This is a genomic window from Candidatus Blastococcus massiliensis AP3 (assembly GCF_000582785.1).
In the GTDB taxonomy this organism is placed as follows: domain Bacteria; phylum Actinomycetota; class Actinomycetes; order Mycobacteriales; family Geodermatophilaceae; genus Blastococcus; species Blastococcus massiliensis.
Map to the genome: position 1 here is coordinate 936,671 of NZ_HG931174.1, position 57,671 is coordinate 994,341.

General features: G+C 73.0%; 47 protein-coding genes and 1 pseudogene (1 of these 48 cut by a window edge). 12 read left to right on the plus strand and 36 right to left on the minus strand.

What is annotated here, in order from left to right:
• Together BN344_RS20335 and BN344_RS13020 are read right to left on the minus strand one after the other, a co-directional pair.
• Positions 1–420: pseudogene (locus BN344_RS20335) on the minus strand (hypothetical protein); the annotation flags it as partial.
• Positions 413–1,315, minus strand: coding sequence for an AAA family ATPase (locus BN344_RS13020; RefSeq protein WP_040338811.1), 903 nt, complete (start codon positions 1,313–1,315; stop codon positions 413–415). The pseudogene BN344_RS20335 and the gene BN344_RS13020, both read right to left, overlap by 8 nt.
• 124 nt (positions 1,316–1,439) lie before the next feature.
• Between BN344_RS13020 and BN344_RS13025 the strand changes: the two genes are divergently transcribed.
• Together BN344_RS13025 and BN344_RS13030 are read left to right on the plus strand one after the other, a co-directional pair.
• Positions 1,440–3,104 (plus strand): carbamoyltransferase family protein, encoded by a 1,665-nt coding sequence (locus BN344_RS13025; RefSeq protein ID WP_040338812.1) that lies wholly within the window; start codon positions 1,440–1,442, stop codon positions 3,102–3,104.
• Positions 3,105–3,219: 115 nt separating this feature from the next.
• The gene (locus BN344_RS13030; RefSeq protein ID WP_040338813.1) at positions 3,220–3,681 is read left to right on the plus strand and encodes a DUF4383 domain-containing protein; all 462 of its coding nucleotides are present in this window, start codon (positions 3,220–3,222) and stop codon (positions 3,679–3,681) included.
• 120 nt (positions 3,682–3,801) lie between these two features.
• Here BN344_RS13030 and BN344_RS13035 read toward each other — a convergent pair whose 3' ends face one another.
• Positions 3,802–4,311, minus strand: coding sequence for a GbsR/MarR family transcriptional regulator (locus BN344_RS13035; protein WP_197022312.1), 510 nt, complete (start codon positions 4,309–4,311; stop codon positions 3,802–3,804).
• 75 nt (positions 4,312–4,386) lie between these two features.
• On the opposite strand from BN344_RS13035, the gene BN344_RS13040 reads away from it, so the two are divergent.
• Positions 4,387–5,316 carry an ABC transporter ATP-binding protein gene (locus tag BN344_RS13040; protein WP_040338815.1) on the plus strand — a complete coding sequence of 310 codons (930 nt, stop codon included), beginning with the start codon at positions 4,387–4,389 and terminating at the stop codon, positions 5,314–5,316.
• Positions 5,313–6,917, plus strand: a complete 1,605-nt coding sequence (locus tag BN344_RS13045; protein ID WP_040338816.1) for an ABC transporter permease — start codon at positions 5,313–5,315, stop codon at positions 6,915–6,917. The genes BN344_RS13040 and BN344_RS13045 overlap by 4 nt, the downstream gene beginning before the upstream one ends.
• 16 nt (positions 6,918–6,933) lie before the next feature.
• On the opposite strand, the gene BN344_RS13050 is transcribed toward BN344_RS13045, so the two are convergent.
• From BN344_RS13050 to BN344_RS13060, 3 genes are read right to left on the minus strand one after another with little or no spacing between them, the layout of a single operon-like run.
• Positions 6,934–7,146 (minus strand): hypothetical protein, encoded by a 213-nt coding sequence (locus BN344_RS13050; RefSeq protein ID WP_040338817.1) that lies wholly within the window; start codon positions 7,144–7,146, stop codon positions 6,934–6,936.
• The gene (locus BN344_RS13055; RefSeq protein ID WP_051515858.1) at positions 7,143–7,721 is read right to left on the minus strand and encodes a GNAT family N-acetyltransferase; all 579 of its coding nucleotides are present in this window, start codon (positions 7,719–7,721) and stop codon (positions 7,143–7,145) included. The genes BN344_RS13050 and BN344_RS13055 overlap by 4 nt, the downstream gene beginning before the upstream one ends.
• 34 nt (positions 7,722–7,755) lie before the next feature.
• Entirely contained in the window at positions 7,756–9,279 is a 1,524-nt protein-coding gene (locus tag BN344_RS13060; RefSeq protein WP_231486781.1) for an LCP family protein, read from the minus strand.
• Between the two features lie 222 nt (positions 9,280–9,501).
• Here BN344_RS13060 and BN344_RS13065 point away from each other — a divergent pair, with 222 nt between their 5' ends.
• The 4 genes from BN344_RS13065 (at position 9,502) to BN344_RS13080 (ending at position 14,356) form a co-directional block, all read left to right on the plus strand.
• On the plus strand, positions 9,502–10,452 hold the full coding sequence (locus BN344_RS13065) for an acyl-ACP desaturase (protein ID WP_040338818.1): 951 nt from the start codon (positions 9,502–9,504) through the stop codon (positions 10,450–10,452).
• A 119-nt stretch (positions 10,453–10,571) separates the two neighbouring features.
• Entirely contained in the window at positions 10,572–11,372 is an 801-nt protein-coding gene (locus tag BN344_RS13070) for an exodeoxyribonuclease III (protein WP_040338819.1), read from the plus strand.
• Between the two features lie 4 nt (positions 11,373–11,376).
• Positions 11,377–12,123, plus strand: a complete 747-nt coding sequence (yaaA, locus tag BN344_RS13075) for a peroxide stress protein YaaA (RefSeq protein ID WP_040338820.1) — start codon at positions 11,377–11,379, stop codon at positions 12,121–12,123.
• 130 nt (positions 12,124–12,253) lie between these two features.
• Positions 12,254–14,356 (plus strand): SpoIIE family protein phosphatase, encoded by a 2,103-nt coding sequence (locus tag BN344_RS13080; RefSeq protein ID WP_231486783.1) that lies wholly within the window; start codon positions 12,254–12,256, stop codon positions 14,354–14,356.
• Positions 14,357–14,361: 5 nt separating this feature from the next.
• On the opposite strand, the gene BN344_RS13085 is transcribed toward BN344_RS13080, so the two are convergent.
• The 5 genes from BN344_RS13085 to BN344_RS13105 all read right to left on the minus strand — a co-directional run bounded on the left by BN344_RS13085 (position 14,362) and on the right by BN344_RS13105 (position 24,992).
• The gene (locus BN344_RS13085) at positions 14,362–16,029 is read right to left on the minus strand and encodes a DEAD/DEAH box helicase (RefSeq protein WP_040338821.1); all 1,668 of its coding nucleotides are present in this window, start codon (positions 16,027–16,029) and stop codon (positions 14,362–14,364) included.
• A gap of 70 nt (positions 16,030–16,099) precedes the next feature.
• Positions 16,100–17,479 (minus strand): glucose-6-phosphate dehydrogenase, encoded by a 1,380-nt coding sequence (locus tag BN344_RS13090; RefSeq protein ID WP_040338822.1) that lies wholly within the window; start codon positions 17,477–17,479, stop codon positions 16,100–16,102.
• A complete protein-coding gene (locus BN344_RS13095) occupies positions 17,476–19,335 on the minus strand; it encodes a glycoside hydrolase family 15 protein (protein WP_040338823.1) in 1,860 nt (619 codons plus the stop codon). The genes BN344_RS13090 and BN344_RS13095 overlap by 4 nt, the downstream gene beginning before the upstream one ends.
• A gap of 199 nt (positions 19,336–19,534) precedes the next feature.
• The gene (locus BN344_RS13100; protein ID WP_081788584.1) at positions 19,535–24,553 is read right to left on the minus strand and encodes an NAD-glutamate dehydrogenase; all 5,019 of its coding nucleotides are present in this window, start codon (positions 24,551–24,553) and stop codon (positions 19,535–19,537) included.
• A gap of 67 nt (positions 24,554–24,620) precedes the next feature.
• On the minus strand, positions 24,621–24,992 hold the full coding sequence (locus tag BN344_RS13105) for a phage holin family protein (protein WP_051515943.1): 372 nt from the start codon (positions 24,990–24,992) through the stop codon (positions 24,621–24,623).
• Between the two features lie 161 nt (positions 24,993–25,153).
• Here BN344_RS13105 and BN344_RS13110 point away from each other — a divergent pair, with 161 nt between their 5' ends.
• Entirely contained in the window at positions 25,154–26,362 is a 1,209-nt protein-coding gene (locus BN344_RS13110) for an ATP-binding protein (RefSeq protein WP_040339235.1), read from the plus strand.
• Between the two features lie 17 nt (positions 26,363–26,379).
• Here the strand turns inward: BN344_RS13110 and BN344_RS13115 are convergent, their stop codons facing one another.
• On the minus strand, positions 26,380–28,083 hold the full coding sequence (locus BN344_RS13115; protein ID WP_155858870.1) for a PP2C family protein-serine/threonine phosphatase: 1,704 nt from the start codon (positions 28,081–28,083) through the stop codon (positions 26,380–26,382).
• 204 nt (positions 28,084–28,287) lie between these two features.
• Here BN344_RS13115 and BN344_RS13120 point away from each other — a divergent pair, with 204 nt between their 5' ends.
• Positions 28,288–28,749: an ATP-binding protein gene (locus BN344_RS13120; RefSeq protein WP_040338824.1), complete on the plus strand. Its 462-nt coding sequence runs from the start codon at positions 28,288–28,290 to the stop codon at positions 28,747–28,749.
• Between the two features lie 108 nt (positions 28,750–28,857).
• Here BN344_RS13120 and BN344_RS13125 read toward each other — a convergent pair whose 3' ends face one another.
• The 16 genes from BN344_RS13125 to crcB form a co-directional block, all read right to left on the minus strand.
• Entirely contained in the window at positions 28,858–29,346 is a 489-nt protein-coding gene (locus BN344_RS13125; protein WP_040338825.1) for a hypothetical protein, read from the minus strand.
• Positions 29,343–29,705, minus strand: coding sequence for a response regulator (locus tag BN344_RS13130; protein ID WP_040338826.1), 363 nt, complete (start codon positions 29,703–29,705; stop codon positions 29,343–29,345). The genes BN344_RS13125 and BN344_RS13130 overlap by 4 nt, the downstream gene beginning before the upstream one ends.
• Positions 29,706–29,782: 77 nt before the next feature.
• Positions 29,783–30,298: a chemotaxis protein CheX gene (locus tag BN344_RS13135; protein WP_051515861.1), complete on the minus strand. Its 516-nt coding sequence runs from the start codon at positions 30,296–30,298 to the stop codon at positions 29,783–29,785.
• Entirely contained in the window at positions 30,295–30,678 is a 384-nt protein-coding gene (locus BN344_RS13140; RefSeq protein WP_040338827.1) for a response regulator, read from the minus strand. Before BN344_RS13140 ends, BN344_RS13135 begins: the two co-directional genes overlap by 4 nt.
• Positions 30,679–30,680: 2 nt before the next feature.
• Positions 30,681–31,505 carry a CheR family methyltransferase gene (locus tag BN344_RS13145; protein ID WP_040338828.1) on the minus strand — a complete coding sequence of 275 codons (825 nt, stop codon included), beginning with the start codon at positions 31,503–31,505 and terminating at the stop codon, positions 30,681–30,683.
• Positions 31,502–32,629, minus strand: a complete 1,128-nt coding sequence (locus tag BN344_RS13150) for a protein-glutamate methylesterase/protein-glutamine glutaminase (protein WP_040338829.1) — start codon at positions 32,627–32,629, stop codon at positions 31,502–31,504. The genes BN344_RS13145 and BN344_RS13150 overlap by 4 nt, the downstream gene beginning before the upstream one ends.
• Before the next feature lie 364 nt (positions 32,630–32,993).
• Positions 32,994–33,890, minus strand: a complete 897-nt coding sequence (locus BN344_RS13155; protein ID WP_040338830.1) for a hypothetical protein — start codon at positions 33,888–33,890, stop codon at positions 32,994–32,996.
• Positions 33,891–34,042: 152 nt separating this feature from the next.
• Positions 34,043–34,501 (minus strand): chemotaxis protein CheW, encoded by a 459-nt coding sequence (locus BN344_RS13160; RefSeq protein ID WP_081788585.1) that lies wholly within the window; start codon positions 34,499–34,501, stop codon positions 34,043–34,045.
• Between the two features lies 1 nt (position 34,502).
• Positions 34,503–36,947 carry a chemotaxis protein CheA gene (locus BN344_RS13165; RefSeq protein ID WP_040338831.1) on the minus strand — a complete coding sequence of 815 codons (2,445 nt, stop codon included), beginning with the start codon at positions 36,945–36,947 and terminating at the stop codon, positions 34,503–34,505.
• 134 nt (positions 36,948–37,081) lie between these two features.
• The gene (locus BN344_RS13170) at positions 37,082–38,722 is read right to left on the minus strand and encodes a methyl-accepting chemotaxis protein (RefSeq protein ID WP_040338832.1); all 1,641 of its coding nucleotides are present in this window, start codon (positions 38,720–38,722) and stop codon (positions 37,082–37,084) included.
• Positions 38,723–39,022: 300 nt separating this feature from the next.
• Positions 39,023–40,636 carry a methyl-accepting chemotaxis protein gene (locus tag BN344_RS13175; RefSeq protein ID WP_040338833.1) on the minus strand — a complete coding sequence of 538 codons (1,614 nt, stop codon included), beginning with the start codon at positions 40,634–40,636 and terminating at the stop codon, positions 39,023–39,025.
• A 279-nt stretch (positions 40,637–40,915) separates the two neighbouring features.
• On the minus strand, positions 40,916–42,523 hold the full coding sequence (locus BN344_RS13180) for a methyl-accepting chemotaxis protein (RefSeq protein WP_040338834.1): 1,608 nt from the start codon (positions 42,521–42,523) through the stop codon (positions 40,916–40,918).
• A 336-nt stretch (positions 42,524–42,859) separates the two neighbouring features.
• Positions 42,860–43,600: a trehalose-phosphatase gene (gene otsB / locus BN344_RS13185; protein WP_040338835.1), complete on the minus strand. Its 741-nt coding sequence runs from the start codon at positions 43,598–43,600 to the stop codon at positions 42,860–42,862.
• Positions 43,597–45,087: an alpha,alpha-trehalose-phosphate synthase (UDP-forming) gene (locus BN344_RS13190; RefSeq protein WP_081788586.1), complete on the minus strand. Its 1,491-nt coding sequence runs from the start codon at positions 45,085–45,087 to the stop codon at positions 43,597–43,599. The genes otsB and BN344_RS13190 overlap by 4 nt, the downstream gene beginning before the upstream one ends.
• A 30-nt stretch (positions 45,088–45,117) precedes the next feature.
• Positions 45,118–45,477, minus strand: a complete 360-nt coding sequence (locus tag BN344_RS13195; RefSeq protein WP_081788587.1) for a fluoride efflux transporter FluC — start codon at positions 45,475–45,477, stop codon at positions 45,118–45,120.
• Entirely contained in the window at positions 45,474–45,866 is a 393-nt protein-coding gene (gene crcB / locus BN344_RS13200) for a fluoride efflux transporter CrcB (RefSeq protein WP_040338836.1), read from the minus strand. Before crcB ends, BN344_RS13195 begins: the two co-directional genes overlap by 4 nt.
• A gap of 93 nt (positions 45,867–45,959) precedes the next feature.
• Here crcB and BN344_RS13205 point away from each other — a divergent pair, with 93 nt between their 5' ends.
• Positions 45,960–47,045, plus strand: coding sequence for a CaiB/BaiF CoA transferase family protein (locus BN344_RS13205; RefSeq protein WP_040338837.1), 1,086 nt, complete (start codon positions 45,960–45,962; stop codon positions 47,043–47,045).
• A 71-nt stretch (positions 47,046–47,116) separates the two neighbouring features.
• Here BN344_RS13205 and BN344_RS13210 read toward each other — a convergent pair whose 3' ends face one another.
• Positions 47,117–48,142, minus strand: a complete 1,026-nt coding sequence (locus BN344_RS13210; protein ID WP_040338838.1) for a TerC family protein — start codon at positions 48,140–48,142, stop codon at positions 47,117–47,119.
• A gap of 214 nt (positions 48,143–48,356) precedes the next feature.
• Between BN344_RS13210 and BN344_RS13215 the strand changes: the two genes are divergently transcribed.
• Entirely contained in the window at positions 48,357–48,641 is a 285-nt protein-coding gene (locus tag BN344_RS13215; RefSeq protein ID WP_040338839.1) for a helix-turn-helix transcriptional regulator, read from the plus strand.
• A 99-nt stretch (positions 48,642–48,740) separates the two neighbouring features.
• On the opposite strand, the gene ngg is transcribed toward BN344_RS13215, so the two are convergent.
• The 7 genes from ngg to BN344_RS13250 form a co-directional block, all read right to left on the minus strand.
• Positions 48,741–50,489 (minus strand): N-acetylglutaminylglutamine synthetase, encoded by a 1,749-nt coding sequence (gene ngg / locus BN344_RS13220; protein ID WP_231486785.1) that lies wholly within the window; start codon positions 50,487–50,489, stop codon positions 48,741–48,743.
• A 10-nt stretch (positions 50,490–50,499) separates the two neighbouring features.
• Positions 50,500–52,284, minus strand: coding sequence for an N-acetylglutaminylglutamine amidotransferase (locus BN344_RS13225; protein WP_040338841.1), 1,785 nt, complete (start codon positions 52,282–52,284; stop codon positions 50,500–50,502).
• A 108-nt stretch (positions 52,285–52,392) separates the two neighbouring features.
• Positions 52,393–53,862, minus strand: coding sequence for a S8 family serine peptidase (locus BN344_RS13230; RefSeq protein WP_040338842.1), 1,470 nt, complete (start codon positions 53,860–53,862; stop codon positions 52,393–52,395).
• A gap of 177 nt (positions 53,863–54,039) precedes the next feature.
• On the minus strand, positions 54,040–54,798 hold the full coding sequence (locus BN344_RS13235; RefSeq protein ID WP_040338843.1) for an iron ABC transporter ATP-binding protein: 759 nt from the start codon (positions 54,796–54,798) through the stop codon (positions 54,040–54,042).
• Complete coding sequence (locus BN344_RS13240) at positions 54,795–55,826, minus strand: iron chelate uptake ABC transporter family permease subunit (RefSeq protein ID WP_081788588.1); 1,032 nt, start codon at positions 55,824–55,826, stop codon at positions 54,795–54,797. The genes BN344_RS13235 and BN344_RS13240 overlap by 4 nt, the downstream gene beginning before the upstream one ends.
• Positions 55,816–56,829, minus strand: coding sequence for an ABC transporter permease (locus BN344_RS13245; protein WP_197022313.1), 1,014 nt, complete (start codon positions 56,827–56,829; stop codon positions 55,816–55,818). Before BN344_RS13245 ends, BN344_RS13240 begins: the two co-directional genes overlap by 11 nt.
• Positions 56,830–56,872: 43 nt before the next feature.
• On the minus strand, positions 56,873–57,671 hold the 3' portion of the coding sequence (locus tag BN344_RS13250) for a siderophore ABC transporter substrate-binding protein (protein WP_051515863.1). Its footprint extends 224 nt past the window's final position; the window shows 799 of its 1,023 coding nt (coding positions 225–1,023); its start codon lies beyond the right edge, outside the window; it ends in the stop codon at positions 56,873–56,875.

Here is a 57,671-nt window from a genome sequence, read left to right on the forward strand (position 1 = left end):
CAGGCGGCGCAGGTGCTCCCGCTCGACGGTCGTCAGCTCCGCGACGTCCCGGTGCCGCAGCACCTCGGCCGCGCTGGCCGCGACGGCGACGTCGTCCGCCGTCCCCTCCCCCTCGCCGGAGCCCGCGCCCAGCGGGGCCATCGCCGAGAGCAGAGTCCGGTCGGGCGCGGCGGCCCGGCCGCGCCGCGGCCGCTCGCCCCCGAACCACGCGGCGAAGGCGGCGTCGTAGCGGTCGAGGTCGTCCGGGCTGCCGCACAGGGTGAGCCGGCCGGCCCAGTAGACGTCCGACGGCGAGAGGACGTCGAGGCTGCCGACGGCCGCGAGCATCGCCTCGACGCGATCGGGCGACGCCGCCACCCCGGCACCCCGGAGCGTGCAGGCGAAGCCCAGCACGGTATCCACCACGTCCCGGCTAGGCACCGAAGAGCGCCTCCTTCACCGAGCCCTGCACGCGCTCGGTGTCCTCGCGGTACTTGAGCACCGCGCCGAGCGTGCGGGCGGCGGTGTCCGGATCGAGCTCGCCGGCGCCCAGGGTGTGCAGGGCGGTCGCCCAGTCCATCGCCTCGGCCACGCCGGGGGGCTTGAGCAGGTCCAGCCTGCGCAGCGACGCCGTCGCCCGGGCCACCTCCCGGGCCAGCCGCTCCGTCACCGCGGGCAACCTGGCCCGCAGGATGGCCACCTCGCGGTCGAAGTCCGGGTGCGCCAGCCAGTGGTACAGGCAGCGTCGCTTCAATGCGTCGTGCACCTCGCGGGTGCGGTTCGAGGTGAGCACCACCAGCGGTGGGGTCGTGGTCCGCACGGTGCCCAGTTCGGGGATGGAGATCGTGAAGTCGGAGAGCAGCTCGAGCAGGAACGCCTCGAACTCGTCGTCGGCGCGGTCGATCTCGTCGATGAGCAGCACCGACGGAGAGTCCTCGAGCGCCTGCAGCAGCGGCCGGGCGAGCAGGAACCTCCGGTCGTAGAGCGAGGCCTCCAGCGCGGCCGGGTCGTCGGCGGCGTGCGCGGCCTCGGCGGCCCGCAGGTGCAGCAGCTGGCGTCCGAAGTCCCAGTCGTACAGCGCCTGGCTGGCCTCCAGGCCTTCGTAGCACTGGAGCCGGTAGAGGGGCCGGCCGGTGACCTCGGCGAGCGCGTGGGCCAGCGCCGTCTTGCCCACCCCCGCCTCCCCCTCGAGGAACAGCGGCCGCTGCATCGCCAGCGCGAGGTAGGCGGCGGTGGCCAGGCCCTCGTCGGGCAGGTAGCCGGTGCGCTCCAGCGCCGCCGCCAGCCCCTCGGGGCTCGAGGGAGCGGCCGACTGTTCCGGTGTGGGCTCGGTCACGTTCCGAGCATCCCACCGGGACGCCGTTCGAGCTGCGGGCTCGGCGCGCGGCCGTGATCATCGGCACGACGAGGGCACCGCGCCTGGAGCACACGGGCAGCCGCCCCGCGAGAGGAGTGCACGCGTGAAGGTCCTCGGCATCAACGCGATCTACCACGACCCTGCCGCGGCCCTCGTCGTCGACGGGGCGATCGTGGCCGCTGCGGAGGAGGAGCGGTTCAGCCGGCGCAAGCACGGCAAGCGCCCGCTGCCGTGGAGCGCGTGGGAGCTGCCGGAGCTCTCGGCCGCCTGGTGCCTCGCCGAAGCCGGCATCCGCCCCGAGGAGCTCGACGCCGTCGCCTACTCCTTCGACCCCGCGCTGATGACGACGCCGGAGGAGACCGGCCTCTTCGACGACGGCGACACGATGCGCAAGAGGTACGCCGAGATGGCGCCGGACTTCCTGGCCCACGCGCTGCCCGGACTGGATCCCGCGAAGGTCCGCTTCGTCAAGCACCACGTCGCGCACGCCGCATCCGCCGGGCTCGCCGCCCCGGATCACGAGGGCCGGCGCGACAACGCCGTCCTGGTGCTCGACGGCCGGGGCGAGGCGCACAGCCACCTCGCGGGCCGCTACGTCGACGGGCAGCTCGAGATCCTCGCCGGGCAGGAGCTCCCGCACTCGCTGGGGCTGCTGTACGAGGAGCTCACCGACCACCTCGGCTTCCTGCGCAGCTCCGACGAGTTCAAGGTCATGGCGATGGCCTCCTACGGCAAGCCCCGCTTCGCCGGCGCACTGTCCGAGCTCGTCCGGGCCACGGACGACGGCGGCTTCCGCACCGAGCGGATCGACTTCTCCGAGTTCGCCCCACGGCTGCGCACGGGCGACGACTGGACCGACGACCACGCCGACCTCGCCGCCAGCGTGCAGCAGCGCCTCGAGGAGGTCCTCGTCGACCTCGCCCGCTGGGTGCACGGGCAGACCGGCGAGAAGACCCTGACCCTCGCCGGCGGGACCGCGCTCAACTGCGTGGCCAACACCCGCATCCTCGCCGAGAGCCCGTTCGAGCAGGTCTGGGTGCAACCGGCGGCCGGCGACGCCGGCACCGCCCTGGGCGCGGCGCTGCACGTGGCCCGCGAGCTCGGGGAGGAGACCCGGCCGATGCCCGGCGCGGCGCTCGGCCGCGGCTGGACCGACGACGAGATCGAGCACGTCCTGCGGACGGCGGCCATCGACTACGAGCGCCCGGACGACGTCGCGGAGACGGTGGCCGAGGTGCTCGCCGACAACGGGATCGTCGCCTGGTTCCAGGGCCGCAGCGAGTACGGCCCCCGCGCGCTGGGCCACCGGTCGCTCCTGGCGCACCCCGGTCACGAGGCGAATCTCGAGCGGATGAACGACGTGAAGGGCCGGGAGCAGTTCCGCCCGGTCGCGCCGATGGTGCTGCTGGAGAGGGCGCCGGAGATCTTCAGCCGGGGCCCCGTCCCGTCGCCCTACATGCTCTTCGTGCACGACGTCGCCCCGGAGTGGCGCGAGCGCATCCCGGTGGTCACGCACGTCGACGGGACGGCGCGGATCCAGACCATCGACCGGGAGGCCCAACCGCTCGTGCACCGCATGATCGCGGCCTTCGAGCGACGCACCGGGCTCCCCGTCGTCGTCAACACCAGCCTCAACACCGCCGGCCGGCCCATGGTCGACGACCCGCGCGACGCCCTGGAGTGCTTCGGATCGGCACCCGTCGACCTGCTCGCCATCGGCCCGTTCGTCGTCCGCCGGGCGACGCCGACGTCCCGCACCCGGGGCTGAGCACGAGATCACGATCCGGGCACACGTCCGGGTGACCCGCGTTATCGCAGGTGGCCCCCGGGTAGGGCACGGTTCCCGTCGAATCCACGGCGGGAGTCCGACGTTGGGAGACCTCATGTCCGCTTCGAGCACCCCCCGGGCCGACCGCGGGATGACGTGGCCGCAGATCCTGGGTCTGGCCTTCGGTGCCGTGTACCTGCTCATCGGCATCATCGGCTTCTTCATCACCGGGTTCGACAACTTCTTCGGCAACGAGAACGGCACGCCGGCGCACCACGAGGACGCGAACCTGCTCGGGTTCATGATCAACCCGATGCACAACGTCGTGCACATCCTGATCGGCGCCGCGGGTCTGGCCCTGAGCCGGACCCTCGCCGGTGCCCGGACCTACGGCTGGCTGCTGGCCATCGGGTACGGGGCCGCGTTCATCTACGGCCTCATCGCCGTGGGCGAGGAGTGGGACTTCCTCAACCTGAACGCCGCCGACAACGTGCTGCACATCGCCACCGCGCTGGTCGGCCTGGTCATCGCGCTGGGACCGGTGCGGGACGCCGTCGACACGCGTCGCACCGTCTGAGCAGGACCCGTCCTCCTGGGACGGGCTCACCGGCGATTCGGGCCGGGTCCCGCCGTCTCCTCTCGGGGCGGCGGGACCCGGCCCTCGTCATCCCTGGCGGCTCCCGGGCCGGCGACCGGGTCAGCCGGCGGTCCCGGCCGCCGGGCGACGGGTGCGCTCCTCGGGCCACCGGGCGACGGCGTCTGCGAGCACCTCGTGCAGGAAGGCGAAGAACTCTCGGGTCTCCGCCAGGCGACGCCCGCCGGGGCGATCGACGCCGAGGAGGTCGATGCCGGACGCGACGACGTCCTCGAACTTCTGGAGCGCGCCCAGCTCCGCGCCGGTGAACCGGGTCCAGAGGTTCTCGTCGTCGAGGACGTAGAGGTCGCTGCGGGTCCCGGGCTCGCGTTCTCGCACGAGGAAGCCGATCTGCACCAGCTGGCGCACCGCGCCGCTGATCGCGGCCGGGCTGACCTGCAGTCCCTCGGCCAGCTCGGCGGCCGTGTACCGGTCGGCGTCGTCGGACAGCGCATAGGCGAACACCCGCGCCGGCATCGGCGCCATCCCCGCTTCACGGAGGGCCAGAGCGAACCGCTCGACGAACCGGAGCAGGGTGGTCCGCTCCGCCGGCGTCGCGTCCACGCTCGTCACCCCGCCCACGGTACCGGAAGAATCGACGATTCAATGAGCTTCACATGTTTGTGAAGGTTGTGTAGGTTCGCCGACGTGACCACAGCCATCTCCATCTCCGGCCTGGTGAAGACCTTCGGCCACACGCGAGCCCTGGACGGTCTCGACCTCGACGTCGCCGCGGGTGAGGTGCACGCGTTCCTGGGCCCGAACGGCTCCGGGAAGTCCACGACCATCCGCGTGCTGCTGGGCCTGCTGCGCCCCGACGGCGGCCGGGCCGAACTGCTCGGCGGGGATCCGTGGCGCGATGCCGTCGCCCTGCACCGCCGGCTCGCCTACGTCCCGGGCGACGTGACGCTGTGGCCCAGCATCAGCGGCGGTGAGGCGATCGACCTGATCGGCGCCCTGCGCGGCGGGCTCGACCCACGCCGCCGCGCCGAGCTGCTGGACCGCTTCGTCCTCGACCCGCGGAAGAAGGCGCGCACCTACTCCAAGGGCAACCGGCAGAAGGTGGCGCTGGTGGCGGCGCTGGCCTCCGACGCGGAGCTGCTCGTCCTCGACGAGCCCACGTCCGGCCTCGACCCGCTCATGGAGGCGGAGTTCCAGGCGTGCATCCGCGACGTGCGTGCCGAGGGCCGCACGGTGCTCCTGTCCAGCCACATCCTCGCCGAGGCGGAGGCCCTCTGCGACCGGGTCAGCATCATCCGGCACGGCCGCACGGTCCAGACCGGAACGCTGACCGAGCTGCGCCACCTCACCCGGATGTCCATGGTGGTGGAGACCGAGCGGCCCGCCGACGGCCTGGGCTCCCTCCCCGGGGTGCACGGCCTGCGGCACGAGGACGGCCGTGCGCACTTCGACGTCGACACCGACGCGCTCGACGGTGTCCTGCGGCACCTCACCGGCCTGGGCGTGCGTGGCCTGACGAGCACCCCGCCCACGCTCGAGGAGCTGTTCCTGCGTCACTACGGCGACGAGGTGTCCGCCGACGAGGAGCCGGTCCCGCAGGAGGCGGGGCGGTCATGAGCAGCGCATCCGGCACGCTCGTGGGCACCGGTGCCCTGTTCCGCTTCGCCTTGCGCCGGGACCGGGTGCGGCTGCCGGTCTGGATCGCCGCCGGCACCGCCATGGTGGTCACGCAGTCGGTCTCCAGCCAGTCCCTCTACGACACCCCGGCCGATCTGGCGGCCTACCAGGCGTCGGTGGGGAGCAATGCGGCGACCATCGCGCTGGCCGGCCCCCCGGTCGGCCTGGACACCGTCGCGGGCGCGGTCGCCTTCGAGATCTCCGCGACCGTCATGCTGATCGCCGCGCTCATGGCGATGTTCACTGTCTCCCGGCACACCCGCGCCGACGAGGAGGCCGGCCGCACGGAGCTGCTCCGGTCGGCGCGCGTGGGCCGGCACGCGCCCCTGCTGGCCGCCGTCCTGCTCGCCTCGCTGGCGTGCGCCGGCCTGGCGCTGGCCATCGGCACCGCCACGACGGCCACCGGGCTGCCGGCGCAGGGCTCCTTCGTGCTCGGTGCCTCGGCCGGCGCCTGTGGCCTCGTCTTCACCGGGATCGCCGCCGTCGCCGCTCAGGTGACCGGTCACACCCGGGCCGTCTACGGCCTGGTCGGCGGGCTGTTCGCGGTGGCGTTCGTGCTGCGGGCGATCGGCGACATCGAGGGCAACTGGGTGGTCTGGACCTCACCCGTCGGCTGGGCGCAGGCCACGCACCCGTTCACCGACGACGCCGTCCTCCCGCTGCTGCTGTGCGCCGTCGTGGCCGCCGCACTCCTCGTCGGCGGCTTCGCGCTGCTCGACCGGCGGGACCTCGGCTCGGGGCTCACCCAGCCACGGCCCGGCCGGGCCGCCGCCCGGCGATCGCTGCTGTCCCCGCTGGGTCTGGCGGTCCGCCTGCACCGCGGGACGCTGCTCGCCTGGACGGTGGGCCTGGCGCTGCTGGGCGTCGTGTACGGCGCCCTCGCGGAATCGGTGGAGACGCTCATCGGGCAGAACGAGCAGGCGCTGGCGATCTTCGGGGACCCGGACGTCGGTCAGCTCGTGGACGCCTACCTCGGCACCACCTTCGCCATCACCGCGCTGCTCGCCGGCGCCTACGCGGTCTCGGCGGTCCTGCGTGCCCGTTCTGAGGAGTCGGACGACCGGGCCGAGGTCCTGCTCGCGACGGCGACCAGCCGCCGGGCGTGGCTGGGCAGCCACGTGCTCGTCGCCCTGCTGGGATCCGCGCTCGCCATGGCCGTCGCCGGTGTCACCACCGGGCTGGTGCGGGTGGTGCAGACCGGGGATGCAGCGGCGCTCGGCCGCATGGTCGGGGCAGCCGTCTCCTACGTCCCCGCCGTCTGGGTCGTGGCCGGCGTGGCCGTCGCGCTCTTCGGGCTGTTCCCGCGCCTCGCGGCGGCCGGGGCGTGGACGGCGGTCGGGATCTTCCTCCTGATCAGCATGTTCGCCGAGTCCTTCGACTGGCCGGCGTGGGTGAGCGACCTGTCGCCGATCTCCTGGGTCCCGACGCAGCCGCTCGAGCAGTGGACCCTCGGTCCGCTGGTCGGGCTGGCCGCCGTCGCCGCCGTCCTGCTGGCAGCCGGGTTCACCGGCTTCCGGCGCCGGGACCTCGCCGTGGGCTGATCCGAGCGCTGAGCCGTCAGCGCCGCGGGCCCGACCGGCGGAGGAGCACCGCGCCCACCGCCGCCAGCGCCAGGCCGACGACCACCTGGGCCACACCCCAGCCCGCCCGGTCGCTGCCGAACCAGGTCACCGACGACACCAGCAGGACGACGGCGACGCCGAGCACGAACAGCGCGACCTGGCGCGCCCGGTCCTGCTCGGGTGTGCGCTGGGGGGAGCCGGAGGTCATGCCCCCGGGTCTACCAGAGCGGGCACCGGTCCTCGGGCTCCGGGGCCCGGGAGCCGGTGGACCAGGAGGATCTCGTCGCGGTCGTCGCCCGCCGCCACCCGCACGGCTCCCGGGATCCGGCCCACCTCGGTGTAGCCGAGGCCGCGGTAGAAGCCGTCGACGCCGGTGCCGCCGCGGGCGGTGAGCGACAGGAACTCCCACCCGTGCTCGACGGCGATCCGGTGGACACCCGCCATCAGCTGCCGGCCCAGCCCGTGGCCCTGCAGGGAGGGGTGCACCTGCACCCGGAGCACGGTGGCCCAGTGCCTGCGCAGCGGGGACGACGAACCGACCAGGGCCGCGAACCCCGCGGTGGCGCCGTCGACGGTCAGCACGCAGAGCACGTCCCGTCCCGAGGTGACGCCGTCCAGCAGCCGGTCGAGCACCGGTCCGACGTCGTCGGAGCTCACCGGGGGCACGAACCCGACGGCCCCGCCGGCGTTCGTGACGTCGACCCAGCAGGCGAGGAGCTCGGCCCGCAGGCCGTCGTCGACGACGGACGCGGCACGGACGTCGACGGCGGGCACGGGCGCCATCCTCCCGCGCCGCTCCCGCGCGTCCGCCATGGGCTCAGCCGCCGCGCGTCGGCGGCATCCCGGCCGCCAGCTCCGCCTCGGCCCGCACCGGGTCGTAGGCGCACGCGTCCCTGACGTCGGTCGGGCGCGGGGGCGGGGCCGGGGCGTCGTCCGCGGGCGCATCCGTGCCGACCGGCTCGCCGCCGCCCTCGGCGTCGTCGTCGGGGGGCGTCGGGGTCTCGTCCGTCTCGCCGTCGGGCGACATCAGCGCCGCGAAGACGATCCCGCGGATCCGGTCGTAGTCGGGGTACGCCGGGTCGATCACCGTGTCGTCGAAGACGACGCTGCGGATGTCGGCGTCCTTGACGAGGAACGCGAGGTCCACGAAGTCGCCGAGCCGGGACCTCGGGATGTCGGTGAAGACGATGTCTTTGGTGGTGCGGGCCAGCTCCTGGTACTTGCGCAGCAGGGTCATCGGGTCGGCGGCGTCGACGATCGCGTCGATGGTGCAGCGCTGCCGGTCCATCCGGTCGTAGTCGGTGAGGTTGAACCGGCCGCGGGCGAACGCCAGCGCCGTGTCGCCGTCCATCCGCCGGTCCGGGCCGGGCGCGATGTAGTCGTCGGGCAGGGTGCCGATGGTGGGCTCGCCACCGATCGGCACCCAGTAGTTGACGTCGACGGTGATCCCCCCGAGCGCGTCGACCAGCCGGCTGAACCCTTCCAGGTTGATCAGCACGTAGTAGTCGATCGTCAGCCCGAGGGCCTCTCCCACGCCGAGCTTGACGAAGTCCGCCCCGGGGTTGTCGGTCACGCCCAGGGCGTCGGGATACATGGCGGGGCCGTTGCGGTACACCGCGTTGAGCAGGCTCTCGCTCGCGCTGCCGGCGTCGAACCCGTCCGGGTAGATCCGGCCGAGCGGGCTGTCCTCCGGGAAGGGCAGGTCCTCGAGGTTCCGCGGCAGGCTGAACAGCGTCGTGTCGCCGTTGCCGGTGTCGATGCTCGCGACGATGACCGTGTCGGTGCGCACGCCCTCGCGGCCCTCGCCGCCGTCCCCGCCCAGCAGCAGGACGTTCACCCGTCGCTTGGAGCCGAACGGGTCGGGGCTCTGGTCCACCGTGGCGGAGCGCCCGTCGTCGGCGAAGACGTCGGCGATGAGGTCGCGCTGCACCAGCGCGACCCGTCCGGCCGCGACGGCAGGGACGACCGCCGCCGCGAGCATCGCCGCGACGACCACGCCGCCGAGGACCTGCCGGCGGCGGCCGAGGGGTCGCGGGACGAGCAACAGGTAGCCCGCGACGACGGAGACGCACCACAGCAGGGCCAGCACGCCGACGCCGCCGACGATCCACAGCAGCGAGGTGGTGTCGACGGCCGCGCGGAACGCGGAGCGCCGGCCCCCGGTGACCAGCCAGGCACCGCCTGCCGCCAGCAGCAGGAACGCGGCGAGGACGACACCGCCGAGGACCCGGCGTCCGGTGACCAGGAAGCCCGTCCCGGGAACGAGGGCGTGCAGCGCGGTCCAGCCGAGCGCGGCGCGGAAACTGCCGGCCCGCTTCACCGGCCGGCCGTCGCTGCGCACTCCGTGATCACCCGGCCATCGTCCCACCGATGGAGGGGCGACGTGGCGGCGTGCTCCGTGCCCCTGGCCGGTACCCCCGACCGGGCGACACGCCCGGCGCGCACCAGGTCCGTCGCGCAGGCGTGACCGCGACGCGAACGGGGAACCCAACCGGAGGCATGCACCCCCGGGTTACGGAGCCGTAGGTTACGGGGGCGTAGCCGACTTCCTGGAGGTGCACGGATGTCCCGGACCGATCCGCAGAGCGCAGTGCTCATCGAGCTGGAGCCGGTGGTCGCCGAGAACCTCGACCGGCACATCAAGGTCGCGAAGGAGTGGCATCCGCACGACTACGTCCCCTGGGACGAGGGGCGGAACTTCGCCTTCCTCGGCGGTGAGGACTGGTCGCCCGAGCAGTCCCGGCTGGACGAGACCGCGAAGGCCGCGATGTTCGTCAACCTCCTGACCGAGGACAACCTGCCGAGCTACCACCGCGAGATCGCCACCCGATTCGGGCGCGACGGGGCCTGGGGCCAGTGGGTGGGTCGCTGGACCGCGGAGGAGGGCCGGCACGGGGTCGCGCTGCGCGACTACCTGGTGGTCACCCGCGGCGTCGACCCGGTCGAGCTGGAGCGGGCACGGATGGACTACATGACCACCGGCTACGACTCCGGCGACAAGACCGCGCTCGAAGCGGTCGCCTACGTCTCGTTCCAGGAACTGGCGACCCGCGTCTCGCACCGCAACACCGGCCGGGCCACCGGTGACCCGATCGCGGACAAGCTGCTCGCACGGATCTCCACCGACGAGAACCTGCACATGATCTTCTACCGGAACCTCGTCACGGCGGCGTTCGACATCGATCCGGACGAGATGATGAAGGCCGTGGCCAAGGAGGTCATGACCTTCGAGATGCCCGGCGCCAACATGGCCAACTTCCGCAAGAACTCGACGATCATCGCGAAGGCCGGCATCTACGACCTGCGGCTGCACCACGACGAGGTGGTCGCCCCCATCCTGCGCACCTGGAAGGTCTTCGACCGCACCGACCTCGGCCCCGAGGGCGAGCGGGCGCGCGAGGAGCTGGCGGCGTTCCTGGCCGGCCTGGACGCGCAGGCCACAAAGTTCGTCGAGAGCCGGGAGCGGCTGCGCGCCCGCATGGCCGCCAAGGGAGAGACAGCCGTATCCATCTGATCGGCCTCCGGCCGATCACCGCGGCCAGGAGCCGTCCCCCGTTGCGCTGAGCGTGCCCGTCGCGCCTGCGCGGGGACCCTCCGGGCCCCCACTCGGCGCGACCAGACACCATGGACCCCATGCGGCTGGCGACCTGGAACGTGAACTCGATCCGCTCCCGGGCCGACCGGGTGGCCGCCTTCCTGCAACGGCACGACGTCGACGTCCTGGCCCTGCAGGAGACCAAGTGCCGGGACGACCAGTTCCCGGAGATGGTGTTCAACGCCATCGGCTACGAGGTCGCCCACGTGGGCCACTCGCAGTGGAACGGCGTCGCAGTCCTCTCGCGCATCGGCATCGAGGACGTCGAGATCGGCTTCGACGGGATGCCGTCCTGGTCCGCCAAGGACGGCGTCGACCCCGCAGCCGAGGCGCGGGCGCTCGGCGCGACCTGCGGTGGTGTCCGGGTCTGGAGCCTCTACGTACCCAACGGGCGCACGCTGGCCGACCCGCACCTGCAGTACAAGCTCGAGTGGCTGGCCGCCCTGCGCACCACCGTCGCCGGCTGGCTGGAGGCGGATCCGCAGGCCCCGATCGCGCTGGTCGGCGACTGGAACATCGCCCCGGAGGACGACGACGTCTGGGACATGTCGGTGTTCACCCACTCCACGCACGTCTCCCCACCCGAGCGCGCCGCGTTCCGCGCCGTCGTCGACTCCGGGTTCGCCGACGTCGTCCGGCCGTACGCACCGGGGCCGGGCGTCTACACGTACTGGGACTACACCCAGCTGCGCTTCCCCCGCCGCGAGGGCATGCGGATCGACTTCGTCCTCGGCTCCCCCGCGTTCGCCGGCCGGGTCACCGGCGCGCTGATCGACCGCGAGGAGCGCAAGGGCAAGGGCGCCAGCGACCACGCCCCGGTCATCGTCGACCTGGAGTGACCGCGTGCTCATCCTCCTGCCGCCGTCGGAGACCAAGGCCCCCGGCGGGGACGGCGCCCCGCTCGACCTGGCCGCGCTGACCACGCCCGAGCTCACCCCGCTGCGCACGGAGCTCACCGAGGCGCTGGTCACGCTGGCCGACGACGTCCCCGCGTCCCGGGCGGCGCTCGGGCTCTCCCCGAAGCAGGACGACGAGATCACCCGCAACGCAGCGCTGTGGACCAGCCCCACCCGGCCGGCGATCGAGCGGTACACCGGCGTCCTCTACGACGCCCTGGAGGTCTCGTCGATGACACGGGCGCAGCGGGCGCGCGCCGACCGGCGGCTGGCCGTGGGGTCCGCCCTGTTCGGGGTGGTCCGCGCGGCCGATCCGATCCCGGCCTACCGGCTCTCCGCGACCTCCGCCCTACCGGGCCTGCCCACGCTCCGCTCCCTGTGGAAGCCCGCCCTCTCCCCCGTGCTCGCCGCGGTCGACGACCTCGTCGTCGACCTGCGCAGCGGCTCCTACGCCGCCCTGGCCCCCGTGCCCGGCGCGGTCACCGTCGACGTGCTCAGCGAGCGGCCCGACGGCACGCGCGCCGTCGTCAGCCACTTCAACAAGGCGCACAAGGGCCGCGTGGCCCGGCTGCTGGCCGGCACGACGGCCGAGCCGGACGGCGTCGTGGCACTGCGGAGGCTGCTGAGACGGGCGGGGTTGCACGTGGAACATGACGGCGGCACCGCGTTCACGCTCGTGGTGCCCGGGACGTGACGGAGAACTCGCCTGGGGCGCTGTTGCGCAGCGTGCACCGGCCGTGACATAACTTCCAGGTAACGGCGCGGCCCGAATCAGGAGGCCACCGCCGGACGGACCGGGCCGCACCCGGGCGGAAGGGCCACCCGTGGATCGATCCCCCGACCGGACCTCCGCCGACGACGGCGACCGTCCGGTGGATGGAACGCGTCCCGAGGCGGACTTCACATCCCGGCAGCTCGCCGCCCTCCAGCGGCGCTACGCGACCGAGCGGCTCCGCTGGGAGCTCGCCAAGGACGCCGGCGGCGTCGGGACCTTCGACTGGGAGCCGTCCACCGGCACGCTGCTGTGGGACGAGCAGCTGCAGCGGATGTTCGGCTACGACACCCCCGACTCCTTCGACGAGTCCCTCGCCGCCTTCAACGCCCGGGTGCACCCCGACGACCGCGGCTGGCACGCCGACGCACTGCAGGCCAGCACGGACAGCTGCGGTGAGTACGACGTGGAGTACCGGATCGTGCTCCCGGACGGGGAGACCCGCTGGATCCACGCCCGGGGCAGGTGCCTTCCCGACCCGGACGGCCGGACCGAGCGACTGATCGGCGCGGCCTACGACACCACCGGCGAGCGCGAGGCCTCGACGCGGATCTCGCGACTGCTCGAGGCCATGCCGGCCGGCTTCTACTCGGTGGACCGCGAGTGGCGCTTCACCCACGTGAACGCCGAGGCAGAGCGGCTGCTCGGGCACAGCCGCGACGAGCTGCTCGGTCAGGTGCTCTGGGATGCCTTCCCCGCAGCCCTGGACAGTGAATTCGAGGACAGCTTCCGCAAGGCGATCGCCAGTGGGGAACCCGTCCAGTTCGACGCCCACTACCCGGCGCCGCTGGACGGCTGGTACGAGCTCCGCGCGTGGCCCACACCCGACGGCCTCTCGGTCTACTTCCTCGAGGTGACCGAGCGGCGGGCGAGCCAGGAGCGCGCCGAGCGCTGGGCCCGCCAGCTGGCCACCCTCGCCCAGGTCAGCGCCGAGCTGGCCGGCACGCTGGACACCCAGATCGCCACGGCGCGGCTGCCCCGGCTGGTCGTGCCCGCCCTGGCCGACTTCTGCGTGGTGACCGTCATCGGCGCCGACGGCCAGCCGCGCGACGTCGGCAGCTGGCACGCCGACCCCACCGCGCGCCCGCTGCTGGAGCGCTACCGCGAGGTCCGCCTCGACGCGATGCCGATGACCGCACCGGTCGCCCGTGCCCTGCACACCGGCGAGGCGGCGACCTTCCGCGGCACCGACGTCCTGGAGGTCCTGCCCCCGGGCCCGGCGCGCGACCTGCTCGCGATCCTGTCCCCGGCGAGCGAGGTCGCGCTGCCCCTGCGCGCCCGCGGCCGGACCGTCGGGCTGCTCACCCTCTTCTACGCCGAGGGCCACGCCCCGACCGACGAGGACGTGGCGATCGCCCAGGACGTCGCGGACCGCGCCGGGCTGGCGTGGGACAACGCACGGCTGTTCAGCGCCCAGCAGCAGCTCGCCGAGGGCCTGCAGCGCAGCCTGCTCACCGAGCCGCCCGAGCCCGAGCACGCCGAGATCGCGGTGCGCTACCTGCCCGCGGCCGAGGCGGCCCGGGTCGGCGGGGACTGGTACGACGCCTTCCTGCAGCCCAACGGCACCACGATGCTGGTCATCGGCGACGTCGTCGGGCACGACACCGAGGCGGCGGCCGCCATGGGGCAGCTGCGGGGACTGCTGCGCGGCGTCGCCACCTACAGCAACGCCGGACCGGTCGAGGTGCTGCGCGGGCTGGACGCCTCCATGAGCACCCTCCAGCTGGGCACGCTGGCCACCGCCGCGGTCGCCCGGTTCGAGCAGACACCGGAGGAACGTCGTCGCGGCCTCACGCGGATGCGCTGGGCCAACGCGGGCCACCTGCCGCCCCTGGTGGTGAACCCCGACGGGACCGTCGCCGAGCTTGCCCCGTGGGTGGGCGACCTCATGCTCGGCGTCGACAGCGCGGCCGTGCGCCGGGAATCGGTCGTCATGCTCGACCACGGCTCCACCGTGCTGCTCTACACCGACGGGCTGGTCGAGCGCCGCGACTCCGACCTCGACGCGGGAGTGTCGCGGCTGCGCGACGCGCTCGTCGCGCTCGTGGACCTGCCTCTGGAGGAGTTGTTGGACGAGCTGCTCGAGCGGCTGGTCCAGGGCCGGCCGGACGACGACGTCGCGCTCGTCGCCGTCCGGCTGAACCGCCTGGAGTAGCCGGGTCAGCCGCGGTCGCGGCGGACCGTCGCCTTCCGGCCCTTGATCATCGTGGCCTTGAGGGCCCGCACCACCTCGTCGGCCGCCGGCTCCGGCACCTCCACGAGCGCGAACCGCTGGTGGATCTCGATCGAGCCGATGTCCTTGCCGCGGAGCTCCGTCTCCCCCGTGATGGCGCCGACCAGGTCGCCCGGCCGGATGCCCGCCTCGCGGCCGAGGCCGACGAACAACCGGGCCGCCGGGCCCCCGGGCCCCTTGCGCGGGCGCCCCGGCTCGCGGCCGCCCCCGCGCGCGTCCGGCCGCTTGCCCGAGTCGGGGCGGAAGGTGACCTGCGGGATCTCCTCGTCGTCGTCGGCGCCGCCGCCGGCCTCGTGGGCGAGCTTGACCGCGGCCAGGGCGACCTCCATGAGGTCGAACTCGTCCGCGAGGGTCTCCACCACCACGCGGAACCGGTCGAGCTCGTCGCCGAGCAGGCTCTCCCGCAGCGCGGCACGGGTCAGGTCCAGGCGCCGGGCCCGCAGGTCGGCGACCGTGGGCACGGTCTGCACGGAGATGGTGGCGCCGGCGACCTTCTCGATCGTCTTGAGCATCCGGTGCTCGCGGGGCTCGGCGAGGGTGATCGCGACGCCCTCCCGTCCGGCCCGGCCGACCCGCCCGATGCGGTGCACGTAGGACTCCGGGGCCGAGGGGACGTCGTAGTTCACGACGTGCGTGAGCTGCTCGATGTCCAGACCCCGGGCGGCGACATCGGTGGCGACGAGCAGGTCCGCGGTCCCGCCGCGCAGCCGGCCCATCACCTTGTCGCGCTGCTCCTGGCTCATCCCGCCGTGCAGCGGCTCGGCCCGGTACCCGCGGCCGTTGAGCGTCTCGGTGAGGGTGTCGACCTCCTCGCGCGTCCGGCAGAAGACGATCGCCGCCGTCGGTGCCTCGATGTCGAGGATCCGGCCGAGCGCCGCCGGCTTCGCCGCCCGGGGGACGACGTAGGCCGTCTGCCGCACGCGCGGCGCCTCGCCGGCCTGGGCCTGCTCCTTGGCGATGGTGATGCGGGCCGGGTCGCGGAGGTGGCGGCGGGCCAGCGCGTCGAGCCGGCGCGGCATCGTCGCGGAGAACAGCACCGTCTGCCGCTGCTCGGGCGTCTCGTCGAGGATCGCCTCGAGGTCCTCGGCGAAGCCCATGTCGAGCATCTCGTCGGCCTCGTCGAGGATCACGGTGGTGATCTCGTCGAGCCGGAGGCTCCCCCGGTTGAGCAGGTCCAGCGCCCGCCCGGGGGTGGCGACGACGACGTCGACACCTGCCTGCAGGGACCGGAGCTGGCGGACGATCGGAGCGCCGCCGTACACCGGCAGCACCCGCGAGCCGAGGTCCTTGCCGTATCGGTGGAACGCCTCGGACACCTGGACGGCCAGCTCGCGCGTGGGCACCAGCACCAGCGCGACCGGCGACCGCCCGGAGCGGTGCGCCTCGAGCTTCTGCAGCACCGGGAGCGAGAAGGCAGCCGTCTTGCCGGTGCCCGTCGCCGCTTGGCCGAGCAGGTCCCGCCCCTCGATCACCAGCGGGATCGCCTCCAGCTGGATCGGGGTCGGCTCCTCGTATCCGAGGGTGGTGAGCGCCTGCAGCAGCTCGGGCCGGAGGCCGAGCTCGGCGAAGGTGGGGCCGTCCTGATCGGTGTTCATCACCGTCCATGGTCCCTGGCCGGCTTCGAGATCCGCTTCTGGCCTCCTCTAGCGGCGTCTAGCAATGCGGCTAGACATCCCGAGACGGGGCGAGAGCCGGGCCGTCGGACCCCGCCGGGTACTCGAGCAGCGGGACCTCGTCGGCCTGCCATGCCGCGAGGACGGGCGCGACGATCCGCCACGACTCCTCGGCCTCCACGTCGCTGATCGACAGCGTCGCGCTGCCGGCGAGCATCTCCTGGAGCAGCAGTCCGTACGCCGACAGCCGCGGCGGCGCCAGGGCGATGTCGAGAGCGCGGCGCTCCAGCTCGAACGGGTCGTCCGCGCCGTTGAGGTTGAGCTCCAGGGCGATCCCGTCCGGGTCGAACCGCAGTCGCAGCACGTCGGGCTGCGGCACGCCGTCGCCGTCGCCGAAGGCCAGATGCGGCACCGGCCTGAACCAGATCGCGATCTCCTGCCGGTCGCTGCCCAGCGCCTTGCCGGTGCGCAGCCGGAACGGGACACCCGCCCAGCGCCAGTTCTCGACCGTGACCGTGAACTCGGCGTAGGTCTCGGTGCCCCGAGCGGGCTCCACGCCGTCTTCCGCCGTGTAGTCGGGCAGCTCACGGCCCGCGACCGTCCCCGCCGTGTAGCGCGCCCGCACCGTGTCCCGGGCCATGTCCGTGGGCGACCGGACCGCGCGCAGCACGTCGGCCTTGCGCGTGGAGAGACTGCGCGCGTCGATGGCCGTCGGCGGCTCCATCGCGACCAGCGCGAGTTGCTGGAGCAGGTGGTTCTGCAACATGTCGCGCAGCGCGCCGGCGGTGTCGTAGTAGCCGGCGCGCCCCTCCAGCGCCAGGCTCTCGTCGAACACGATCTCGACCCGCTCGACGTGGTTGGCGTTCCACACCGGCTCGAACAGACGGTTGGCGAAGCGCAGGCCGAGGATGTTCAGCACCGTCTGCATCGCGAGGAAGTGGTCGGTGCGGAACACCTGCTCCTCGGGGACGAGCCGGTGCAGCACCTCGTTGAGCCGCCGGGCATCGGCGCGGTCCCGGCCGAAGGGCTTCTCGACCGCGATCACCGCGCCGTCGGGGAGCCCGGCCTGCTCCAGCGCCTCGAGGGTCGGGAGGAAGATCGTGTTCGGCAGGGCCAGGTAGACCACCGGCGAGCCCCCGGCGCGCTCGAGCGCCCGGCGCAGGTCGGCCGGCACCGTCACGTCGCCGTGCTCGTAGCCCAGCCGCCCCACGAGCGCCTCCCGCACGGCCTCCGGGACGCGGGGCGCGTGCGCGGCCAGCCGGTCGCGGGCCCACGAGCGGTACTCCTCGTCGGTCCGGCCGTGCGTGCCGACCGCGACCACGGCGAGGTCGTCGGCCAGTTCCCCCGCGTGCTGGAGCTCCGCGAGGCCGGGGAGCAGCAGCCGGCCGGTGAGGTCCCCGGTGCCTCCGAGGACGATCAGCGAGCGGTTCACCGGTCGTCCTGCCCGTCCCGGGCGGCCTCCGCGCGCGCCAGGTTCCACCCGCTGGTGATCACGCCGACATGGCTGAACGCCTGCGGGAAGTTGCCCAGGAACGCGCCGGTCGAGGGATCGATCTCCTCGGCGAGCAGGCCCAGCTCGTTCGCCCGGCGGCAGAGGCTGTCGTAGAGCTCGTGCGCCTCGTCCAGCCGGCCCTGGCCGGTGAGGTTGTCGACGAGCCAGAAGCTGCACAGCAGGAACGCGCCCTCCTCGCCCGGGAGTCCGTCCGGGGAGTCGGCGTGCAGGTACCGGTAGAGCAGCCCGTCGCCCGCGTCGAGGTGCCGGCGGACGGCGTCGGTGGTGGCGACCATGCGCGGGTCGTCGGCGGGGAGGATGCGCCGCAGCGGCAGGGTGAGCAGCGAGCCGTCCAGCCCGCCCCGCTCCCCCTCTCCCGGCGGCGTCAGGTGCTCGGTGAACGTGCCGCGCTCGGGGTCCCACGCCTCCTCGAGGAGCGTCGCGCGGATCTCCGACGCCGCTGCCTGCCAGCGCTCCCGGGGGTAGGACAGCCCGAGCGCCTCGGCGATGCCGATCGCCCGGTCCACGGCGACGTGGCACAGCGCCACCGAGTAGGTGAAGGGGCGGCCGGTGTCCCGGATCTCCCAGATGCCGTGGTCCGGCGTCCGCCAGTTGGCGACGGCGTGCTCGGTGAGCTCACCGAGGGCCCGCCACAGCGGCTCCTGCACCTCTCCCCCGGCCCGCACCCACTGGTGGGCGACGTCGAGCAGCTCCCCGTACACGTCGTGCTGGACCTGCCGGGCGGCCCCGTTGCCCCACCGGACGGGGCCGGAGCCGCGGTATCCCGAGAGGGTGAGGTCCTCCCACTCCGCTCCCGGCCGGCGCCCGTCCAGCGTGTACAGGATGCTCGTCCGCTCGTCGCGCTCGACGTTGCGCATCGTCCAGGCGAGGAAGGAGTCGGCCTCCGCACGCATCCCGATGCGACGGAGCGCGTAGGTGGTGAACGCGGCATCGCGGACCCACGTGTAGCGGTAGTCCCAGTTGCGGACGCCGCCGATCTCCTCGGGCAACGAGGAGGTGGCCGCGGCCATCACCGCGCCGGTCGAGGCGTGGTCGAGCAGCTTGAGGGTGAGGGCCGATCGGCGGACGAGCTCCCGCTGCGGCCCCTCGTAGTCGATGTGCTCGGCCCAGTCGCGCCAGGCGGCCGCGGTCTGCTCGACGAGCCGCTCGGGCGCGGACCGCGCCCGGGTGAGCGTCTGGCCCGACCACTGCAGCGTCACGACCAGCTGCTCGCCCTCGCGCAGCCGGACCCGGCCCCCGATGCTGCCGTCCCGGCCCACGCCGATCCCGTGCGAGCACCACAGGTGCAGCTGCATCTCCGGGTGCGCGGGCCAGTGCATCCGCCACGAGCCGAGTTCCTGGCGCACCTGCACCCCGTCGAGCGGCTCCAGCCGGACGTCCACCTCCACCGTCCCGGACACCACCCGTGCCAGCCGCAGCAGCTCGCCGCGCCCGGCCGGCACCTGCTCGCCGAGGTCGGCGCCCGACCGCAGGGTCATGCAGTCGGTCAGCTCCAGCCGCCCGTCGGGTCCCTGCAGGTCGGTCACCAGGACCGCGGTGTCGGGCAGGTAGCGCTGGGCCGAGCTCTGCAGTCCCACGGGCGTCACGGCGAAGCTGCCCCCGCGCTCGGCGTCCAGCAGCCCGGCGACGAAGGGGCGGCTGTCGAAGTCGGGCAGGCAGAGCCAGGGGATGCTCCCGTCCCGCCCCACGAGCGCGGCGGTCGCGCCGTCCCCGATGAGCCCGTGGTCCTCGATGGGCAGGAAGCCGTCGGTTCGGACGATGGGGCGCAGCGGCACAGGAGGTCCTCGGCTGGGCGACGGGTTCCCGAGGGCTATTCCCCCTCCGCGGCCGGTGAACCCCCGCGGGGAATGACGCCCTCGTGAGCTCGCCGGGGAACCCCCGCGCCGTCACGTCCCTAGCCCTGCGAACCATGCGAACTCGTGGCGATCAGCGGCTGATGGCCACGAGTCCGTAGGACTCGGCGGGGAGCGAGGCTCACTTCTCGGTGGGGCGGGGGATGCGCCGGGCCTCGCGGCGGCGGCGCAGGCCGCGCAGCGTCCGGACGGCGACCAGCAGCTCGGCCAGCTCGTACCGGTCGCCGCCGGCGATGTCGGCCAGCTGGGCGGCGGCGCGCGCCTGGGCGGCGTCCCAGCCCTTCTCCCACGCCGCGACCAGCGCGCGCGGATCGTCGGTGTCGCTGCCGCGCAGGCCGAGGACGTCCTCGGTGAGCGAGGACTGCTCCTGGGCCAGGTCGTCGCGCAGGGACGCCCGCGCCATGGCGGGCCAGCGCCGGTCCCGGGGCAGGGCGGTGATCAGCTCGCGGAGCGGCACCAGGCCCAGGCGCTCGGCCAGGCACTGCATCACCCGCCCGGCGAGGTCGACCGGGGCGCCGGTCCGCTCGGTGATGACGGCGAGGTCCAGGGCCGCGGGCAGGAGAGGAGCGGCGGCGGCCTCGGCGGCCAGCTCCTCGGGCACGCCCGCGTCGCGCAGCCGCCCGGCGCGGTCGGCGTACGCGGCGGCCTCCGCCCCCAGCAACCAGCCGGGCAGCCCCTCCCGGACGACCGCCACCGGCGGGGCGAACCGATCCGTCACGTTCCCGAGCGGCAGCGGGGGCTCGGCGGTGACGTCGCGCTGCCGGAGCAGCCAGCGGGTCGCCCGCTCGGCCAGTCGACCGGCCTCCGCCCGCAGATCCATCTGCACGGCGGCCGGCACGCGGTTGTCCAGCGGCCGGACGGCGTCCCACAGCCGGTCCACGTCGAACACCGCGCGGGCGACCGCGTGCGCCCGCACGACCGTCGCCAGGGGCACGCCGGTCTCCTCGGCGAGCCGGAACAGCCCGGTGACCCCGGCGACGTTCACCGCCCGGTTGGTCAGCGCGGTCGCGACGATCTCGCGGCGCAGCGGATGGCCCTCGAGGGCGCCGCGGAACCGCTCGCGCAGCGGCCCGGGGAAGTAGCCGACCAGCAGCGGCTCGAAGGCCGGGTCGTCGGGCAGGTCCGAGCCCAGCACCGCGGCGTCGGTGTCCAGCTTCGCGTAGGCGAGCAGCACCGACAGCTCCGGACCGGTCAGGCCCTGCCCGTCGCGCCGGCGCTCGGCCAGCTGCCGGTCGTCGGGCAGCGCCTCGACGGCCCGCTGGAGCCGGCCGGAGCGCTCCAGCGCCCGCATGAACCGCTCGTGGGCGTCGAGCATCTGGCGCGCCGTGGCCACCTCCCCGGCCAGCACCGCGTTCTGCGCGTGGTTGTCGGTGAGGACCGCGGCGGCCACCTCGTCGGTCATCGCCTGGAGCAGGTCGGCGCGCCCGGCGGCGTCGAGCCCGCCGCCGTCCACCACCGCGTTGAGCGCGATCTTGATGTTGACCTCGTGGTCGGAGGTGTCGACGCCGGCGGAGTTGTCGATGGCGTCGGTGTTCACCCGCCCACCGGCCAGCGCGTACTCGATCCGGCCGCGCTGGGTCAGGCCCAGGTTCCCGCCCTCGCCGACGACGCGCACCCGCAGCTGCCCGCCGTCGACCCGCACGGCGTCGTTGGCCTTGTCCCCCACGTCCGCGGCGCTCTCGCCCGAGCCCTTCACGTAGGTGCCGATGCCGCCGTTGAACAGCAGGTCGACCGGCGCCAGCAGGATCGCCCGGATCAGCTCCTCCGGGCTGAGGGTCGTCGCGTCCGCGGCCAGGCCGAGGGCGTGGCGCATCTGCTCGGACACCGGCACCGACTTCGCCGTCCGCGGCCAGACGCCGCCACCGGCGCTGATCAGCGCCTCGTCGTAGTCCGCCCACGAGGAGCGCGGCAGCCCGAACAGGCGCTTCCGCTCGGCGAAGGACGCCGCCGCGTCCGGTGCCGGGTCGACGAAGACGTGCCGGTGGTCGAAGGCCGCCACGAGCCGGATGTGCTCCGACAGCAGCATCCCGTTGCCGAACACGTCGCCGGACATGTCGCCGACGCCGACGACGGTGACGTCCTCGGCCTGCACGTCCACGTCGAGCTCGCGGAAGTGCCGGGTCACCGACTCCCAGGCGCCGCGGGCGGTGATGCCCATGGCCTTGTGGTCGTAGCCGACCGAACCGCCCGAGGCGAATGCGTCCCCGAGCCAGTAGCCGCGCTCCAGGGCGATGGAGTTGGCCAGGTCGGAGAAGGTCGCCGTCCCCTTGTCGGCGGCGACGACGAGGTAGGTGTCGTCGCCGTCGTACCGGACGACCTTGTCGGCCGGCACCACGCGGCCTTCCGAGAGGTTGTCGGTGAGCGAGAGCAGGGCGCCGATGAAGATCCGGTAGCAGGCCTGCCCCTCGGCGAGCTGGGCCTCGCGGGAGGGATCGGCGGGTGGCCGCTTCACCACGAAGCCGCCCTTCGCGCCGGTCGGGACGATGACGGTGTTCTTGACCATCTGCGCCTTGACCAGGCCGAGGATCTCGGTGCGCAGGTCCTCCCGCCGGTCGGACCACCGCAGACCGCCGCGCGCGACCTTGCCGAACCGCAGGTGCACGCCCATCACCCGGGGCGAGCTCACCCAGACCTCGTGCGCCGGCCGCGGCTCGGGCAGGTCCGGCACCGAGGTCGGGTCGAGCTTGAGCGCCAGCGCCGGATGGGGCGGGGACGACATGGCGTAGTACGTGGTGCGCTGGGTGGCCGTGATCGCGGCCAGCAGGGAGGAGAGCACCCGGTCGGCGTCGAGCGAGGCGACCTCGCCGATGGACTGCCGCAGCGACTCGGTGAGCACCACCTGCCGCTCCTCGCGTCCGCTGCCGCGCGGGGAGAAGCGTGCCTCGAACAGCGCCACCAGGCGCGCGACGACGTCGGGGTGGTCGGCCAGCGTCGACTCGACGTAGGCCTGGCTGAACGGCAGCCCGGCCTGGCGCAGCCACTGCACGTAGGCCCGCACCACGGAGACCTGACGCCAGTTCAGCCCGGCCAGCATGACCAGCGCGCCCAGCCCGTCGTCCTCGGCCTCCCCGCGCCAGACCGCGCCGAGGGCGTCGGTGAAGCGCTCGGGCAGCGAGCGCAGCAGCGGGAGGTCCACGGGCGGGACGGCCACCCCGAAGTCGTAGATCCACGACAGCGGGCTGCCGATCCGGTCGATCTCGTAGGGCCGCTCGTCGACGACGGAGACACCCATGTTCTGCAGGAGCGGCAGCATCTCCGACAGCAGCAGCCGCTCCCCCACGCGGTACACCGTCAACCGCCGCTCGCCGGGGGCCGCGCCGGGCGGCGTCCACAGCAGCAGCGACAGCTGCCCCTCGGCGAGGGCGTCGAGCCGGGCGAGGTCGTCGACGGCCCGCTCTGCCGGGAAGTCCTCCTGGTACGCGGCCGGGAAGGCGTCGGCGACCCGGGCGAACAGCCGTTCCCCGTCGTCCGCGTGCCGGGCGGCGAGCGCATCGGCCAGGTCGTCGGTCCAGCTGCGGGCGGCCGCGGCCAGCTCGGCCTGCAGCTCGTCGGCGTCGACGGTCACCGGACCGGGCCGGCCCTTGTGGCCCACCTGGAGGCGGACGACGAAGTGCAGCCGCGCCAGCACCGACTCCGTCGAGCGGGCCGTGTACTCGATGCTCCGGCCGCCGAGCCGTTCGAGCAGCAGCCGCTGCATCGCCAGCCGCACGGCCGTCGTGTAGCGGTCGCGGGGGAGGTAGACCACCGCCGACCAGAACCGGCCGGTGGGGTCGCGGCGGAGGAACAGCCGGGTCTGGCGGCGCTCCTGCAGCTCCAGGACGGCGTTGGCCACCGGGAGGAGCTCGTCGGTGCCGACCTGGAACAGCTCGTCGCGGGGATAGGTCTCGAGGATCTCCAGCAGCTCCTTGCCGGTGTGGCTGTCCGCCGGCACACCCGAGCGGGCCACGACCGCGGCCACCCGGCGGCGCACCACGGGCACGTCCAGCACGCTGGTCGTGGTGGCCGTCGTCGGGAACAGCCCGACGAAGCGGTACTGGCGCATCCCCGGTCCGTCGCCGCGAGGGAGGGTGAGCACGACCAGGTCCAGCCAGGTGCGGCGGTGCACCGACGAGCGCAGGTCGGCCTTGGTCACGGTGAGCAGGCGCCCGCCGGCGACCTCGGCCGCTTCGGGGGTCGGCGACGGGGCCTTCAGGTCGATGTCGCTGCGCAGCACCCCCAGGCCGCTGCCGGCCACGGCGCGGGTGGACCGGGGGCCGCTGCCATCCCGGTCCAGGTCCACGTCCCGGGCGCCGAGCAGCAGGAAGTTGCCGTCGGCCAGCCAGCGGAGCAGCGCGGCCGCCTCGGCCGGGTCGTCGGCGGGGTCGGCGGGCGCCTGATCGGACGCGGGGTCGGACGCGGGGTCGGACGGCCCGGCGCCCCGGGCGCGGTCCTCCAGCCCGGCCGCGAGGTCCAGCAACCGGGTGCGCAGCCGGGAGGTGTCCTCGACGACGGCCCGGACGTCGTCGAGCACGGTGCGCAGCCCCGCCACCAGGTCGGCAGCGGCCTCGTCGTCCAGCGGCCCGTCGAGGACGACGGCCATCCAGGACTCGGCGAGCGCGCCGGGGCCGCAGTCCTCGGTGGCGGCGGCATCGCAGAAGGACTCGAGCCGCCCGCGCAGGTCGCGGCGCACCACGAGGACGGGATGGATGACGTGGGCGATGACGAAACCCTGACGCACCACCTCGGTGGTGACCGAGTCGACCAGGTGGGGCATGTCGTCGGTCGCGAGCCGGACGATCGCCACACCGTCGGGCGCGTGGACGACGTCGACCAGCGCGGCGCCGGGAGGCCTGATGCGGGCCGCGGCCACGTGACCGAGCGCGAGCTGGGCCAGTTCGTCCGGCGCGCGCTCCCGCACCTCGACCGCCGGTGCGCTCCAGTAGTAGCGCCGCAGGAGGGCCGGGACGTCGTCGGCCGTGCAGCCGGCCGGGTATCCCGTCCGCGGGTCCAGCCGGGCGACGGCCTGGCGGGCGGCGTCGTCGAGCAGCCGGCGCTTCTCCTCGCGCGCGGCCTCCAGGACGGCCAGCTCGCTCAGGGGACCCGTGCCGTCCTGCGCGCCGCGCGCCGCGGCTTCCGGGGCGGCGCCGGTGCTGCTCGCCATGCCGTCGACGCTACTGCGGTCCGCGCCACTTCTCCTGGTGGCGCGGAACCTGGCGAGGCGGCGCGGCTCAGCGGTCGAGGAGCTGGTCGGCCACCCAGCCGGCGAGGGCCAGGATCAGGCCGCCGATGAGCGCGGTGCCGAAGCCGTCGATGGTCATGCGGTCGGTGACGGCCGCGGTGAGACCCAGCAGCGCGGCGTTGACCACCAGGAGGAACAGGCCCAGGGTCAGCACCACGAAGGGCAGCGAGAGCAGCCGCAGCACCGGGCCGACGACGGCGTTGATCACGCCGAAGATCAGGCCGATCCAGAGGTAGGTGCCGTACTCGCCGAGCGGGCCGTCCGGATTGGGCTCGATGTCCAGGCCCGACAGCACGTCGAAGTAGGTGAGCCCGTAGAAGACCGCGGCGAGGATGACCACCCTCAGCAGGAACTTGATCACGAGCACGACGCTAGCGCCGCGAGCGGGCGGAGCGCGGGATCTCCGACCGTCTGGCGGTGTCTAGCGGTTCACCTAGACGACCTCAGACGCCACTCGCGACACGCTAGGTCGTTCTACCGATGTCTACGGATCCGGCTAGAGAACGCCATACGGTGCTCGCCATGGATCCCGTGCGGAACCCGTACGCGCCGGGAGCGGGGCAGCGCCCGCCCGAGCTGGCCGGCCGGGACGGCGAGCTGTCGGCCTTCGACGTCGTCCTGGAGCGCATCGCGCACGGACGGCCGGAGCGTTCGCTGGTGCTCACCGGCCTGCGCGGCGTCGGGAAGACGGTGCTGCTCAACCAGCTGCGGTCGGCGGCCATCTCGCGCGGCTGGGGCACCGGCAAGATCGAGGCCCGCCCGGATCAGTCGCTGCGCCGCCCGGTCTCCTCCGCGCTGCACATGGCCCTGCGGGAACTCGGCCCTCGGCACGGCGACCAGGAGTCGGTGGCCGAGGTCCTGGGCGTGGTGAAGGCCTTCGCCATGCGGGGGCAGCCCGCCGGCTCCTCCGGTGCACCGACCAAGGTCCGCGACCGCTGGCAGCCGGGCATCGACGTCCCCGCCGCCACCGGGCGGGCCGACTCCGGCGACATGGAGATCGACCTGGTCGAGCTGCTCAGCGACGCCGCCGGCGTCGCGGCCGACATCGGCAGCGGGATCGCCCTGTTCATCGACGAGATGCAGGACGTGCAGCCGGACGACGTCTCCGCCATCTGTGCCGCCTGCCACGAGCTCTCCCAGCAGGGGTCGCCGCTGATCGTCGTCGGCGCGGGTCTCCCCCACCTGCCCGCCGTCCTCTCCGCCTCCAAGAGCTACTCGGAGCGGCTCTTCCGCTACCTGCGCATCGACCGGCTCGAGCGCGATGCCGCCGACCGGGCGCTCATCGCGCCGGCCGGGCGCGAGGGCGTCGAGTTCGAGCAAGGGGCCCTGGACGCCCTCTACGACGCGGCGGACGGCTACCCCTACTTCGTGCAGGCCTACGGCAAGGTCACCTGGGACGTCGCCGCCTCCTCCCCCATCACCGCCGCCGACGTCGCCATGGCCGCGCCGGTCGCCGAGGCCGAACTGGCCGTGGGCTTCTTCGGCTCCCGCTACGACCGGGCCACGCCCGCCGAGCGGGAGTACATGCACGCGATGGCCGAGCTCGGTGGTCCGGGCGGGGCGGCGGTGCTCACGTCGGAGGTCGCCGTCTCGCTCGGCCGCAAGCCGGCGTCGCTCTCCCCAGCGCGCGACTCGCTGATCAAGAAGGGCCTGGTCTACTCCGCCGAGCGCGGGCAGATCGCCTTCACCGTGCCGCACTTCGGCCGCTACCTGCTGCGTCATCCCGACTGATGGAGGACCCGTCCTCCTCAGAGGATCGGGAGAGCGGGAGGCAGCAGCTCGGGGCCGGCCTCCTCGGGGCGTTGGGCGCCCAGCGGGTGCATCCGCACGGCCAGCACCGCGACGTCGTCCTCGACGTCGGCGTCCAGCATCCCGGTCAGCAAGCGGTCGCAGAGGGCGTCCAGCGGGAGCCCGGCCGAGCCGCCGACCAGGTCGCGGAGCAGGTCGCGTCCCTCGTCCAGCAGCATGGTGCGACGCTCGAAGAGGCCGTCGGTGAACAGCAGCAGCGTGCTGCCGTCGGGGAGCGGGCTGACCGCGTCCGTCCTCGGCCCCAGCCAGCCGATGCCGACCGGCGGCCCGATCGGCGCCGCGAGGTCGATGACCGTGCCGTCCTCGAGCAGCAGCAACGGGTCCGGGTGCCCCGCCGTCGCCCAGCGGAGCTGCCGGGCCGGCCGGCCCTCGGGATCGCCGACCAGCTCCACCCGGGCCACCAGCGCCGTGGCCATCGCAGGGACGTCCAGGCCGACCAGGGCGTGGTCGACGCGGCGCAGCAGCCCGGCCGGCTCGTCGAGGCGGTCGTAGCCGATGCCGCGCACGAGGGTCTTGACCTGACCCATGGCCGCGGCGGCCTCGATGTCGTGGCCCATGACGTCGCCGATGACCAGCACCGTGTCGCCGTCGGGCTGCAGGAAAGCGTCGTACCAGTCGCCGCCGATCGACACCCCGCGGGTGGCGGGCCGGTAGCGCACGGAGAGCTCGAGGCGGTCGGGCTGCACCGGCGGGGAGAGGAGGCTCAGCTGCAGCCGCTCGGCCACCTGCTGGCTGGCCGCGGCCAGCCGGGCGTTGTCCAGCGCGAGCGCGGCGCGACGGGAGGCGATCTCGGCCGTCCGCAGCTCCGCCTCGGTGTGGGCGCCCCGCCCGGAGCCGTTGGCCAGCGTCAGGGCCCCGAAGGTCTCGCCCCGCGCGATCAGCGGGAAGACCGCGACGGCGGTGATGTCGAGGGGGCGCAGCGCCGCCCGCGCCTCGGGGTTGGCCACCATGGCCTCGACGTGGGCGTCGGTGAGCTGGGGGATGATCACCGGCCGGCTGTCACGCAGGGCCGTGGGGACCGGAGCGCTCGGCCGGTTGGTGGCCACGCGGGCGTCGGCGTAGCGGTGCATGGCCTCGACCAGGTCGGGGTCGCTGTGGGCGCGCCCGATGTCCCGGCGGGTCCCGTCGGGGTCGACGACGCTGACCAGGCACAGGTCGGCCAGGAGGGGAACCACCAACCGGGCGAACCGGTCCACGGCCTCGTCGGTGTCGAACGTCGAGGTCATCGCCAGGTTGATGTCGCCCAGCAGCATCAGGTGGCGGCCGGCCTGCTCGCGTTCCTCGAGGATCCGGCGCCGCTCGGTGACGTCGTCGTAGGTGACGACGAGTCCGGCCTCGGTGAGGAAGGCGTCGGCCCGGAACCACTTGCCCAGCGGCTCGAACCACGCCTCGGTGGAACCGGTCTCCCTCGTCGCCCGCACCCGGCGGTACAGCTGCTCGAACGGGCTACCGACCGCCTCGGGGAACTCCTCCCAGACGTCGCGGCCGATCAGTCCCTCGACGGTGCGATCGAGCACGCGGGCGCCCGCGGGGTTGACGTACCGGAAGCGCCAGTCCTCCGCGAGGACGAAGAGCGGGCGCTCCATGCCCTGGACGGCCTGCAGCAGCAGGTCACCCTGCAGCGTCGGCACGTCGGGTTCCATGCCGCCCACTCTGCCGCATGGCCGGTGCGCTCCCGGCGGCTCGGCTCGTCCCGGGGGCGCGGCGTCACCCCTTCCGACGACTCCTGGGCGGCGCACCGCAGATGGTCTCCCTCACACGGGTCAGGCCAGGAGGGTCCGCACGGTTTTCCCGCCCGCCGGCCGGGGCACCCCTGGGTCCTGACGGGGAGCTAGCGAGGGGGAGTCATGGGGCGTCGTCTGTCGTGGCCGCTGCGGCCGCTGCCGGACGGCCGCGGGGAGGTGTGGCGCTGGAACCTCGGTGCCCTCGCCGAGCTCCCGGCCGCTCGCGCCGCACTGCGCAGCCGGCTCAGCGCCTCCGGGGTGTCACCCGCGGAGGAGGACACCCCCGGCGAGCAGCTGGTGCTGGCCTTCGACGAGCTCGCCTCCAACGCCCTGCGGCACGGGGAGTCCCCGGTCGTGGCCACCGTGGTCGCCGGCAGCGGCGGGTGGCTGCTCGACGTGAGCGACCGCGCGCCCGAGGCCCTGCCCTCCCCGGCGGTCGACCGCGACCCGGCCCAGGGCGGCATGGGGCTGCACCTGGTGGCGCGCCTGTCGGTCGCCCACGGCTGGTACGTCGACGAGGGCGCGAAGCACGTCTGGGCGTGTCTGCCGACGGAGGCCGAGGAGCGGGCCGCCGTCCCGGCCTGAGAAGCACAGCGCCCGGGACGGCGGGAACCGGAGTTCCTGCGCCGTCCCGGGGCGTCTGTGGTGGCCCGTGGGCGCCGTGTCGTCCGGTAGGACGACGGTGTCATCGCGTTACGGCAGGACGAGCGAGATCGCGCCCTTGCCGTAGGTGGGCACGTCGATGGCGACGTCGACCCGGTTGAAGGCGGCGAGCATCCCCGCGATGTCACCGGGCACGTCCGCGCCCGGCGCGTACAGCTTGTCCAGCTTCGAGTGCGGCGCACCCTCGGCGTTGAACAGCGCGGCGAAGACGTTGACGACCTCGTGCAGGGCCTCGACCTGCATGCCGGTCAGCTCGCCGTCCTCCTCGACCGCGTCCTGCGCGCCACCGGGGGGCAGCAGCGCCAGCGCGGAGCCGGTGTAGGCCGCTGCACCCAGGTCCATCAGGCAGAGGGCGTTGACGTTCATGTACGGGTCGACGTACACGGCCACCGCGACCGGACGGTCGGGCGCCGGGGTGACCGGCTCGCCCGGCGTGACACCGACCGGCTTGCCCACCAGGCCGGTGAGCATGTCGCGGACGCCCTTGAGCGTGGGCAGGGGCACGGTGCCGGTGGTCATGCGATCACCCCGCTGAGAGCCTCCTGGAAGGTCTCCTCGTTGAACGGCTTGGCGATGAGGAACAGGGCGCCGGCGTTGGCCGCCTTCTCCCGCATCTCCGGGGAGCCCTCCGAGGTCACGAAACCGAACGGCACGGTGGACCCGGACGAGCGCAGGGCCTCCAGGCACTCGATGCCGGTCATGTTCGGCATGTTCCAGTCCGACAGGACCAGGTCGGGCTTCTCCGAGCCGACCTTGGCCAGCGCGTCGGCGCCGTCCTCGGCCTCGACGATGTCGTGGTCGTCGTAGCCGGCCTGTCGCAGGGTTCGGATGACGATCTGCCGCATGACGCGGCTGTCGTCGGCGACGAGGATCTTCACAGTGGCACTCCGTTCTGGGGGGTCAGGTTCTGGGGGTCAGGTTCTGGGGGTCAGGTTCTGGGGGTCGGGTCTGGGGGTCAGTGGGCGGCCGGCAGGGCCGGGAGGGCGCCCTGCACGGAGATGGAGACCGGCTGGCCGCGCCACAGCACGTCGATGCGGCACACGTCTGCCGGGTTGCGCACGTCGGGGGCGGGGCCCACGTCGGGCAGGCTGAGAGCCGACGGCCCGGGGAGGGCCGCCTTCACGTTGCCTCCGACCACGTTGGCGATCTCGCCGAACGCGTCGGTGACGTCCTCGTCCTCGAGCTCCGCCGGGGCGGACTCGCGGAGCAGTGCCCGGGTCAGCTCGGCGGCGGTGTCCCGCCCGGTGGTGAGGACGACGGAGCCCGTCCACGGGCCGACGACGTCGACCCAGCTGGACAGCGCGTCGGCCGGGAGCTCGCCGGGCAGCGGCACCAGGACCTCGTCCTCGCCGACGAGCGAGATCCACGCCTCGCCGGCGATGGACTCCACGGTGAGCTCGTCGATCAGCTCCGTGATCACGGGCCGGGAGTCACCGGCGCGCCGGCGCTCCCCCGAGTCGAGAGTGGTCACAGGGCAGCCTCCTGGGGGAGCAGGCCGAGCAGCGCGAGCTTGTCGCGGATGGCGTCGGCGGTGAACGGCTTGATCACGTACTCGTGGGCGCCGGCGGCCAGGGCCCGCACGATCTGCGTGTGCTCGCTCTCCGAGGTGACCATCATGATGGTCACGGAGCGCCAGGCCGGGTTGGAGCGCACGGCGGAGACGAACTGCAGCCCGTCCATCACCGGCATGTTCCAGTCGACGCAGACCAGTTCGGGGATCCAGCCCTCGTCGAGGACGTCGAGCCCTTCCCGGCCGTGGCCGGCGTCCCGGATCTCGTAGCCCAGGCCGATGAGGATCCCGGACACGATCCGGCGCATCGCGCGGGAGTCGTCGATCACCAGAGCACGCACGTTCAGGCCCCCTTCAGCGGGCGGTAGGCGGAGCTGCGGCCGACGACGACCCGCTCCCATGAGTCGTCGACGCCGAGCGTGGTCTCCGCGGCGCCGAGGAAGAGCCAGCCGTCGGGGCGCATGAGCTCGCGCACCCGGCGGAGGATCGCCTGCTTGGTGGACAGGTCGAAGTAGATGAGGACGTTGCGCAGGTACACGACGTCGAACGGGCCCATCCGCGGCAGCGGCGCGGCCAGGTTGCACTCGCGGGCGGTGACCATCCGGCGCAGCGGCGCGGCCACCTCCCACTCGGTGCCGGCACGGGTGAAGTGCCGGACCAGCATGGGAGCCGGGAGCCCGCGGTTCACCTCGAGCTGGCTGAACCGGCCCGCGGCGGTGCGCTCGACCATCTCGCGGGAGAGATCGGTCGCCGTGATCGCGACGCGGGTCGCCGCGTTGGGCAGGGCGTCCTCGAGGAGCATCGCGATCGTGTACGGCTCCTGCCCGCTGGAGCAGGCGGCCGACCAGATCTGCAGCCGCTCGTTCGGCCCGCGCGCCGCGAGCAGCGACGGCAGGACGGTCGAGGTCAGCGCGGTGAACGGGTCGCCGTCACGGAACCACGAGGTCTCGTTGGTGGTGAGCGCCTCGACGATCCGGCGGGTGCTGTCGGGGTCCGGCCGGTTGCGCACCGAGTCGACGAACTGGGAGACGTCGGTCAGGCCGGCCTTCCGCGCGATGGGCAGCAGGCGCGCCTCGACGAGGTACTCCTTGCCCGGCTGGAGCACGATCGCGCTCTCGCGGTGCACCAGCTGCCGCACCCAGTCGAAGCTGGTCGTGGTGAGCGTCATCGGGGGGCTCCAGCGGCAGTTGCGGTGCGGGCGCCGGGAACGCCGGCGAGATGGCGGGTGATGGCATCGGGGATGCGGTCGAGGGGGAGCACCTCGTCGGCGTAACCGGCCTGGCTGATCGCGCCGGGCATGCCCCACACGACCGAGGTGTTCTGGTCCTGGACGATCACCGTGCCGCCGGCGGCGCGGATCTCACCGGCGCCGTTGCGCCCGTCCGAACCCATGCCGGTCAGCACGACCGCCAGGACGGCGCCGTCGAACGCGGTCACGACCGAACGGAACAGCGGGTCGACCGCGGGTCGGCAGAAGTTCTCGGGCGGCCCCTGGTTGAGGCCGGTCTGCAGTCCCGCGCGCCCGCCGGGGCCGACCGGGGGCACCACGAGGTGGTGGTCGCCGGGGGCGAGGTGCACGGTGCCGGGCACCAGCGGCGACCCGTCGGAGGCCTCGACGACGCGCAGCGGGCACAGCCGGTCGAGACGCTGGGCGAACTGCCGGGTGAAGACCGGCGGCATGTGCTGGACGAGCAGCACCGGCACGGGCAGGGACGCCGGGAGCTGGGGGAGGACCTTGGCCAGGGCCTCGGGGCCGCCGGTGGACGAGCCGATCACCAGCACTGCCGGCTTCTTGCCCGGGCCGGTGCGGGGGGCTGCCGGCGGGGGAGGGGGCAGGGCTGCGGCACGCGGCTGCGGGGTGCTGACCGGGCGGCCGGTGAGCGCCTTGATCTTCGGGATGAGCTGCTCGCGCACGCTCTCCATGGACTGGGCCACGCTGCCGACGTTGGCCGGCTTGGTCACGTAGTCATTCGCCCCGGAGGACAGGGCGTCGAGGGTCGCCGAGGCGCCGCGCTCGGTCAGCGTGCTGAACATGACGATCGGCACGCGGCTGTACTTCTGCCCGCCGCTGCCCGAGCGGATCGCCCGGACCGCCTCGATGCCGTCCATCTCCGGCATCTCGATGTCCATCGTCACGAGGTCGGGCTCGAGCTGGGCCAGCTTCGCGACGGCGACCTTGCCGTTGACGGCGGTGCCGACCACCTCGATGCCGGGGTCGGCGGAGAGCACGTCGGTCACGATCTTGCGGACGACGACGGAGTCGTCGACGACCATCACCCGGATCGGGTTCACGCGTGTCCTCCTGCTCACTGACTGGGCAGCCCAGTCAGGCTGTTCACACCTTTATCGGCACTCCCTCACCCCTGCTTGAGCGGGATCGGTTGTGCGCTATGCGAATGGCTCGGGGTCACTGCCCTCGCCTCATCCGCCTCAGAAGCATCGGTGGTCACACGAGCAAAAGAAAGGGCCGCCGCGGACTCGTTACGCAATTCGATGGTGACCATTCTCCGCAATGTCGAAATGGCATTTCGACGATGAGTCGACACTGCGGGGGAGGTGACCGACGGACGGCACGAAGCCGCCCGGCGCCACTGGCACGTCGGGCGGCTGACCTGCTCGTTCAGGTCGGGGATGCGGCAGGAGCTGCCGCGGCGGCTCAGTGCGCTTCGGTGACGCGGGCCCAGGGCGCCCGCAGGACGGCGAGGGATGCCTCGTCCACGAGGTCGCTCATCGCGACGCCCTGCACGCAGCCGGCGACCGCGTTCCAGACGCCGGCCGCTCCGTCGTGCAGGTCGAAGCCGCCGTCGAGGAACGCCTGGACGGCGTGCAGCTGGGCGGCGGCGAGGACACGGGTGCGCCCGGACACGTGCGCGGCCCACGAGGCCTCGTGCATGGCGGCGGCCCAGGGGCGCTGCTGCGGGCGGCCCTCGTCGACGGCGGCACGCCAGGCGGCCCGTCCGGACCGGTCGAGCCCACGGAGGGCCTCGAGCAGGGCCGCGAGTTCGACGGCGGCAGGTCCCAGATCGGCGCCGACGGCGGGCACGGTCAGCTCGCCGCGCTCCAGGCTGCGGTCGAACGCGCCGGTGAGCTCGCGGCGCACCAGCGGCGGCAGGACGCCGGCGGCCCAGTAGCCCACCGCGGCGTCGGCGAGGACGGAGACCGCCTCGTCGCGCTCGTCGTCGCCGAGCTCGGCCGCGGCCGTGTGTTCCGGCCCCAGCACGTCGTCGCGGAGCAGCCGCTCGAGGGTGGGTGCGTCACCGATCGTGCCCTGCTCGAGCTGGGCGACGAGCACGGCGGCGCGGTCGCCGGCGGACGCCGCACTGCGCATGTGCGGCACGGAGGCGGCCATCTCGCGCGCCTTGCGGCCGCGTACGGCCGACTGCTGGCGCTCCTCGACGGTCAGGCCACGGCAGGGGTGGGCGGCGGCGACCCGGCGGAGGGCGTCGGCGTCGGCGCCCAGGCCGGCCAGGAGGACGTCGGCGACCGCGCGGCCGCCCTGCAGGCGGACCAGGTCGAATCCGAGGGTCGCGGCGCTGACCAGCGAGTAGGGCACGGCAGTCGCCTCCAGAGGTCGGTCCGACCATGCTGGCGGCTCCGGGCCCGGAGCGCGAGTGCAACGACGCGCGGCCGTCACTCCTTCGCGGGAGGGCGAGGGGGTGACGGCCGCGTGTGGGTGGCGCTGGGTACTGCTGAGATTACTCTGGGTCAGGCGCTGACGGCCTTCTGGACGTCGAGTGCGAGCAGCAACTGCCCGCGGAGCTTGTACGCGCCCCGGATGAGGTCGCGCGCCTGGCCCTCGAGCGTGTCCGGCGGCGCCTCGAAGTCGGTGGGGTCCACGTCGACCACGTCGGCGATGGAGTCGACCAGCAGGCTCACGGCCTCGCCGTGCAGCCGCACGACGATCACCACGGCGTCGGTGCCCTCGGGGCGCGGGGGACGACCGAGCCGCTCGCGCAGCTCGATGGCGGTGACCACCTGGCCGCGCAGGTTGATCAGGCCGGCGACGGCGGCGGGTGCCAGCGGCACCCGGGTGAGCTGCTGGCTGCGCAGCACCTCCTGGACGTGCTCGACCTCGATGCCGTACAGGTCGCCGTCCAGCCGGAAGGTGGCCAGCTGCCCGCCGGTGGCGGGGGCGGTGGTGGGGGCGGTGGTGGGGGCGGTCACGTCAGACCTCCAGCAGGGAGTCGGAGACGCCGGCCGGCGTCGTGGCAGAGGGGTGCGAGTAGAACGCCGGGTCGGCGGCCAGGATCGCGGCACGGACGTCGAGCAGCTCGGTCACCTTGTCCCCGAGGACGGCGGAGCCGAGCAGGCCCAGGTCGTCGATGTCGCTGCGGACAGCGGCCTCGCCGTCGACGATGTCGAGGATCTCCTCGACGACGATCGCGACGCTGCGCCCGTGGTCGGAGTAGACGATCACCTCGAGGACCTCGCGGTCGCTCTCGCCGTAGGCGCCCAGGTGCCGGTCGAGCCGGACGATCGGGAGGATGGCGCCGCGGTACTGCACGACCTCGCGGTTGCCGACCTTCTCGACCGTCTCGGCCTTCACCTGCTCGAGGCGGGTGACGGTGTCGAGCGGGATCGCGACCCGGCGCCCGCCGCCGATGGCCGCCAGCAGCATCCGCTGCCGCTCGGTCTCGGCCGCGGCGGCCTCCGCCTCCGACGTCCGGGACTCCTGCCGCTCCGCGGTCTCGGTGCGCAGCGCACGACGGGCGAGCGCCTGGACGTCGAGGATGAGCGCCACGGTGCCGTCGCCGAGCACGGTGGCGCCGGAGTAGAGCCCGATCGCCTTCATCTGGCCGCCCACGGCCTTGACCACGATCTCCTCGGTGTTGATCACGCGGTCGACCACGAGGCCGAAGCGCCGTCCCTCCGACCGGAGCACCGCGATGACGACGTGGCCGTCGTGCCGCTCGGAGGTCAGACCGAGGACGTCGGTGAGCCGGACGAGGGGGAGGAGCTCGCCGCGGAGGCGGTAGACCTGCGCGCCGCCGACCTCCTCGACCGCGTTGGCGGCCTTCTCGGCGTCCAGGCTCACGAGCTCCTGCAGGCTGATCTGCGGGATGGCGTACCGGTCGCCGGCGCACTCCACGGTCAGCGCGGGGACGATGGCCAGGGTCAGCGGGATGCGCAGCCGGCAGACGGTGCCGCGACCGGCCTCGGACTCGACCTCGATGGTGCCGCCGATGGCCTCGATGTTGGTCTTGACGACGTCCATGCCGACGCCGCGGCCGGAGACGTTGGTGACGGCGGCCGCGGTCGAGAAGCCGGGCAGGAAGATGAGCTGCAGGATGTCGGCCGGGCTCATCCTGTCCAGCTGGGCGACCGTGATGAGACCGCGCTCGACGGCCTTCTTGCCGAGCTTGACCGGGTCGATGCCGGCGCCGTCGTCGGCGACCTCGACGACGACCTGGCCGCTCTCGTGGCGGGCGCGCAGGGTCAGGACGCCCTCGGCCGGCTTGCCGGCCGACTTGCGGGCGTCGGGGGCCTCGATGCCGTGGTCGACCGAGTTGCGGACGAGGTGGGTCAGGGGGTCCTTGACCGCCTCGAGCAGCGTCTTGTCCAGCTCGGTCTCGCGACCCTCCATCTCCAGGCGGATGGACTTCTTGAGCTGCATGCCGAGGTCGCGGACGACGCGCGGCAGCTTGGACCAGATGTGGTCGATCGGCTGCATGCGCGTCTTCATGACGCCCTCCTGCAGCTCGCTGGCGATCAGGTTGAGCCGCTGCGAGGCGCGCACCAGGTCGGTGTCGTTGGAGCGGCCCACGTACTGGACGATCTGGTTGCGGGTCAGCACCAGCTCACCGACGAGCAGCATCAGCTCGTCGAGCAGGTCGACGTCGACGCGGATCGTGCTGTCCGCGACGCCGCGGCGGGCCTGGCCGTCGCCGGCTGCCGCCGTCGCCTCGCCGTCGGCGTGCTCGGGCAGGTCGGTGGCCTCCGGAGAGGGGAGGTTCTCGACGGTGGTCTCGGGCATGACTGCGTTCGCTCCCTCGAGCAGCTCGGCGGCCGGGGCGGAGGTCGTCTCCTCGACGACCACCGGCGCCTCGTCCACGGACACGGCGGCGGGCGCCGCCTTCGTCGTCGCACGCGGTGCTGCGGCCTTGCGCGCGGTCGTCTTCTTGGCGGGCGCCTTGGCGGCGCTCTTCGCCGGGGCCTTCGGCTTCGCGGCGGCGCTCGTCGACGCCGCGCGGGGAGCAGGCACGGTCGCGGCCGGGGCGGCCGGGGCGTCGTCCATCGCGGCGGTGATCGCGGCGACGACGCCGGCGACCTCGACCGAGCCCTCGCCGCCGCTGGCCTCGATCGTGGTCAGGAGGGCGCGGACGGTGTCGACCATCTGCAGGAGCACGCTCGTGCGCTCCGGCGTCAGGGCCAGCTCGCCGTCCCGGAGGCGGGAGAGCATGTTCTCCCCGACGTGCGTGACCTCCTCGAGCCGGTTGAAGGCGAGGAAGCCGCTGGTGCCCTTGATCGTGTGGATGGTCCGGAAGATGCTGGACAGCCGCTCGCGGGAGTTCGGGTCCTGCTCGAGGGCCACCAGGTCCGAGTCGAGCTGGTCGAGGTTCTCGTGGCTCTCGACCAGGAACTCTTCGACGATGTCGTCCAGACCGTCCACGGTGTTGCCTTCTCTCTGCGTCGCGACCGGGGACAAGAGTCGGCCCGGTTGGGTCATCGGCGGGCCGCCGGCGGAGTCAAGGTGAATCCGCCGGCGGCGCGCCCGTCATGGGCTGTTATCGGCAGTCGGCGCCCTCAGTAGGTGAACCGTCCGACGTTGGTGCGCAGATCGGCCGCCATCCGGGAGAGCTCGTCGACCGCGGTGCGGGTCTGGGTCAGCGCCTGGGTGGTCGAGTCCGCCGCCGTGGAGACGCCGGTGATGTTCTCCGCGATCTGCGTGGTGCCGCCCGCGGCCTCCTGCACCGAGCGGGACATCTCGTTCGTGGTCGCCGTCTGCTCCTCCACCGCGCTGGCGATGGTGGTCTGCCGGTCGGAGATCTGCGCGACGATCGCCGAGATCTCCTCGATCGCGGCCACCGCGGCCGTCGTGTCGCCCTGGATGGACTGCACCCGGCGGGCGATGTCCTCGGTCGCCTTGGCCGTCTCCTGCGCCAGCTCCTTCACCTCGTTGGCGACCACGGCGAAGCCCTTGCCCGCCTCGCCGGCCCGCGCCGCCTCGATCGTGGCGTTCAGCGCCAGCAGGTTGGTCTGCTCCGCGATGCTGGTGATCACCTTCACCACGTTGCCGATCTCGGCCGAGGACTCACCCAGCTTCGCCACCGTGGCGGTGGTGGTCTCCGCGGCGGTCACCGCGCGGGCCGCGACCTCGGAGGCCTCCGCGGCGTTGCTCGCGATCTCCCGGATGGAGGCACCCATCTGCTCCGCGCCCGCCGCAACCGTCTGCACGCTGCGGGACACCTCCTCCGCGGCACCGGACACCACACCCGACTGCGCCGAGGTCTCCTCCGCCGACGCCGAGATCTGCGCCGAGGACGCCGACAGCTCCTCCGAGCTGGCCGCCACGGCGTCCGCCGAGGCAGCCACGCCGCCCAGGACGGAGCGCAGGTTGTCGACAGCGGCGTCGAGCGCCTGGCCCATGCGGCCCATCTCGTCCTTGGACACCAGGCCGCTGGACTTCGTCAGGTCGCCGGCGGCCAGCGCCTCGGTCACGTCCTGCACCCGCCGCGCGGCCCGGGCGACGCCACCGGCGACGAACCATCCCAGCCCGAGCGCCGTGAGGATGCCGGCGATCATGATGGCCAGGGTGAGGGTCTGGCTCGTCTCCGCGTTGTCGTGGATGCCGGCGCTCGCCGCCTCGGCCTCCTGCTGCTCCATCTCGTTCAGCGTCGCGAGCTCCGCCCGGAGCTCGTCGACGACGGTCGTCCCCTGGGCGTCGTTGGCGGCCGTCCAGCCGGCGGTGTCTCCCGCGAGGGCGAGCGGACGGAGCACCTGGTCCTGCACCGTGACGTAGGTGCTCAGATCCTCGACGACGTCGTCGAGGATCTCCTGCTGGTCCGGCGACATGCCCGTGGCCGCGTACGCGGTCACACCGTCGGCGAATGCCGTACGCAGTTCCTCGGCCCGGGTGAAGCGTTCCTGCTGCCGCTCAGGGGTGGGCGCGAGGATCGTGTCCCGGGTGACCACGCGCATCTCGTGCAGGAGGCTGTCGAGGTGCGCCACCTCCACGGCACCGAGCAGGTTGCTCGAATAGAGCTTGTCGGCGTCGTCCGCAGCAGCACTCATGCCCGAGATGCCCAGGGCGCCGATACCTCCGGCCACGACCGCGGTCACCGACACTGCGGTCAGCACCTTGGTCCTCACCGAACGGTCGGCCCAGCGGGACAGCAGGGAGCGGGCCGGCTGTGGGGTGGGCGTGATGCGGGCGGCCGTGGACATGGCGGTACTCCAGAGAATGGGGGAGGGCGGGCTGACGGGGCTTCGTCGCGCCGCGAACGGACTCGACCATGAGGCGGTCCGGTAGGTCGTGCGGTGCTGACGGGGAGAAAGGTAGTGCATGTCCGAATTCCATTCGTCCGGATTGACGGCGCGTCGGGAACGGCGAGGAAGATTGGCTGGCCACCGCATTCCGGCTGTCGACATGACGCCATTCCCGATGTCGACGGAAAATGCGGACGGGGCGGCGACCGGTCGCCCGGTCACCGCCCCGCCACGGCCCGTCGCATGGACGGGCCCCACTCAGTAGCTGAACCTCCCGACGGTGCTGCGCAGGTCCGCGGCCATCCGGGAGAGGTCGTCCACCGCGGTGCGCGTCTGGGTCAGCGCCTGGGTGGTCGAGTCCGCGGCCCCGGACACGTTGGAGATGTTGTCGGCGATCTGGCCGGCTCCATCGGCGGCTTCCTGCACCGAACGAGACATCTCGTTCGTGGTGGCCGTCTGCTCCTCCACCGCCGAGGCGATGGTCGTCTGCCGATCGGAGATCTGGGCCACGATCGCCGAGATCTCCTCGATCGCGTTCACCGCGGCCGTGGTGTCACCCTGGATGGCCAGCACCCGCTTGGCGATGTCCTCGGTCGCCTTGGCCGTCTCCTGCGCGAGCTCCTTGACCTCGTTGGCGACGACCGCGAAGCCCTTGCCGGCCTCACCGGCGCGGGCGGCCTCGATCGTGGCGTTCAGGGCCAACAGGTTCGTCTGCTCCGCGATGCTCGTGATCACCTTCACCACGTTGCCGATCTCCGCCGAGGACTCGCCCAGCTTCGCGACCGTGGCCGTCGTCGTCTCCGCGGCCGTGACCGCCCGGCTGGCGACCTCGGAGGCCTCCGCAGCGTTGCTCGCGATCTCCCGGATCGAGGCACCCATCTGCTCGGCACCGGCGGCGACGGTCTGGACGTTCCGGCTGACCTCCTCCGCGGCACCGGCGACGATGCCCGACTGGGCCGAGGTCTCGCCGGCCGAGGCCGAGATCTGCGACGAGGACGCCGACAGCTCCTCCGACGACGCCGCCACCGCGTCCGCGGACTGCACCACGGAGGACAGGACCTCGCGCAGGCTCACCTGTGCGGCGTCGATGGCCTTGGCCATGCGACCGAGTTCGTCGTCGGAGTCGACGTCCGTCACCACCGTGAGGTCGCCGGCTGCCATGGCCTCGGCGGAACGCTGCACCGACCGCACCGCGGCGGTGATCCGCCGGACGACGAGGACGGTCAGCACCGCGGCGGCCAGGACGGAGCCCAGAGCGACGGAGATCAGCAGCGTGATGGCGCTGTCGGCCCTCTCGGCGGCGGCGGCGTTGCGAGCGGCGGCCTGCTCGGACTGCGAGACGCCTTCGAGCTCCATGTCGTCCGCGATGATCTGCAGGAGCGGCTGCAGGGTCTCGGACTGGACCTGCGCGAACGTCTCGAAGTCGCCGCGGTCGGCGGCTGGGAAGAGGTCGGTGGTCAGTGCCTGCACGAACTCGGCCCGCGTGGCCATCATCCGCTCCATCGCCTCGGTCTCGACGATGAACGGTTCGTACGCGTCGTAGCCGGCCTGCAGGTCGGCGTTCTTGTCCTCCATCTGCTCGAGCAGTTCCGCCCGGCGCTCGGGACTCGCGACGGCGTACTCCAGCGTGCGGGCTCGGTGCGCCGCGTGCGCCCGTTGGACCTCCGACAGCGCGTTCAGCGGCTGGAGGTTCTCGGAGTAGATCTGCTCCTGGCCGTCCCGCATGTCACCGATCCGATCGATGGCGAGCCAGTTGGTGCCCAGGACGACCACACCGAGCAGCGTGACGACCGAGCCGATCTTGACGCCGATCGGCCGATTCGCGAACCACCCCCGGGGGCCGGATCGGATGGTGCGGGACGGGACGGTCATCGTGGGCTCCAAGGGTGTGCGCGACACCGGGGGACCGCCGTCGCCCCGGCCGTTGTTCTCGTGCGGTACGAGCAGAGAATGGCGCACGAATGCTGCGGCCCATCCGCGTTTCTGTTGGTGTCGGGACTCAGCCACGAGAAAGTCCGGCAAGCTCATCGGCTGCGTTTCCATGTCGACATCTCCGACACAGAATGCGCGTCGTCGGTAAAGGACGAGGGGCGCGCGACCCATTGGTCGCGCGCCCCTGTCCGTTCCGGGCCTGCCCCGGCGGCCGGTCGCTCAGTAGCTGAACCTTCCGACGGTGCTGCGCAGGTCAGCGGCCATCCGGGACAGCTCGTCCACGGCGGTGCGCGTCTGGGTCAGGGCCTGGGTCGTGGTGTCCGCCGCGGCCGAGACGCCGGTGATGTTCTCGGCGATCTGACCGGTACCGCTGGCCGCCTCCTGCACGGAGCGGGACATCTCGCCGGTGGTGGCGGTCTGCTCCTCCACCGCGCTGGCGATGGTGGTCTGCCGGTCGGAGATCTGCGCGACGATCGTGGAGATCTCGTCGATGGCGGCGACGGCGGCGGTGGTGTCGCCCTGGATGGCCAGCACCCGCTTGGCGATGTCCTCGGTCGCCTTGGCCGTCTCCTGCGCCAGTTCCTTGACCTCGTTGGCGACCACCGCGAAGCCCTTGCCGGCCTCGCCGGCCCGCGCGGCCTCGATGGTGGCGTTCAGCGCCAGCAGGTTGGTCTGCTCGGCGATGCTGGTGATCACCTTGACGACGTTGCCGATCTCGGCCGAGGACTCCCCCAGCTTGGCGACCGTGGCGGTCGTGGCGGCTGCGGCGTCCACGGCGCGGGCCGCGACCTCGGAGGCCTCGGCGGCGTTGCTGGCGATCTCGCGGATGGAGGCGCCCATCTGCTCGGCACCCGCGGCCACGGTCTGCACGCTGCGGCTGACCTCCTCCGCGGCACCCGACACCACACCGGACTGCGCGGACGTCTCCTCGGCCGAAGCCGAGATCTGCGCCGAGCTGGCGCTCAGCTCCTCCGAGCTGGCGGCGACGGCGTCCGCGGAACCGACGACGGTGGCCATGACCTCGCGCAGGTTCGCCTGCGCGGCGTCCAGCGCGGCGGCCATCTGTCCGACCTCGTCCTTGCTCGTGACACCGGTGGCGACGGTCAGGTCACCGATGGCCAGCGCGTCGAGCGAGCGCTTGACCTGGGTCACCGGCCGGGTGATCGAGCGCATGGTCAGCAGCGTGACCCCCCCGATGAGGAGGAGGCCGGCGACGGCGATCGCGATGCTGATCATCTGGGAACGCGCGATGGCGTCGTCCAGCCGCGTCTGGGCCACCCCGCTCTCCGCCTCCAGCGCGTCCTTCGCCGCACCGACCGCGCCGTCGGTGAGGTCGTTGGCCACCTGGATCTCCTCCCACCGGACCATGGCGGCCGCCTGGTCGGCGATGGCGAGGTTCACGTAGGCGGTGATGGCGTCGGTGTAGGCGCCGAAGCTCTCGCCCAGGCCGGCGACGGTCTCGGCACTCTGCCCGGTCAGCTCGATGGTCGTGAGCTCGGCGAGGAGCCCCTCGGGGGTGGCGATGTCCTCGGCCAGCTCCTCCAGCTGGGCGGCCGGGTCGGGGCGGACCGTGGCCTTGTAGCCGTCCACCTTCAGCTCGCTGGCCCGGGTGTCGATCTGCAGGACGAGCTCCTGCGCCTTCTCGAGCTGTGCGAGTTCGGTGCTGGCGTCGCGAACGGCGGCATTGCCGACCAGGGACGAAGCCAGCATGCCGCCGCAGGCGAGGACGACGGACCCGGTGAGGATGCCGAACTTCACCGCCAGCGGCCGGTCGGCGAACCAGCCGGAACGCCGCCCGGCAGCGGAAAGTGGTGCAGTGGAATTCATCGGATTACCGTCCTGGAGGGGGCATGGGGTGCATGCCCTGGATGTGGGTGACAGCGAGTGTGCTCACTCCACCGGGCCCGGAGAAGCGCCGAGGCGCGCGTATTCCGACATGTGATGTGTACGCCGGGTCAGCGCATTCCGGCGACCCATGTGTCGACACGGGAAATGCGTCACCACCCCGTCAGGGCGGGCGGCTGGAATGCGTTCCCGCGGAGCTTCGGGGATACCGGCCCTCGATGTCGACATCGGCGGTGCGACGACCTGTGACGGGGGCGAAGGCCGTCTTCCACCGGAGCGCGACGCGAGGCCGGGCCGTTCCGGATCAGTCGAGTTCGATCAGTCGAGTTCGGCGGCCAGTAGCTGGAGGACCGCGATGGCGCCGGCCGGATCGGCCACCCGGTACCGGGCGGCGGTGTCGCCGTCCCCCACCTTGACCGTGACGTCGTCGTCGGCCAGGGCACGGAAGGCGTCCTCGTCGGTGACGTCGTCGCCCAGGTAGAGCGTCGCTCGCGCGCCCACTTCCCCCGCCAGCCGCAGCAGGGCGCTGCCCTTGTCGGCATCGGTCACGGCGAGTTCGAGGACGTCCTTGCCCGGCTTCAGCGTCAGTGACGAATCGGCGAGCGAGCGGGCCTCGTCGAGGAGCGCGGCGGCGGCGTCGCGGTCGGCGACCGGCCGCACGTGCACCGCGACACTGGCCGGCTTCACTTCCAACCGGGCGCCGGCGACCCGGGCCACGACGGGCTCGAGCAGGGCGGCCAGCTCGTCGCGGCGCGCGGCCAGCTCACCGGTCAGCGGCCCGTCGAACTCCGCGCCGTGGCTGCCGACCCAGCGGAACGGGCCGGTCAGTCCGCTGGTCGCCTGCAGGTCGGCCACCCCGCGACCGCTGACGAGGGCCACCGTCACCCCGTCCGCAGCCGCGAGCCGGCTCAGCACCTCGGCGACGCCTGGCTCCGGCACCGCCGCGGACGGCTCGTCCCGGAGGCGTGCCAGCACCCCGTCGTAGTCGCTCGCGACCAGCAGCGGTCGCCTGCCGGCCAGAGAGGCCAGCGCCGCGTCGAGTTCAGTGGAGGGGCTCACCCCTGGGCCCCGCCGCGGCCGGGGGAGAGGGGGGCGGAGGCACGGCCTGCCCGCCGCCCGGTGGGCTGTCCGGAGGCCTGGTCGTTGAGCGCGGTGAAGAAGGAGCTCGCCCAGTGCTCGAGGTCGTTGCGGAACAGGTGCCGGCGCATCGCCCGCATCCGCTTGGCCGCCTCGGTCGGCTCCACCCGCAGGGCCCGCAGCAACTGGCTCTTCACGCCGGCGATGTCGTGCGGGTTGACCAGGAAGGCCTGCTTGAGCTCCGCCGCCGCCCCGGCGAACTCCGAGAGCACCAGCGTGCCGCCGAAGTCACCCCGTGCGGCCACGTACTCCTTGGCCACGAGGTTCATCCCGTCGCGGTACGGCGTCACGAGCATGACGTCGGCCGCGCGGTACAGCGCCGCGAGTTCCTCGCGCGGCATGGACTGGTTGAAGTAGTGCACCGCCGGACCCGCGATCGAGCCGAAGACCCCGTTGATGTGGCCGACCTGCTGCTCGATCGTCTCGCGCATGTGCACGTAGTGCTCCACGCGCTCGCGGCTGGGCGTGGCCACCTGCACCAGCACGGTGTCCGGCGCCTCGACCGCGCCGTCCTCGAGCAGCTCCTCGAAGGCGTTCAGCCGGACGCCGATGCCCTTGGTGTAGTCGAGCCGGTCGACGCCCAGGATGATCTTCGACGGGTTGCCGAGCTCCGCCCTGATCTCCTTCGCCCGCGCCAGCACCTCGGGGGAGCGGGCCAGTTCGTCGAAGGACGCGACGTCGATGGAGATCGGGAACGCGCGCGCAGCCACCGTCCGGCCGTCGTACTCGACGATCGGGCCGCGGGCCGGGAGGTCGTGCAGCCGACGGGCGAGCTGCACGAAGTTGGCGGCGGCGGCGGGCCGCTGGAAGCCGACGAGGTCCGCGCCGAGCAGTCCCTCCACGATCGCCGAGCGCCAGGGCAGCTGCGTGAACAGCTCGTACGGCGGGAACGGGATGTGCAGGAAGAACCCGATCGTGAGGTCGGGCCGCTGCTGGCGGAGCATCGCCGGCACCAGCTGCAGCTGGTAGTCGTGCACCCAGACGATCGCGTCCTCCGCGGCGATCTCCGCCGTCCGCTCCGCGAAGCGCTTGTTGATCTGGACGTAGGTGTCCCACCAGGCGCGGTGGTACTCCGGCTTCTCGACGACGTCGTGGTACAGCGGCCACAGCGAGGCGTTCGACATGCCCTCGTAGTAGCGGTCGACCTCCGGCTCGGACAGCGGGATCGGGATCAGCGACATCCCGCCGGACTCGAAGGGCTCCGGAGCCTCGCCGGCCGACCCCGACCAGCCGACCCAGGCGCCGCCTCGTCCTGCGACGAACGGCTCCAGCGCCGTGACCAGACCACCCGGGCTGCGCTGCCAGCGCGTGCTGCCGTCCGGGTCGGTGACCTGGTCGACCGGCAGGCGGTTGGCGACGACGACAACGGGGCTCTCGGCCCCGACCTCTTCACCTGTGCGATCGGTCATACCGCCCGGAACCCTACCGACCCGTCCCGGTCAGAGCAGGCCGGCCGCCCCGTAGGCCCCTGCCGCGGCGCCGATCCCGAGCAGGAGCGTCGTCAGCACGTAGCCCGCTGCCCGAACCGCGCGCCCCTCCTCCGCGAGCCGCACGACGTCCGCGCCGAGGGTGGAGAAGGTGGTGAGGGTGCCGCAGAAGCCGGTGCCCACCAGGGCCAGCACCCAGACGGGGACGTCGGCCAGCCCCAGGAGGATCCCCAGCACGACGCTGCCCGCGACGTTGACGGCGACCGTGCCGACGACGGACCCGGGGCCGCGGCGGGCCACCGCGAGGCGCTCCGCGAACAGCCGCAGCGGGGCGCCCGCCATCGCACCGAGCACCACGAGCCACGGCGTCACGGTGCCGGGACCCGCGGCGTTGCGGCTCGGCCGGCTCTCGTTCCCAGCGCCGCAGCCGCGATCCCGCCGGCGACCGAGGCGAGCACGTACCCCGCGGCGGCTCCCGGATGTCCGCCCTCGGTGAGCTGCACCGTCTCGAGGGCGAACGCGGAGAAGGTCGTGAACCCGCCCAGGAGGCCGGTGACCAGGAAGGGGCGCGGCCAGGTGGCGTCGGGGAACCGCGGCACCACCCGGCCGAGGAGCAGCCCCAGGAGCAGGCAGCCCGTCAGGTTGACCAGCAGGGTCGCCCAGGGCCAGCCGCCGGCGTCCGAGGGCAGCGCCTCGGCGACACCCCAGCGGGCCAGCGCGCCGAGCGCGCCCCCCAGTGCGGCGGCGGCGTAGGCGACCACGTATCCCCCTGCTCCACGTCGGCACCGGCATCGGGCAGCATGCCACTGACGAGGGCGCACGACGGCGTGGCCCCGGGCAGCAGAGGAGATGCCGTGGGCCCGCTCTCGGGTGTGCGCGTGGTCGAGTTCGCAGGGCTGGGGCCGGGGCCGTTCTGCGGCATGCTGCTGGCCGACCTGGGCGCCGACGTCGTCCGGATCGACCGGCGCGGGCCCGGCGGCGCCCTCGGGGGCACATCGCTGCTGGACCGCGGGAAGCGGTCGATCGCCCTCGATCTCAAGGACCCGGCCGACGTCGAGGTGGTGCGGGCCCTGGTGCGCCGGGCCGACGTGCTGCTGGAGGGCTTCCGCCCCGGTGTCATGGAGCGCCTGGGGCTGGGGCCCGACGCGCTGCTGGGGGAGAACCCCGCGCTGGTCTACGGCCGCATGACCGGCTGGGGGCAGACCGGTCCCCTCTCGCACACCGCGGGCCACGACATCGGGTACATCGCGCTCACCGGCGCCCTCGGCGCCAGCGGACGCCCGGACGAGCGGCCGGCGCCGCCGATGAACCTGCTCGGCGACTTCGGCGGCGGGGGAGTGTTCCTCGCGCTGGGCGCCGTGGCCGCGCTCCTGCACGCCCGCGCGACGGGGCAGGGCCAGGTGGTGGACGCCGCGATCGTCGACGGCACCGCCGTCCTCACCACGATGATCCACGGCATGCTCTCCACCGGCGGGTGGAGCGACGAGCGAGGCACCAACCTGCTCGACACCGGTGCGCCGTTCTACGACGTCTACCGCTGCGCCGACGGGCAGTTCCTCGCCGTCGGCGCGCTGGAGCCGCAGTTCTACGCCGCGCTGCTGGAGGGCCTGGGCGTCGCCGGGGACGAGTCCTTCCCCGACCGCTACCAGCCGGACCAGTGGCCGGCCCTGCGGGAGCGCTTCACCGAGCTGTTCGCGAGCCGGACCCGCGACGAGTGGTGGAAGGTGTTCGCCGGCACCGACGCCTGCGTCGCCCCGGTGTGGTCGCTGGTCGAGGCGACCCAGGACGAGCACAACCGCGAGCGCGAGGTCTTCGTCGAGGTGGACGGGACGACGCAGCCCGCCGTCGCCCCCCGGTTCTCCGCGACCCCGGGCTCCGTGGGCCGGATCCCGAAGGCCGGCGAGCACTCCGACGAGATCCGCGCCGAACTCGGCCTGTAGGGCGCGTCCTCCCTCACCGCCGAGCGTCCTCCCTCACCGCCCACCGTGAGGCAGGACGCTCGATGATCAGGTCACCTGATCGTGGCGGGGGAGTGGCGACGCCGGAGCGGCTCGAGCTCGGCCATCTCCTCGTCGGTGGCGACGCGGAAGGGCGGGGTGGCAGGGGGCTGCAGGGCGCTGCGGCCCTGTCCCCGCGTGGCCCGGAGGCTGAGCACGACGGATCCGCCGATGAGCACCGTGATGACGGCGAGGCTCACGGTCGTGGGGATGTAGAAGACGTCCACCTTGAGCAGCATCTTGATGCCGACCCACACGAGGACGAGCGCCAGGCCCACCTTGAGGTAGACGAACCGGTGGATCAGATCGGCCAGCAGGAAGTACATGGCGCGCAGGCCGAGGATGGCGAAGGCGTTGGCCGTGAAGACCAGGAACGGCTCGTCGGTGACCGCGAAGATCGCCGGGATCGAGTCCACCGCGAAGATGATGTCGGTGATCTCGACGAGCACCAGCACGGCCAGCAGGGGAGTGGCCATGAGCACCCCGGCGCGGCGGATCACGAACCGCTGACCGTGGTACGCGTCGGTCATCGGCACGTACCGGCGGAACAGGCGGAGGGACCGCGACGTCGAGGGGTCCAGGTGCTCGTCGCGCTGCCGGATCATCCGGACGCCGGTCCAGAGCAGGAACCCGGCGAACAGGTAGAGGATCCAGCCGAAGCTCGCGATGAGCACCGAGCCGCCGGCGATGAAGAGCCCCCGGAAGACCAGCGCGCCGAGCACCCCGAAGAACAGCACCCGGTGCTGGAACTCCCGCGGGACGGCGAAGAACGTGAAGATGATCGCCCAGACGAACACGTTGTCGACGGCGAGGGACTTCTCGATCAGGTAGCCGGCGAAGTACTGCTGACCGAACTCCGCGCCGTGCGCCCACCACACCCAGGCGCCGAACGCGACGCCGATCGTGATCCACACCGCCGACCAGGCGGCCGCCTCGCGGACGGCGATCACGTGCGCCGTGCGGTGGGCGAACAGGTCGATCGCCAGCATGCCGAGGATCAGGCCCAGCACCGAGAACCAGAGCCACAGGGAGACGTCCACGCGCGTACCACTCCTCCAGTCGGAACGTGCCAACTGGAGGTCTCCCCCGGCGGCTCCGACTCGGCAGCCGCCCGGTCCGCCGGGCCCCATGGGGAGCCGTGGTGACGACGGGACGCTGGGGGATACTCCCCTCCTGTGGAATGAGTGAAGCACACTTCACCTGTCGCCCGCCACCGCCGGCTCCCTCTGGGCGTCGCGCCGCCGAGGAGGACCGATGACCGCTGGGCACCACGCGTGGACGTTCCTCACCAACCACGGCCACGTCCTGCTCGCGGTCGCGCGGGCGCCGGACGCACGGGTCGCCGAGATCGCCGCGGAGGTGGGGGTGTCCACGCGCGCCGCGCTCAGCATCCTGCGCGACCTGGAGGAGGCGGGATACCTGACCCGGACCCGCGTCGGCCGGCGGACGCACTGCGAGATCAGGCCGCACCAGCACTTCCGGCATCCCAGCACCGCGCAGCACGAGATCGACGGCCTGCTGGCACTCCTCGGGCGCTGATCGACGTCCTCCCCCACCGCGCCGGCCCCGTCCAGAGGCTCGCGCCGAGCTTGCGAGGCGTGAGGAGGACGGGGTCCTTCACCTGATCCCAGCCACGGGCTAGCGGCGGCGGGTCTCGGGGAAGAGCAGGTCGACGAAGCGCTCCGCCGTGGGCTGCGGCTCGTGGTTGGCCAGGCCCGGGCGCTCGTTGGCCTCGATGAAGACGTAGTCGGGGCCGGACACGTCGGGCACCAGGAAGTCGATGCCGGTCACCGGGATCTCCAGGGCCGCCGCCGCTCGCACCGCGGCCGCCGCGATCTCCGGGTGGAGCTGTCCGGTGACGTCCTCGATGGTGCCGCCGGTGTGCAGGTTCGCCGTCCGCCGCACCTGGATCCGCTCCCCGTTGGGCGGGACGTCGTCCATGCCCCAGCCCTCGTCGGCGACGACCTTCACGGTGGTGTCGTCGAGCGGGATGCGGGACTCCCCACCGGTGGCGCGCTCCCGGCGCCGGCTGGTGGTCCGGACCAGGTCGGTGACCGTGGTGCGGCCGTCGGCCACGACCTCGGCAGGCCGGCGGACGGCGGCGGCGACCACCGCCCGGTCGATCACCAGCACCCGCAGGTCCTCACCGGGCACCAGCTCCTCGACCAGGACGTCGGGGCAGAACTGCAGGGCCTGCCGGACGGCCTTCTCCAGCCCCGCCTCGTCGGTCACTCCGACGGTGATGCCGCGCCCCTGCTCGCCGCGCGCGGGCTTGACCACGACCGAGCCGACCTCCCGCACGAGCGCGGCCGCCTCCTCCAGCTCCCCCTCGCAGGCCAGGGCCCCCCGGGCGACCCGCACCCCGGCCCGCTGCATGATCCGGCGGGTCACCCGCTTGTCGTCGCACCGGCTCATCGCCACGGCGGTGGTGAACTCCGACAGCGACTCCCGGGTGACCACGGTGCGCCCGCCCACGGACAACCGCAGCTCACCGAACTCCGCGTCGAGCACCTCGACGCGGATGCCGCGGCGCAGCGCCTCCTCGGCGATGATCAGCGCATAGGGGTTGAGCTCCTCCAGCCCCGGGGGCCGGGCCGCGAACAGCGGCGTGTTGATCGGGTTCTTGCGCTTCACGCAGACGGCGGAGACCCGGCTGAAGCCCAGCTTCCGGTAGAGCCGGATCGCGCCGTCGTTGTCGTGCATGACCGACAGGTCGAGGTAGGCGCGCCCGCGACCGACGTACCGCTCCGCGAGCACCCGCACCAGCGCCTCGCCCGTCCCGGTCGGGGCGTCCTGGTTGTTCACCGCGAGGCACCACAGGCTGGTGCCCGCCTCCGGGTCGTCGAAGGCCAGCGTGTGGTCCACCCCGGTGACCGTGCCGACGATCCGGCCGGTACGGGTGTCCTCGGCGACGAGGTAGGTGTAGCAGCGCGTCCGGTGGTTCTCCCACATGATGTCGGCGTCGCCGACGACCATGCCGTTGAGCGCGTAGATGTCGTTGATCGCCTCCATCTCCGCACGCGACGTGGCCGTGCGCACGAAGACCCCGCGGATGAGCTCGGGCCGGGCCCGGTAGCGGTGGAGGTCGAGGCGGTAGGTGTAGCTCGGGTCGATGAACAGCTCGTCGGGCGCGAGCCCGACCAGCACGTGCGGGTCTCGCGGGTAGATGCAGATGTCCCGCTCGCCGCTCTCCTCGGCGCGCAACGCGTCGACGATCCCGCGGAGGTCGGCGAAGGTCTGGCCGAAGACCAGCCGGCCCCAGCCCATGTCCAGGACGACGTCGCTCTGCATCCCCCGCAGCTCGTGCTCGGACGGCTCCCGCCACGACCGGTCGGTCAGGGCCGGGGCCGGGTTGCGGCGCCGGTGGCCCGCGAGCCGGGGTGCCATGACCATCTCCTCAGGCGGCGTGCGTCTGCAGCCAGAGCTCGAGCAGCCCCAGCTGCCAGAGCTTGTTGCCACGCAACGGGGTGAGCTCGCCGTTGGGGTCGGCGAGCAGTTCGCGGACGTACTCGGGGCGGAACATGCCGCGGTCGCGGGCGGCATCGCTGGACAGCGCGTCCCGCACCAGGCCCAGCACCTTGCCCTCGAGGTGGGTGATCGCCGGCACCGGGAAGTAGCCCTTGGGCCGGTCGATGACCTCCGGCGGGATGATCCGCCGGCCGATGGCCTTGAGCACGCCCTTGCCGCCGTCGGCCAGCTTCAGCTCGGGCGGGCAGAGCGCGGCGAGCTCGACCAGGTCGTGGTCGAGGAACGGCACCCGCGCCTCCAGACCCCAGGCCATGGACATGTTGTCCACCCGCTTGACCGGGTCGTCGACCAGCATGATCTCGCTGTCCAGCCGCAACGCGGCGTCGACCGCCGTCTCGGCGCCCGGGGTCTCCATGTGGGCGCGGACGAAGGCCAGGCTCGGGTCCTCGTCGAGCGCGTACCGGCCGGAGACCACCTGGCGCATCTGCGCGTGGTCCCGGTCGAAGAACGCCTTCGCGTAGGTGTGCACGGCCTCCTCGCGGCCGACGCCGGCCAGCGGCGGGTACCAGTGGTAACCGGCGAACACCTCGTCGGCGCCCTGACCGGACTGCACCACCTTGATCGTCTGCGACACCCGCTCGCTGAGCAGGTCGAAGGCGACGGCGTCGTGGCTGACCATCGGCTCGGCCATCGCGCCGACCGCGTGGCCGAGCGCGCCGACCAGCTCGTCGGAGCCGACCCGGATGCGGTGGTGGTCGGTGCTGAACCGCTCGGCGATCACGTCGGAGTAGACGAACTCGTCGCCCTCGCGCCCGCCGACCGACTCGAAACCGATCGAGTAGGTCGCCAGGCCGGTCTGCCCCTCCTGGGCCAGCAGGCCGACGATCAGGCTCGAGTCCAGGCCGCCGGAGAGCAGCACGCCGACCGGGGTGTCGGCCACCAGGCGGCGGCGGACGGCGACCCGCAGCGCCTCCTCGATCGCGTCCTCCCAGTCGCGGGCCGACCAGTTCACGTGCTCGGGGCGGCGCTCGTAGGTGGCGTTCCAGTAGCGGTGCTCGGTGCTCGACCCGTCGGCCTCGATCACCCGCACCGTGGCCGGGGGAAGCTTCCGGACGCCGTTGAGGATCGTCCGGGGTGCCGGCACGACCGCGTGCCAGGACAGGTAGTGGTGCAGCGCGACCGGGTCGATGGAGGTGTCGACGTCGCCACCACTGAGCAGCGCCGGGAGCGTCGAGGCGAACCGCAGCTTCTTGCCGGGGGTCTCGGAGAGGTAGAGCGGCTTGATGCCGAGCCGGTCACGGGCCATGACCACGCGGCCGGTGTCGCGCTCGGCGATGACGAAGGCGAACATGCCGTGCAGGTGCGAGACGACGTCGGCGCCCCAGTGGTGGTAGCCCTTGAGGATCACCTCGGTGTCGCTGTGCGAGAAGAACCGGTAGCCGTGCCCCTCGAGCTCGGCGCGCAGTTCCTTGTAGTCGTAGATGCAGCCGTTGAAGACGGCCGTCAGCCCGAGCTCGTTGTCCACCATCGGCTGGGAGCCGCAGGTGGACAGGTCGATGACCGACAGCCGGCGGTGCCCGAAGGCCACCCGGCCGTTGCTCCAGGAGCCTTGCCCGTCCGGCCCGCGGGGGACCAGGGACTCCACCATGCGGGCGACGGCCCCGGTGTCGGCCATCGAACCGTCGAACGTGATCTCGCCACTGAGGCCGCACATACGAAACGATCTAACCCGCCGCGAGCGCTCCGTGCGAGACGGAGCGGAGAACGTCACACGGACGTAATCGCGGCCCGGTTCCACGTGGAACCGGGCCGCGACGGCGGATCAGCCCCGGATTCGGGCCACCGCGGCGACGACGTCGACCAGGCCGGTGCCCTTGTCGAACGACGTCGTGTAGCCGCCGACGGTCCGGTAGGCGGCACCGTCGGTGTACCGGTGGGTGGTGCCCTTCAGCGCGGCCTCGATCTCGGCGGGCGTGGCCGACGGATCGGCCTGGAACAGCTGGGCGACGATGCCGGCCACGTGCGGAGCGGCCATCGAGGTCCCGCTGATCGTGTTGAACGTGCCGATGTCGAGCAGACCCGGACCGTTGCGGAAGTCCAGCCCCGTCGCGCAGATGGGCAGGTACGGCCGGCACGCGGAGGTGATGTTCTCGCCCGGGGCGGAGAGGTCCGGCCAGGTGGAGGGGTCGGCCGACGCGCCACGCGAGGAGTACTCGCTGACGACGCCGTCCCGGGTGCCGGTGTCCTGGTCGAAGTAGGAGGCCACCGAGAGGATGCCGCCGGTCGGGTCCTGCCCCGGCGGGTTGGTGAGGGAGGTCGAGCCGTCGCCGCCGTCGTTGCCGGCGGCCCAGACGGTGACGACGCCCTCGGCGGCCAGCGCCCGCTGCAGCTTGACGGTGGCGGAGTTCGGGTCGAACTCACCGCCGCCGCTGGGGCCGTAGCTGTTGTTGGTCACCTTGATCGGCGGGCAGACCGACGCCGGGACACCCTCGCCGCACGGTGCCTCGTGGTTCTCCAGCACCCAGTTGAGCGCCGAGTCCGCGCCCACGATGAGCAGCACCGCGCCGGTCGAGATGGACACGATGCTGGCTCCGGGGGCCGCGCCCTGGAACGTGCCACCGCCGGACAGCGTGGTGGGGCGGCCGGCCACGATGCCGCTGACGTGCGTGCCGTGGCCGCCCACCGACAGCGTGTCGGTGTCCACGAACCCGGGGACCGGCACGACGCAGTCGGGGGTCGACGTCACCTCCACGAGGCAGAGGCTCTTGAGGTTGGCGACGACGGCGCTGCTGCCGTCGGGGTTGCGGAAGTACGGGTGGTTCGGGTCGATCCCGGAGTCGATGACCGCCACGGACACGCCGCTGCCGTCGAGGGCCTCGCCGTTCGCGCCGGTCAGCGTGGCCACCGCCTCGGCGCCCCGCGTGGCGACGTTGGAGGTCTCCTGGGTGAACTCGATCGGGGCGTTGCCCTCGAGGTAGGTGATGCCGGGCTGCGTGCGGACCGACTCGATCTGCTCGGCGGTGCCGGAGGCCACCACGACGCCGATGCGCTCGAACTCCGTCACGGTGCCCATGCCCGTGGCGGCGACGGCGGCGCGGGCGGCTGCGGCGTCGGTGCCGTGCACCAGGACCGTCGTCGACCCGGTGAGGGTGCCGAGTTGCTCGGCGAGGAAGTCCTGGACCGGGGCCGGGGGAGAGCCGCTGGGCGCGGCCTGGGCGGGGGTGGCGGCGAGAGCGGCGACGACGACCGCTCCGCTGACGGCGCCGAGAAGTCGGCGGGACGAGCGGCTCATGAGCACTCCAGGCGGGGACACGGCGATGGTGTGTGGCCTGTCCCAACGACGCCGTCGCCGCGGGGTTACCCCCCGGCTGCCGCCGTCCTCCCTCACCGCAACGCGTCCTCCCTCACCGCCCACCGTGAGGGAGGACGCGCCACGATCAGGTCACCTGATCGTGGCCGGGTCTCGGGGTCAGCCGTAGTAGAGGGCGACCGGCCGGCCGTCGATCTCCCGGACGTCGACGGTCGTGTCGTAGACCGCGGCCAGCACCTCGGGCCGCATGACCTCGCGCGCGGGAGCGTCGGCGACGACGACCCCCTCCCGCATGGCGACGATGCGGTCGGCGTAGGTCGCGGCGAAGTTGACGTCGTGCAGCACGGTGATGATCCGCTTGCCCAGGTCATCGGCCACCCGGCGGACCAGCCGCATGATCTCGGTCATGTGCCGCAGGTCGAGGTTGTTCAGCGGCTCGTCGAGCAGCACGTACTCCGTGTCCTGCGCGAGCACCATCGCGATGAAGGCCCGCTGGCGCTGCCCGCCCGAGAGCTCGTCGAGGAACCGGTGCCGGTAGGGGTCCAGCTCGAGGTAGCTGATCGAGCGCTCGATGTGCTCGCGGTCGTCCACGGTGAGGCGCCCCCGCGAGTGCGGGAACCGCCCGAACTCCACCAGGTCGTGCACGGTGAGACGTGCGGCGACGTGGTTGTCCTGGCGCAGCACGGCGAGCCTCTTGGCGAGCTCGCCGGACGGCGTCGTCGCGATGTCCAGCCCGCCGACGGTCACCCGGCCGGCGTCGGGGCGGATCAGCCGGCCGACGAGCCCGAACAGGGTCGACTTCCCGGCCCCGTTCGGGCCGATCAGCGCGGTGACACCCTCGCCGCCGAAGCACACCGAGACGTCGTCGACGACCGTCTGGGTGCCGTAGCGCTTGGTGACGTTCTCGAGCGCGATCATCGCGCCCCCTTCCGGAGGACGAGGTAGAGGAAGAACAGCCCGCCGGCGAAGTCGATGACCGTGGACAGGGTGCCGCCGTAGCCGAACACCCGCTCCAGCACGAGCTGGCCACCCAGCAGGCAGACCATGCCGAGCAGCACGGCGGTCGGCACCGTCCAGACGTGGCGGAACGAGCCCGCGTAGGAGTAGGCGAGGTTCGCGACGATGAGGCCGAAGAAGAGGATCGGTCCCACCAGGGCCGTGGACGCGGCGATCATCACCGCGATGCCGGCGAAGAGGACCATCACGACCCGGCGGTGGTCGACCCCCAGGCCCACGGCGGCCGGCTCGCCCAGCGTGAGGACGTCGAGGGTGCGCCGCAGCGGCACGATCGCGACGCACCCGAGCGCGACCAGGACGGCGGTGAGCGCCAGCAGCGTCTCGTCCGGCCGGGTCAGGGAGGCGAACATGGCATCGCTGAGCACCTGGAAGTCGAGCGGGTCGAGCATCCGCTGCATCCACTCGGTGAAGCTGCGGAAGAACGTGCCCAGCACGATGCCCACCAGCAGCATCAGGTGGATCGAGCGCCGCTTGCCGCCGAACAGCCAGGTGAACAGCAGGACGCTGAAGGCCACCATCACGGCGATCTGGGTCAGCCACAGGGTGAGCTGGTCGAACGCCAGGAACGCCGCGGACCCGGAGACGAACACGACGACGGTGGAGATCAGCACGTAGAAGGCGTCGAACCCCATGATCGACGGGGTGAGGATCCGGTTCTGCGTGATGGTGTGGAAGACCACCGTGGAGACGCCGACCGCCGTCGAGACCACGAGCATCGCGAGCACGGTGCGGCTGCGGTACTCCAGCGCGAACGCCAGCGACCCGGGGACGTCGCCGAACAGGTAGACGCCGGTCAGGGCCAGGACGACGGCGCCGAGGACGGCGAGCCGGACCCACGGCTGGGCCCACGCGGCGGCGAGCCGGGCGTGGCCGGTGGCCGGCGGGGCGCTCCTGGTCGCCGCCGTCGTCGCGGTCGAGTCAGTGAGCACGGCTCCCCTTGCGCAGCAGCAGCCAGAGGAACAGTGCCGCCCCCACGATGCCGACGACGACCGACAGCGGGATCTCGTAGGGCATCCGGACGACCCGGGCGACCAGGTCGCAGGCGAGGACGAACACGGCGCCGATGCCCGCGACCCAGGGGATCGCGCGGCGCACGTTGTCGCCGATGAGGAGGCTGACGACGTTCGGGACGACGAGCCCCAGGAACGGGATCATCCCGGCGGTGACCAGCACCGCGGCCGTGATCACCGCGATGATCACCATGCCGACGGCGACCACCCGGCGGTAGTCCAGCCCCAGGTTGGTCGCGAACTCCTCGCCCAGGCCGATGACGCTGAACCGGTCGGCGGCGATCCAGGCGACGACGACCATCGCGCCCGCGATCCAGAGGAACTCGTAGCGGCCCTGCATGACCGTGGCGAAGCTGCCCTGGGACCACTGACCGAGCGACTGCAGCAGGTCGAGTCGGTAGGCGAAGAACGTCGTGACGGCGGCGACGACGCCGCCGAGCATGATCCCGACCAGCGGGACGAGCACGAGCTGGCGCACGGGCACGAACCGCACCACGCGCAGGAACACCCAGGTGCCGAACAGCCCGAAGGCCGCGGCGACGGCCATCTTCCCGACGACCGCCAGTCCGGGCAGGAAGACGATCGTGACCAGCATGCCGAGGGTCGCGAACTCGGTGACGCCCGTGGTGCTCGGCTCGACGAACTTGTTGCGCACGAGCATCTGCATGATCAGGCCGGCGATGCCCAGCGATGCGCCGACGAGCAGCACCGCCACGGTGCGCGGGATGCGGCTGGCCACGAGCAGGAACGCCGCGTCGCTCTCCTCCCCGCCGCGGAGGACGGTCGTCGGGGACACGTCGGAGACGCCGACGAACAGGCTCGTGACCGCGAGGACGCCGACCAGCACACCGATGAGCACCCCCACCCAGGTGCGGCGGGGCCGCACGCGGGCAGAGGTGCTCGCCAGGGGTCGGTCGAGCACGGCCATGTCGGTCAGCGGCGGCGTTCGGCCGGTGCAGCTCCGGTCATCGGGCGATCTGCAGGACGTCGTCGATCATGATCTTCGTCGTCTCGATGCCGCCGAAGACGATGTACCAGGCGGTCGGGTCCAGGTAGACGATCTGGCCGTTCGTGGCGGCCGTCGTCTGCCGCACGATCTCGTTGTCGAGCACGGCCTCCGCTGCCTGGGCGCCCGCCTCGCCGGTGGCGGCGTCGCGGTCGACGACCCACAGGTAGTCCGGGTCGGTCTCCAGCAGGAACTCGAAGGAGACCGGCTCGCCGTGCGTGGCGGCCTTGATGTCCTCGACGACCGGCTCGACGCCGAAGGCGTCGTAGATGAGGCCGCCGCGGGCGCCGCGCGCGTCGGAGTTCTCGCCCGCCGGGGCCATCGCGCTGAGCTGCCCGCCGGAGACCATGAGGCCCAGGCCGGTGCCGGCGTCGGCGGTGGCGGCCCGCGCCTCCTCGATCCCCTGCTCGATCTCCTCGATCGCGTCGGCCGCCTCGTCCTCGGCGCCGAGCACCTCGCCGAGGAAGGTGACGTTGCGCTCGAGGTTCTCGAGGTAGGTGCCCCGCATGCCCAGGTCGACGGTGGGCGCGATCCGGTTCAATTCCTCGAACAGGGCTGCCGAGCGGCCGCCGATGATGATCAGGTCGGGCTGCTGGGCCTCGATCCCGATGACGTCGGCCTCGAACAGCGTCCCCACGTCGTACGCGTCGTCGGCGAGGTGCTGCTCGAGGTAGCCGGGGACGGAGTCCAGCGGCGCACCCGCGACCTCCCCGCCCAGCGCCCCGATGGTGTCCAGGCTGGCCATGTCGAAGACCACG

Excerpts from the sequence above, each read along its gene's own strand:
- BN344_RS13070 (WP_040338819.1), top strand. The coding sequence starts at position 10,572 with ATGCGGCTGGCGACCTGGAACGTGAACTCGATCCGCTCCCGGGCCGAC.
- BN344_RS13175 (WP_040338833.1), bottom strand. The coding sequence starts at position 40,636 with ATGACCGTCCCGTCCCGCACCATCCGATCCGGCCCCCGGGGGTGGTTC.
- BN344_RS13115 (WP_155858870.1), bottom strand. The coding sequence starts at position 28,083 with ATGGAACCCGACGTGCCGACGCTGCAGGGTGACCTGCTGCTGCAGGCC.
- BN344_RS13100 (WP_081788584.1), bottom strand. The coding sequence starts at position 24,553 with ATGGCGAGCAGCACCGGCGCCGCCCCGGAAGCCGCGGCGCGCGGCGCG.
- BN344_RS13030 (WP_040338813.1), top strand. The coding sequence starts at position 3,220 with ATGTCCGCTTCGAGCACCCCCCGGGCCGACCGCGGGATGACGTGGCCG.
- BN344_RS13225 (WP_040338841.1), bottom strand. The coding sequence starts at position 52,284 with ATGTGCGGCCTCAGTGGCGAGATCACGTTCGACGGTTCGATGGCCGAC.
- BN344_RS13125 (WP_040338825.1), bottom strand. The coding sequence starts at position 29,346 with ATGACCACCGGCACCGTGCCCCTGCCCACGCTCAAGGGCGTCCGCGAC.
- BN344_RS13120 (WP_040338824.1), top strand. The coding sequence starts at position 28,288 with ATGGGGCGTCGTCTGTCGTGGCCGCTGCGGCCGCTGCCGGACGGCCGC.
- BN344_RS13145 (WP_040338828.1), bottom strand. The coding sequence starts at position 31,505 with ATGACGCTCACCACGACCAGCTTCGACTGGGTGCGGCAGCTGGTGCAC.
- BN344_RS13110 (WP_040339235.1), top strand. The coding sequence starts at position 25,154 with ATGGATCCCGTGCGGAACCCGTACGCGCCGGGAGCGGGGCAGCGCCCG.
- BN344_RS13190 (WP_081788586.1), bottom strand. The coding sequence starts at position 45,087 with ATGACCGATCGCACAGGTGAAGAGGTCGGGGCCGAGAGCCCCGTTGTC.
- BN344_RS13180 (WP_040338834.1), bottom strand. The coding sequence starts at position 42,523 with ATGAATTCCACTGCACCACTTTCCGCTGCCGGGCGGCGTTCCGGCTGG.
- BN344_RS13045 (WP_040338816.1), top strand. The coding sequence starts at position 5,313 with ATGAGCAGCGCATCCGGCACGCTCGTGGGCACCGGTGCCCTGTTCCGC.
- BN344_RS13215 (WP_040338839.1), top strand. The coding sequence starts at position 48,357 with ATGACCGCTGGGCACCACGCGTGGACGTTCCTCACCAACCACGGCCAC.
- BN344_RS13085 (WP_040338821.1), bottom strand. The coding sequence starts at position 16,029 with ATGAACACCGATCAGGACGGCCCCACCTTCGCCGAGCTCGGCCTCCGG.
- BN344_RS13050 (WP_040338817.1), bottom strand. The coding sequence starts at position 7,146 with ATGACCTCCGGCTCCCCCCAGCGCACACCCGAGCAGGACCGGGCGCGC.
- BN344_RS13055 (WP_051515858.1), bottom strand. The coding sequence starts at position 7,721 with ATGGCGCCCGTGCCCGCCGTCGACGTCCGTGCCGCGTCCGTCGTCGAC.
- BN344_RS13230 (WP_040338842.1), bottom strand. The coding sequence starts at position 53,862 with ATGAGCCGCTCGTCCCGCCGACTTCTCGGCGCCGTCAGCGGAGCGGTC.
- BN344_RS13235 (WP_040338843.1), bottom strand. The coding sequence starts at position 54,798 with ATGATCGCGCTCGAGAACGTCACCAAGCGCTACGGCACCCAGACGGTC.
- BN344_RS13170 (WP_040338832.1), bottom strand. The coding sequence starts at position 38,722 with ATGTCCACGGCCGCCCGCATCACGCCCACCCCACAGCCGGCCCGCTCC.
- ngg (WP_231486785.1), bottom strand. The coding sequence starts at position 50,489 with ATGGCACCCCGGCTCGCGGGCCACCGGCGCCGCAACCCGGCCCCGGCC.
- BN344_RS13065 (WP_040338818.1), top strand. The coding sequence starts at position 9,502 with ATGTCCCGGACCGATCCGCAGAGCGCAGTGCTCATCGAGCTGGAGCCG.